The 57671-nt window shown below is 56.1% G+C and carries 47 protein-coding genes and 2 pseudogenes (1 of these 49 running past the window's edge); 38 read left to right on the plus strand and 11 right to left on the minus strand.

Annotated features, from left to right (window positions below; translation table 11 throughout):
• From AB5Z05_RS03930 to AB5Z05_RS04020, 19 genes and pseudogenes are all read left to right on the plus strand, one after another.
• Positions 1 to 948: hypothetical protein (locus tag AB5Z05_RS03930; RefSeq protein WP_368150136.1), on the plus strand; the 948-nt coding region annotated here is incomplete at its 5' end.
• A complete protein-coding gene (locus tag AB5Z05_RS03935) occupies positions 945 to 2036 on the plus strand; it encodes a glycosyltransferase (protein ID WP_368150137.1) in 1092 nt (363 codons plus the stop codon). The genes AB5Z05_RS03930 and AB5Z05_RS03935, both read left to right, overlap by 4 nt.
• Positions 2037 to 2054: 18 nt before the next feature.
• Positions 2055 to 2870 carry a glycosyltransferase family 2 protein gene (locus AB5Z05_RS03940; RefSeq protein WP_368150139.1) on the plus strand — a complete coding sequence of 272 codons (816 nt, stop codon included), beginning with the start codon at positions 2055 to 2057 and terminating at the stop codon, positions 2868 to 2870.
• A complete protein-coding gene (locus AB5Z05_RS03945; protein ID WP_368150141.1) occupies positions 2867 to 3481 on the plus strand; it encodes a DapH/DapD/GlmU-related protein in 615 nt (204 codons plus the stop codon). The genes AB5Z05_RS03940 and AB5Z05_RS03945 overlap by 4 nt, the downstream gene beginning before the upstream one ends.
• On the plus strand, positions 3471 to 4472 hold the full coding sequence (locus AB5Z05_RS03950; protein ID WP_368150143.1) for a hypothetical protein: 1002 nt from the start codon (positions 3471 to 3473) through the stop codon (positions 4470 to 4472). The genes AB5Z05_RS03945 and AB5Z05_RS03950 overlap by 11 nt, the downstream gene beginning before the upstream one ends.
• A gap of 144 nt (positions 4473 to 4616) precedes the next feature.
• The gene (locus AB5Z05_RS03955; protein ID WP_368150145.1) at positions 4617 to 5849 is read left to right on the plus strand and encodes a sugar transferase; all 1233 of its coding nucleotides are present in this window, start codon (positions 4617 to 4619) and stop codon (positions 5847 to 5849) included.
• Positions 5850 to 6734, plus strand: coding sequence for a dTDP-4-dehydrorhamnose reductase (rfbD, locus tag AB5Z05_RS03960; RefSeq protein ID WP_368150147.1), 885 nt, complete (start codon positions 5850 to 5852; stop codon positions 6732 to 6734).
• A 79-nt stretch (positions 6735 to 6813) separates the two neighbouring features.
• A pseudogene (locus AB5Z05_RS03965) lies at positions 6814 to 7228 on the plus strand (sugar phosphate nucleotidyltransferase); the annotation flags it as partial.
• Positions 7229 to 7235: 7 nt separating this feature from the next.
• Positions 7236 to 7367, plus strand: a pseudogene (locus AB5Z05_RS03970) (IS5/IS1182 family transposase); the annotation flags it as partial.
• Positions 7368 to 7464: 97 nt separating this feature from the next.
• Positions 7465 to 7575 (plus strand): hypothetical protein, encoded by a 111-nt coding sequence (locus tag AB5Z05_RS03975; protein WP_368150148.1) that lies wholly within the window; start codon positions 7465 to 7467, stop codon positions 7573 to 7575.
• Between the two features lie 53 nt (positions 7576 to 7628).
• Positions 7629 to 8717 carry an LPS O-antigen chain length determinant protein WzzB gene (locus AB5Z05_RS03980; protein ID WP_368150150.1) on the plus strand — a complete coding sequence of 363 codons (1089 nt, stop codon included), beginning with the start codon at positions 7629 to 7631 and terminating at the stop codon, positions 8715 to 8717.
• Positions 8718 to 8854: 137 nt separating this feature from the next.
• Positions 8855 to 11479 carry an SLBB domain-containing protein gene (locus tag AB5Z05_RS03985; protein ID WP_368150152.1) on the plus strand — a complete coding sequence of 875 codons (2625 nt, stop codon included), beginning with the start codon at positions 8855 to 8857 and terminating at the stop codon, positions 11477 to 11479.
• Between the two features lie 73 nt (positions 11480 to 11552).
• On the plus strand, positions 11553 to 12518 hold the full coding sequence (locus tag AB5Z05_RS03990) for a Wzz/FepE/Etk N-terminal domain-containing protein (protein WP_368150154.1): 966 nt from the start codon (positions 11553 to 11555) through the stop codon (positions 12516 to 12518).
• Positions 12519 to 12614: 96 nt separating this feature from the next.
• On the plus strand, positions 12615 to 12854 hold the full coding sequence (locus tag AB5Z05_RS03995) for a hypothetical protein (RefSeq protein WP_108613095.1): 240 nt from the start codon (positions 12615 to 12617) through the stop codon (positions 12852 to 12854).
• 90 nt (positions 12855 to 12944) lie between these two features.
• Positions 12945 to 13616, plus strand: a complete 672-nt coding sequence (locus AB5Z05_RS04000) for a YjbF family lipoprotein (RefSeq protein WP_108613094.1) — start codon at positions 12945 to 12947, stop codon at positions 13614 to 13616.
• Entirely contained in the window at positions 13613 to 14359 is a 747-nt protein-coding gene (locus tag AB5Z05_RS04005) for a capsule biosynthesis GfcC family protein (protein WP_042657814.1), read from the plus strand. The genes AB5Z05_RS04000 and AB5Z05_RS04005 overlap by 4 nt, the downstream gene beginning before the upstream one ends.
• The gene (locus AB5Z05_RS04010; RefSeq protein WP_368150157.1) at positions 14359 to 16431 is read left to right on the plus strand and encodes a YjbH domain-containing protein; all 2073 of its coding nucleotides are present in this window, start codon (positions 14359 to 14361) and stop codon (positions 16429 to 16431) included. The genes AB5Z05_RS04005 and AB5Z05_RS04010 overlap by 1 nt, the downstream gene beginning before the upstream one ends.
• Before the next feature lie 124 nt (positions 16432 to 16555).
• Positions 16556 to 18295: a Wzy polymerase domain-containing protein gene (locus tag AB5Z05_RS04015; protein WP_368150192.1), complete on the plus strand. Its 1740-nt coding sequence runs from the start codon at positions 16556 to 16558 to the stop codon at positions 18293 to 18295.
• 608 nt (positions 18296 to 18903) lie between these two features.
• The gene (locus AB5Z05_RS04020; RefSeq protein ID WP_005344269.1) at positions 18904 to 19314 is read left to right on the plus strand and encodes an H-NS family nucleoid-associated regulatory protein; all 411 of its coding nucleotides are present in this window, start codon (positions 18904 to 18906) and stop codon (positions 19312 to 19314) included.
• 536 nt (positions 19315 to 19850) lie between these two features.
• Here AB5Z05_RS04020 and AB5Z05_RS04025 read toward each other — a convergent pair.
• The 6 genes from AB5Z05_RS04025 to nadK form a co-directional block, all read right to left on the minus strand.
• Entirely contained in the window at positions 19851 to 21215 is a 1365-nt protein-coding gene (locus AB5Z05_RS04025) for an efflux transporter outer membrane subunit (RefSeq protein ID WP_368150159.1), read from the minus strand.
• Between the two features lie 2 nt (positions 21216 to 21217).
• Positions 21218 to 23191 (minus strand): MacB family efflux pump subunit, encoded by a 1974-nt coding sequence (locus AB5Z05_RS04030; RefSeq protein ID WP_368150161.1) that lies wholly within the window; start codon positions 23189 to 23191, stop codon positions 21218 to 21220.
• The gene (gene macA / locus AB5Z05_RS04035; RefSeq protein ID WP_323968206.1) at positions 23188 to 24351 is read right to left on the minus strand and encodes a macrolide transporter subunit MacA; all 1164 of its coding nucleotides are present in this window, start codon (positions 24349 to 24351) and stop codon (positions 23188 to 23190) included. The genes AB5Z05_RS04030 and macA overlap by 4 nt, the downstream gene beginning before the upstream one ends.
• Positions 24352 to 24601: 250 nt before the next feature.
• The gene (locus AB5Z05_RS04040) at positions 24602 to 25492 is read right to left on the minus strand and encodes a manganese-dependent inorganic pyrophosphatase (protein ID WP_100654150.1); all 891 of its coding nucleotides are present in this window, start codon (positions 25490 to 25492) and stop codon (positions 24602 to 24604) included.
• A 328-nt stretch (positions 25493 to 25820) separates the two neighbouring features.
• A complete protein-coding gene (gene recN / locus AB5Z05_RS04045) occupies positions 25821 to 27485 on the minus strand; it encodes a DNA repair protein RecN (RefSeq protein ID WP_150388746.1) in 1665 nt (554 codons plus the stop codon).
• A gap of 250 nt (positions 27486 to 27735) precedes the next feature.
• Positions 27736 to 28620 (minus strand): NAD(+) kinase, encoded by an 885-nt coding sequence (gene nadK / locus AB5Z05_RS04050; protein WP_005338038.1) that lies wholly within the window; start codon positions 28618 to 28620, stop codon positions 27736 to 27738.
• Between the two features lie 291 nt (positions 28621 to 28911).
• Between nadK and grpE the strand changes: the two genes are divergently transcribed.
• The 8 genes from grpE to AB5Z05_RS04090 all read left to right on the plus strand — a co-directional run bounded on the left by grpE (position 28912) and on the right by AB5Z05_RS04090 (position 39685).
• Positions 28912 to 29487, plus strand: coding sequence for a nucleotide exchange factor GrpE (gene grpE, locus AB5Z05_RS04055; protein ID WP_005338036.1), 576 nt, complete (start codon positions 28912 to 28914; stop codon positions 29485 to 29487).
• Between the two features lie 297 nt (positions 29488 to 29784).
• The gene (gene dnaK, locus AB5Z05_RS04060; RefSeq protein WP_042053028.1) at positions 29785 to 31713 is read left to right on the plus strand and encodes a molecular chaperone DnaK; all 1929 of its coding nucleotides are present in this window, start codon (positions 29785 to 29787) and stop codon (positions 31711 to 31713) included.
• Between the two features lie 101 nt (positions 31714 to 31814).
• Positions 31815 to 32957, plus strand: coding sequence for a molecular chaperone DnaJ (dnaJ, locus tag AB5Z05_RS04065; protein ID WP_005338032.1), 1143 nt, complete (start codon positions 31815 to 31817; stop codon positions 32955 to 32957).
• A gap of 264 nt (positions 32958 to 33221) precedes the next feature.
• Positions 33222 to 34712 carry a carbohydrate porin gene (locus AB5Z05_RS04070; protein WP_368150163.1) on the plus strand — a complete coding sequence of 497 codons (1491 nt, stop codon included), beginning with the start codon at positions 33222 to 33224 and terminating at the stop codon, positions 34710 to 34712.
• A 115-nt stretch (positions 34713 to 34827) separates the two neighbouring features.
• The gene (locus AB5Z05_RS04075) at positions 34828 to 35784 is read left to right on the plus strand and encodes an aminoimidazole riboside kinase (RefSeq protein ID WP_368150194.1); all 957 of its coding nucleotides are present in this window, start codon (positions 34828 to 34830) and stop codon (positions 35782 to 35784) included.
• A gap of 83 nt (positions 35785 to 35867) precedes the next feature.
• Positions 35868 to 37232 carry a sucrose-specific PTS transporter subunit IIBC gene (locus tag AB5Z05_RS04080; RefSeq protein WP_005359249.1) on the plus strand — a complete coding sequence of 455 codons (1365 nt, stop codon included), beginning with the start codon at positions 35868 to 35870 and terminating at the stop codon, positions 37230 to 37232.
• Complete coding sequence (locus AB5Z05_RS04085) at positions 37232 to 38647, plus strand: glycoside hydrolase family 32 protein (protein ID WP_368150165.1); 1416 nt, start codon at positions 37232 to 37234, stop codon at positions 38645 to 38647. Before AB5Z05_RS04080 ends, AB5Z05_RS04085 begins: the two co-directional genes overlap by 1 nt.
• 27 nt (positions 38648 to 38674) lie before the next feature.
• A complete protein-coding gene (locus AB5Z05_RS04090) occupies positions 38675 to 39685 on the plus strand; it encodes a LacI family DNA-binding transcriptional regulator (protein WP_368150167.1) in 1011 nt (336 codons plus the stop codon).
• Between the two features lie 89 nt (positions 39686 to 39774).
• Here the strand turns inward: AB5Z05_RS04090 and AB5Z05_RS04095 are convergent, their stop codons facing one another.
• The 4 genes from AB5Z05_RS04095 to AB5Z05_RS04110 all read right to left on the minus strand — a co-directional run bounded on the left by AB5Z05_RS04095 (position 39775) and on the right by AB5Z05_RS04110 (position 43019).
• The gene (locus AB5Z05_RS04095; protein ID WP_005350335.1) at positions 39775 to 40503 is read right to left on the minus strand and encodes an MgtC/SapB family protein; all 729 of its coding nucleotides are present in this window, start codon (positions 40501 to 40503) and stop codon (positions 39775 to 39777) included.
• Positions 40504 to 40721: 218 nt separating this feature from the next.
• Entirely contained in the window at positions 40722 to 41126 is a 405-nt protein-coding gene (locus AB5Z05_RS04100; RefSeq protein WP_368150169.1) for a hypothetical protein, read from the minus strand.
• A 380-nt stretch (positions 41127 to 41506) separates the two neighbouring features.
• Positions 41507 to 42778 carry an NAD(P)/FAD-dependent oxidoreductase gene (locus AB5Z05_RS04105; protein WP_368150171.1) on the minus strand — a complete coding sequence of 424 codons (1272 nt, stop codon included), beginning with the start codon at positions 42776 to 42778 and terminating at the stop codon, positions 41507 to 41509.
• A 55-nt stretch (positions 42779 to 42833) separates the two neighbouring features.
• A complete protein-coding gene (locus tag AB5Z05_RS04110; RefSeq protein WP_323891095.1) occupies positions 42834 to 43019 on the minus strand; it encodes a DUF2892 domain-containing protein in 186 nt (61 codons plus the stop codon).
• A gap of 88 nt (positions 43020 to 43107) precedes the next feature.
• Here AB5Z05_RS04110 and AB5Z05_RS04115 point away from each other — a divergent pair, with 88 nt between their 5' ends.
• From AB5Z05_RS04115 to AB5Z05_RS04155, 9 genes are read left to right on the plus strand one after another with little or no spacing between them, the layout of a single operon-like run.
• Positions 43108 to 43422: a helix-turn-helix transcriptional regulator gene (locus AB5Z05_RS04115; RefSeq protein WP_005338008.1), complete on the plus strand. Its 315-nt coding sequence runs from the start codon at positions 43108 to 43110 to the stop codon at positions 43420 to 43422.
• Positions 43422 to 43835 carry a YeeE/YedE family protein gene (locus AB5Z05_RS04120; protein WP_368150173.1) on the plus strand — a complete coding sequence of 138 codons (414 nt, stop codon included), beginning with the start codon at positions 43422 to 43424 and terminating at the stop codon, positions 43833 to 43835. Before AB5Z05_RS04115 ends, AB5Z05_RS04120 begins: the two co-directional genes overlap by 1 nt.
• A gap of 13 nt (positions 43836 to 43848) precedes the next feature.
• Positions 43849 to 44319, plus strand: a complete 471-nt coding sequence (locus AB5Z05_RS04125; RefSeq protein ID WP_179214454.1) for a YeeE/YedE family protein — start codon at positions 43849 to 43851, stop codon at positions 44317 to 44319.
• 41 nt (positions 44320 to 44360) lie between these two features.
• Positions 44361 to 45401 (plus strand): efflux RND transporter periplasmic adaptor subunit, encoded by a 1041-nt coding sequence (locus AB5Z05_RS04130; RefSeq protein WP_368150196.1) that lies wholly within the window; start codon positions 44361 to 44363, stop codon positions 45399 to 45401.
• On the plus strand, positions 45394 to 48570 hold the full coding sequence (locus AB5Z05_RS04135) for an efflux RND transporter permease subunit (protein WP_368150175.1): 3177 nt from the start codon (positions 45394 to 45396) through the stop codon (positions 48568 to 48570). Before AB5Z05_RS04130 ends, AB5Z05_RS04135 begins: the two co-directional genes overlap by 8 nt.
• 27 nt (positions 48571 to 48597) lie before the next feature.
• Complete coding sequence (locus AB5Z05_RS04140; protein WP_368150177.1) at positions 48598 to 49734, plus strand: efflux RND transporter periplasmic adaptor subunit; 1137 nt, start codon at positions 48598 to 48600, stop codon at positions 49732 to 49734.
• Entirely contained in the window at positions 49727 to 50416 is a 690-nt protein-coding gene (locus tag AB5Z05_RS04145; protein WP_040066014.1) for an ABC transporter ATP-binding protein, read from the plus strand. Before AB5Z05_RS04140 ends, AB5Z05_RS04145 begins: the two co-directional genes overlap by 8 nt.
• The gene (locus AB5Z05_RS04150) at positions 50417 to 51631 is read left to right on the plus strand and encodes an ABC transporter permease (RefSeq protein WP_368150179.1); all 1215 of its coding nucleotides are present in this window, start codon (positions 50417 to 50419) and stop codon (positions 51629 to 51631) included.
• On the plus strand, positions 51631 to 52830 hold the full coding sequence (locus AB5Z05_RS04155; RefSeq protein ID WP_368150181.1) for an ABC transporter permease: 1200 nt from the start codon (positions 51631 to 51633) through the stop codon (positions 52828 to 52830). Before AB5Z05_RS04150 ends, AB5Z05_RS04155 begins: the two co-directional genes overlap by 1 nt.
• Before the next feature lie 72 nt (positions 52831 to 52902).
• Here the strand turns inward: AB5Z05_RS04155 and AB5Z05_RS04160 are convergent, their stop codons facing one another.
• On the minus strand, positions 52903 to 55296 hold the full coding sequence (locus AB5Z05_RS04160; RefSeq protein WP_368150197.1) for a diguanylate cyclase: 2394 nt from the start codon (positions 55294 to 55296) through the stop codon (positions 52903 to 52905).
• A gap of 478 nt (positions 55297 to 55774) precedes the next feature.
• Between AB5Z05_RS04160 and AB5Z05_RS04165 the strand changes: the two genes are divergently transcribed.
• A complete protein-coding gene (locus tag AB5Z05_RS04165) occupies positions 55775 to 56791 on the plus strand; it encodes a lipoate--protein ligase A (RefSeq protein WP_368150183.1) in 1017 nt (338 codons plus the stop codon).
• A 224-nt stretch (positions 56792 to 57015) separates the two neighbouring features.
• Positions 57016 to 57671, plus strand: the 5' end (the start) of a protein-coding gene (locus AB5Z05_RS04170; protein WP_368150185.1) for an aspartate aminotransferase family protein. The gene runs 1039 nt beyond the window's last position; only the first 656 of its 1695 coding nucleotides appear in the window; its start codon is at positions 57016 to 57018; its stop codon lies beyond the right edge, outside the window.

Raw genomic sequence — 57671 nt, forward strand, 5'->3', positions numbered from 1 at the left:
AATTTCTTATCTAAAGTAAGAATTGTTGATTTTTTTCTATTCTTATTAATGCTCATTAGTGTAGTGTTAGCCTTCATATATAGAGGGTATTTAGTTATACATTGGGTATACTTGTCTATATTTTATATTATATTATCAGAGCGATATTATTCTATCTCGTATAAACTGAAGTTGACTTTTGTCGGTGTCGGCATAATATCAGTGTGCCTTCAGTTACTAATGTTTGATCTAGATGGGCGTCCCGTTCTCAGCTATCTTGACTCTAACTATTCATCGATGATGATTTTTTTGTTCTCTGTGTATGTTTATTACAACATTGGGCGAAAATATTCTATAGCTCCATTTATTCTTGGTGTTGTTACACTAAGTCGGGCATATGTATTAGTTTGTTTATGTTTTTTCATACTCAATGCTCTTATAAAATATAGTTTTTTTAAAAAAATAATGTTATTTTTGAGCCGCACTTGGGTTTCGTTCATCATCATTCTATTTCTACCATTAGCTATTAATTTTTTCTTTGTTTTGTATGTACCTCCAGAGGCTGCGCATGTTACTACAGTCGATGATAAATTTTCTGGAAGTTTGATTGACCGGTCTAATCTTGATCGATCTCTAGCTTCGGTTCTTTTTATTGAACAGTTAATTACAAAGCCAATGGACTACATATTCGGCATTGATATTGATTGGTATTTGGATAATATTTTTAAAAATTCACCTCATCACTCAGTGTTTCAGATGGTATTAAACTATGGATGGTTTTTTTCTATTCCTTATATATGCATTTTTTTATCATGTTGCAGAAGAGTTCTTGTGAACAATAGTGAAATACTGCCATTCTACTTGTCTTTCCTTATCTATATTATGACTCTGGGTGGTGGGATTTTTGGGATGACATTAGTCTTTATAGCATTTATTTTCAGATCACAAAGAGGAGGGATGGGGGGGTGAACAGCAAAGAGCCAAAAGGGAAGATAATATTTATCACTCTTGATATAACCTTACTAGGTGGTATTGAGAGAGTTATTTCTGTTTTGACTGAGCAATTTGTTCAAGATGGTTATGATGTAGACATCTATTCTATTTTCAAAGTTGGGGATAAGCCATCATATAAATTCCCCCAAAATGTAAACATAACGTATCTTAACCAGAGACGATATTTAGGTAAGCTAGAATTATACTACAATATCGTTCGCTCGGTAATAAAAATCAGACAGTTAGTTGAGGGACATTGTGTTATCAGTACACTGACAAATATAAGCTGTATTTATGGTGTTCTTAATTATTTTAAGTATGCTGAGTTTATTGCTGCTGAACACTCGCAATACAATGCACATTCATTTTTAGTAAGGCTGTTAAGATTACTTGCATACAAAAAATCAAAATATATAGTATCGCTTACAGAACATGATGTTGATATTTTCTCTAAGTTTATTAGTTTTGATAAAATAAAACTAATTCACAATCCATCTTCATTTAAAGCAATATCGATATCAAGCTCACTCGCTTCAAAACGTCTCGTTTCAATTGGCCGGTTGGTCGATGTAAAAAATTATTCTTTTATGCTGCAACAGATAGCCCCTTTTTTATTGAAGAATACTGACTGGTGTTTGGAGATTTATGGGGATGGAGAATTAAAGTCTGTTCTATCAGCGTATGCCAATGTATTAGGTATTTCTCAGAATGTTAAATTTAACGGTTTTGTTGAAAACGTGAATGAATGCATAGCCGGCTCTTCATTCTATTTATGTTCTTCAAAAACTGAAGCATTCCCAATGGCATTTTTAGAGGCCTTATCACTTGGCATTCCAATTATCTCAGTGAACTGTCCATTTGGGCCAAGAGAAATAATAAACGATGGCTTTAATGGTTATTTACTTGATTCCGACACTACATATAGTGACTTTTACTCATGCCTACAGTCAATAAAAGAAGATGAACTTATTTATAATGGCCTGCAGAAAGAGGCTTTTGCGTCAGCCAAAAAATATGAGGTTAGTTCAATAGTTTCAAAGTGGTATGAGTTAATATCCATTTAAAATATAGGTGGTTTCAGCGTGAAGTTGAGCATAATAATACCGTTATATAATTCCGAACGCACAATTTTATCTGCGCTCGATTCAGTTTATCTACAAGATGTCAATAATGATGACTTCGAGGTTATAATCATTAATGATGGGTCTACAGATAACTCGCTTGAAGTTATAGAATCATTTATCAACATTAGAACCATCAAAAATATAAAGGTTATTACTCAAGAAAATGGTGGTGTTGCGTCTGCTAGAAATGCTGGTATTCGTATATCAACTGGACAATATATTGCTTTTCTAGATTCAGATGATGTTTGGTTGCCTGGTAAGATAAGATATCAGATGGATTTGATGGATTCTGATGGTTCAATTTTTCTTTGTGGTGGAAGGTTTAACTCTACAGGGTTAGATGTTTCAAAGTTCTCCAAGGTAGTAGATGATGTATATGTGATAGACTTTAAAAGCCTAATTATTCGGAACTATTTTCAGCCATCAACAGTTATGTTTAGAAGTAGTATATTACCTAGTGTTGGACTCTTTAAAGAGGGGATGAGACATGCGGAGGAGGGATTGTTTTTTTATAATATAGCATACTCTTACCGATGTGTTTTCATTGATAAACTCCAAATAAACTTTGGTGGTGGGAAGTGTATGTTTGGAGAAAGTGGCCTAAGTGGAAATTTGCTCTCAATGGAAAGAGGAGAGCTTCATAACTACTTATCGATCTATCGAGATGGTAAAATATCATTTATTAAATACATCTTCTTGGTCACGTTCTCACTGTTAAAATTTATAAGAAGGCTCATCATATCTAGTCTTATAAAGCTGAGAAAACAAAAATGAACTATTATAACCATTATGGTTTTTGGGGGGTTGTTAACTTATTTATATGTAAGTTATACACAATGGTATTTTTTAGTCGGTCCAAAATAATAAGATTACCATTTGAGTGTCGGGGGGGGAAGCGGATAGATTTCGGCGTTGGTTTGAGTACGGGGCGATACTGCAGAATAGAGGCTTATGATAGTTCAGAAAATCACAATAAACGTACCAAGTTATCTTTCGGCAGTGACTGTCAGATTAATGACTCAGTGCATATTGTCGCTGCAGATAGAGTCGAGATTGGTAATAATGTTTTGATCGCAAGCCGGGTTTTTATTTCTGACCTTAATCATGGTTCTTATTCAGGTGATTTACATTCACACCCTGATTCTTGTGCTGCTCAGCGACCTCTGAGTACATCTCCTGTTATTATTAATGATAATGTTTGGATTGGGGAAGGAGTGGTAATTCTACCCGGGGTTAAAATTGGCCAGTCATCAATCATTGGTGCGAATTCCGTTGTGACAAAAGATATTCCTGATTACTCTATTGCTGTTGGTAACCCTGCAAAAATTATAAAAAAATATAATTTCTCCTCCTTGAAATGGGAGGTGGTTTTTAATGGCAAATAATTGTATTTTTATCTGCCCAGACTTTTTTAATTACAAGGAGATAATTGAGAAAGAGCTATCTTTTAGGTATGACAAAGTATACTCTTTTTCTGACAGGCCAGAGTGTAGCTCATTACATAAGGCACTTATAAAATATAATATCCTTAATTTTCAAAAAGTGTATGCAAGAAAGCATTCAAAGCATATTCTTGATTATATATCTAATGGGATAAATGATATATCTACAGTTTTAATTGTAAAAGGAACCTGTATAGATAGAAATTTTCTTTCTCATCTTAAAATCGTCAACCCAAAAATAAATATTGTTATTTATTCATGGGACTCCGTAAAAAATGCACCAAATTTTTTAGAATTATCAAAGTTTGCAGACTCAGTTTTTAGCTTCGACCCTGAAGACTGCCTTAAATATGAGTTTTCTTACACGCCATTATTTTTCTATAATGATATGGAGAAAAAAAGACATATAAATGTCAAAAAATATGATTTTTCTTTTGTTGGTAGTTATCATAGCGATCGAGTTGCTGTATTAAATCGTTTCTTATTAAATCACCCTAATGCTAATTCTTTCATAAAAATATTCTTCCAAAGTAGATTGCAGTATTTATTTTATTTTTTGTATGATAGAGAGTTAAGATGCATGCCAGCATCTTGGTTGACTTTTAATATACTATCCAATGCAGATATAGAAGATATTTATAGAGAATCTACATACGTTATAGACATACACCATCCATCACAGTCGGGATTGACGATGCGTACGTGGGAAGCACTATCATTAACAACAGCACTTTACACTACCAACATATTTACTTTATTACATGACATGTCAGGAAATGTTAGGTTTATTGAGCGTTGTAGTGGCTTAGAATTAAACCGAAATATTGTTTTAGATAGGGTGGGAAAGTATCAATGTTTATTGGGGGATGCTACATCTTCATTTGATATCGAAACATGGATTGATCATTTGTTAGACAATGTTCGTCAGATATAAATTCTGTAAAGTATTCGCTACGGTTTTAAATGTCCAGCAATGAACATAATTAAACTTAATTGCTAGTGCGAAATATGGTTATGATAATGGATTGTGAGGTTATAATTGAGCTATCTCAGACGTCATTCACGCTGGTATGAGCGCATGTTGTTTAGCGCCACTTCTCTTTTTTTCATTGGGGGGGGGCTTTCTGTTTGTTTACCTGCAATCGAGCGCTGGGGCTGGGAATTTTGGCGTCATCTTGATGCGGTTAGAGTTAATACTTTGTGCGGGGCCTTTCTTGCATTCTTGCTGACGGGGATTGTTCTTCATCGCGTTCTACGTTATCCAGGTGCCAGTCCGGTTGCCTATATGCTCCCCACAGTGACTACCCTCTACGGTGCGCTGGTCGGACTCCTCTTCTTTTTACGCTTACCTTACAGTCGGCAGGTACTGTTCGAGTCGTATGTGGTGGCACTGATCTGCTGCTGGCTGGCTTACTTCATCGGGCGTCGCTACCGGACTCCTAAGTATGCCTTATTGCCCTTTGGTGACTACCAGGCCTTAACTCGGCACTCTTGCGTAGAGTGGCGCCTGCTGGATGAGCCGGATTTGGGATCCATTCGCTATGACGCCGTGGTGGCAGATCTACGGGATGAAAAGTTGGCGGGTGAGTGGGAGCGTTTCTTGGCTCGGTGCGCCTTGGCCCACATTCCCGTCTATCACATCAAGCAGGTCAGCGAGAGCCTGACCGGACGCGTGAAGATCGATCATCTCCACGAGAACCAACTTGGCTCCCTTTTGCCTTCGTCCGTCTATGCCTTCATCAAACGGGGGATGGACATCCTCGCTGCGTTGATCGCGATTCCGCTCTTCTCGCCATTGATGCTGGTGACGGCCATCCTTATTAGGCTGGAGAGCCCGGGCCCCGTGATGTTCCTGCAAAACCGGGTGGGGAAGGGCAACAAGGATTTTCGTATCTACAAGTTCCGCAGCATGTGCAAGGATTCGGAGAAGGCTGGTGCTCAGTTCGCCCAAGATGGTGACATGCGCGTAACTCGGGTGGGAAAAGTGATCCGCAAGCTGCGCATTGATGAGCTACCACAGTTCTTCAACGTCCTCAAAGGAGATATGAGTCTGATAGGGCCGAGGCCAGAACAACGCACCTTCGTCGATCAGTTCGAGCGGGAGATCCCCTTCTACATGTATCGCCATATCGTGCGCCCCGGTATCAGTGGTTGGGCACAGGTTGTTCATGGTTATGCTGCCGATGCTGATGATACGCGCATCAAGATCGAACACGATTTCTACTACATCAAGCATTTCTCCCTCTGGCTGGATGTGCTCATCGTCTTTAAAACGATTAAGACCATTTTGACCGGGTTTGGTGCTCGTTAAATGAGTCAACTCTTGCTAGGTGCGGGCCAGTTGGCCCGCGCTTTGCTTTCTGCCACTCACCTAGCCGCGCAACCCGCTATTTCTCTGCCAAGAGAGTGCTACCCAGTGGACAATGACACGTTGATGCATGCATCAACGCTGCGTTATCGCCCAGCAGTCATTCTTAACGCTGCCGCATACACGGATGTGGCAGGGGCCGAGTTTTCCCCTGCGCAGGCGATGCGAGTCAATGGGGAGGGGGTCGCACGACTGGCCGCATTGGCGAGGCAGCATGATGCCTTGCTGGTGCATTTCTCGACGGACTATGTCTTCGATGGCTCCGGTCATTGCCCCTGGCGGGAAGCCGATACCCCGGCCCCTTTAAATGCCTATGGTCAGAGTAAATGGGCGGGGGAGCAAGCGATCATCGCCAGTGGTTGTCGCTATCTGATCATCCGTACCAGCTGGTTACATAGCCCATGGCGCACTAATTTCCTCAAGACCATGCTGCAGCTCGCGCGCGATCGCGATGAGCTGCAGGTGGTGAGCGATCAAGTTGGAGCCCCCACCTCGGCGATGATGTTGGCAGAGGTTACGCTGATGGCCATCGACAGGGTCTTGGCCAAGTCGGAACTGATGGGCCTCTATCATGTGGCGGCTTCCGGGGCCGTCAGTTGGTTCGATTATGCCCGCTTCATTTTCAGCAAGGCGCATGAGTTGGGTCTGATAGAGAAGGTACCGCGAATCAAGCCCATCACCAGTGTGGATTATGGTGGTGTGGTCAACCGCCCCCTTAATTCCCGGCTCGATACGCAGCTGTTTTCGCAGCGTTTTAGCGTGCACTTGCCAAATTGGCGAGTGGGGGTTAGCGCAACGTTGCAGGCATTATGTGAGGAGCTGCGATGACGCCTTTTTTGTGTAACAGAACCTCTCGCAAAAAGGGGTTATTTTGGCAGGAGGAACGGCGACACGTCTTTATCCCGCCATGCTGGCCGTGAGCAAACAGTTGTTGCCTGTCTATGACAAGCCGATGATCTATTACCCCTTGTCAGTGCTGATGTCGGCAGAGATCCGCGAGATCCTGATCATCAGTACGCCCCCGCTTTCACCAGTTGTTTGCGGATGACAGTCAATGGGGGTTAATGTTCTATTATGCCTAGCCCTTCTTAACGGGGGAGGCCGGTCTGTTTGAACCTGGGTGACAATCTGTTTTATGGCGCCGAATTGCCTACGCAGTTACGTCCGGCGATGACAGATGATCAGGGGCCAGAGTGCTTGCCTATCGGGTCGATGATTCGGCCCGCTATGGTGTATTAACGCTCAATGAGCAGGGCAAGGCCTTGGCGATCACCGAGAAGCCGGTCAATCCTGCCAGTCATTATGCGGTGACCGGCCTCTATTCCTTGGCTGGCGCACTGGAAGAAGATATCGGGGTTTCACCGTTGCTCACTGGCAGAGACGGCGATGTATCGGTTCAAGCAGTTATTGGCGGGGAAAATCAGCCTGCGTAACTACAATGGCCAGGTGGGAGAAGTCATGACTTGTTGGCTGATTTGGGCAACAATGCCGTGCTCAGCATCAGCGCAGATTTTTTTATAAATGTACCGATTATTATCTGCCGGGTGATGAAGCGGCCATGCCATGGGATAATGCGCATCTGACGATAACATGGCCGTTATCTGAGCAATTCCCCTTGCTGCTATCTGATAAAGATCGTCAGGCTCCCGATTTCATCGATATGCTTTAGTACTATCTACTGTTGTCAGCCATTTTAATATGGATATTCGAGAGAGAGAAAAAATGAGCAAGAAAACGCCAATCACTCCTAATCAATTGGTACAAACACCTACATCAGATGAGATAGATCTGCGAGAGCTGCTGCTGGTGCTGTGGTGTCAAAAAGTATTGATATTGTTGGTAACCGGTGCGTTTGCTGTTGCGGGTATTGTTTACGCCATGACTGCGCGCCAGGTGTGGACCAGTCAGGCGGTGATTTCTGAACCATCAGTGTCCCAGGTTGAGGCCTTACAGCTAGCTGTAGATAAATTACAAGCAATCATGTCCAGCAATAGCTCTCCTCTGACGACAGCTGAATTTTCCTCGCTTGAGCAACCTGCTATTTTCCAGAGCTTTATCTCAGCCTTTAACAGTATGAATAATAAGCGGGATTTTTTGGTTCGAGAAGGTATCTATGCCGCAGAAATGGAAAAATTTGAGATCTCTGATAAGCGCGATGGCCGTGCGCTAATGAGCAAGTTAGCTGAGTCAGTATCAGCCAAGATTCAGGATAAAACCAGTCAAGAGATGACGTTAAGTTTTTCTGCTGAAACGCCTGAACTTGCTCTGCAGCGACTGGGAAAATATATAGACTTTGTCCAGCAGCAGCAACTAAAAAGCAAAAATGCAGAGTTACAATCTATATGGCAAAATAGAATAAAAGCGCTGACTGCACAATATTACAGTGCCAAAGCTGATACATTGCTAAAAAGGCAGGAAGAGCTTCAGCGGGTTGGATACAGTTTGCGTATCAGTAAGGCGGCTGGAGTTGATGCTCCTCTTGAACGGATTGATAGCCAAGAGGTTTTCAATATTCAGTTAGGGACGAAAGGCCTTGCGGAAAAATTGAAAATATTGAATGAAATTAAAGATCCTGAACTTCTTAATCCTGAATTAGGAAAGATTCGTTTGCAATTAAGTAGTTTAAAAGCATTGAAACTTAAAAATGCTGATTTTCAGTCATTTAATATGATCGATTCACCGGAGGAACCGTTTACCCGTGATAAGCCCAAACGCCCACTAATTGTTGTACTGGCTACCCTGCTGGGGGGCATGTTGGGTGTTGCGATTGTGCTGGTACGGCATGCCTTTCATCGATCAGAAGGGGCGTGATGTTTTTGTTTGAGTATAGAGTTTGAATGCTATTCACTTGGATATGACTTCGTTAGAGCTTAATGCTACCATGCAGCCGTTTTTGCTCATGGTTATCATGGTGTTTATTTTTATGAGTATTGGGTGGAATAACTAAAATGAAACAAAAGGGATTGCTTCTCTCACTGGCTTTGATGGGCTTGCCAGTTATGGCTGCACCACAAATCACGCCTGAGATGATGGCAAAATTTAAACAATTATCTCCTGCCCAGCAGCAGGCACTGGCTGCTCAGTATGGTATCGACCCATCCCAATTGGGAGGGAGTAACAAGCAAAGCAGTGTTACTCCGGTCCATACTGCGCCTGTGGCTGCTCCACGTGAAGTGGATTACAGCCAAGAGTCTCAGCGGCCTTTGGTCGCTGGTGTAGCGCAAGAGGGGGTATTACAGCCTTTTGGTTATAGCGTTTTTGCCGGGGAACCTTTGACAGATGCGCCCGTGGTGGATATGCCGGTTGCAGACGATTATGTGATGGGGCCGGGTGACGAAATCCGGGTTCAACTCTATGGCAAGGAGAATGCGAGTTATACCCTGGCGATTGGCCGTGAGGGATTTATCGATTTTCCTTCCCTTGGCCCTATTGCTGCCAGTGGTCAGACTTTTCAGCAACTGCGCAGTGAACTGGAAAACCGGATCAAAGAGCAAAAAATTGGTGTAGAGGCGTTTATCAGTTTTGGCGCTCTGCGCACTATGCAGGTTTTTGTGATGGGTGATGCCTATCGCCCCGGTGCTTACAACGTCAATGGTATGGCTACTGTGACCCAGGCTTTGCAAGCCGCTGGCGGTATCGATACTGTGGGGTCGCTGCGCAAGATCCAGGTCAAGCGTGCAGGGCAGAAAGTGATCGATGTCGACCTCTACAAAATGTTGGTATGGGGCGATACCAGCCAGGATATCCGTCTGCGCTCCGGTGATACGGTATTTATCCCTGCTAAAGGCAGCGAAGTGAGTATCGATGGTTTGGTTAAACGTCCCGCTATTTATGAATTGAGTGGACCTGCAGCCCTGGTTAATGTGCTTGGGTTGGCGGGCGGCATGAAGGCCGCTGCACTCAAAGAGGTTGCGGTGACCCGTTATGGTGAAACCGGGATGCGGGTATTTAACCTGAACTTGTCAAATCAGCATGATCGTCAGTTTGTCGTGCGTGATGGTGACAAGGTCACGGTCAAGCCGAGCAGCACCGAATATAGCCAGGCGATTGTGGTAAAAGGTGCCGTAGTTCGTGAAGGTGTCTTCAGCTTTCAGCCGGGAATGCGGATCAGTCGTGTGTTGCAAAGTGCCGACCGCGATCTGACATCGGTCACTGACTTGAATTATGCCTTGGTTGTTCGTGAGGTGGATGCGCAACGTAATATCAAGGTGTTGCAATTCAATCTGGGCCGAGTGTTGCAAATGCCGGGTGGGGAAGACGACATTCGTTTGCAGCCGAGGGATCAGGTGCTTATTTTCAGCAATCATGCAACCGATCGACTGAAGCAGCTGGCGAGCACTCAGAGCTCGTCGACAAGTATTGACAATCAGGCTAACCAACGCATGGAGCAACAAGTCAACGCTGTAGACGACAGTACAGGTGCCGATGTTAGTCGTGCTCAGCTGGCTAAAGAAGATAAAATGACTTTGGCTAGTGTGTCTAATACGACCAAGACTGGGGCGTTAGTTGGTGCCTCTCGTCAAGCTTTGCTCGCTCCGGTTATTGAACGTTTGAAAGCTCAAGCAGCACAAGGTAAACCGGTACAGATTGCTGAAGTGCGTGGTGAGGTTAAATATCCGGGGGTTTATCCCTTAACGCCTTATAGTCGAACCCATGATTTGATCATGGCTGCTGGCGGGTTTAACGAACAGGCAAATGTGATTGAGTTATCTCGCGTGAGTGAGCGAGGGAATGATATTGCAATTGAAAATCAACGTCTGGATTTGGCAACTGCAAATCGGGTAACCGGTTCGCCATTGGTGCAATCAAAAGACAGTTTGAACGTATTGCCTCATCCTCAGTGGCGTGAAGAAGCAACTGTACAGGTGTTTGGCGAGGTGAAGTATCCGGGAACTTATACGGTTCGTCGTGGAGAAAGTTTGCATGATCTGATCCAGCGTGTTGGTGGTATTACCCCCTATGCCAATCCGAATGGTTCTGTCTTTGCCCGTGAAGCGCTGCGTAAACAGGAAGCAGAACGAATCGCGTTGCTGCGTGATGAGCTAAAGCAAGAGATCGCGACGATGACACTGCGTCGTCAATCCAGTATCGCTAACTACAACAGCTCGCCTGCAGAGGCGATGACGGTGGTTAATCAACTGGAAAACAGCAAGGCTGTCGGTCGCATGACCATCGATATGCCGGCGATTTTGTCTGGAGACAAGCAGGCTGACGTGATGCTGCAAGATGGCGACAAGCTGTATGTGCCTGCGTTACAAAATGTGGTCTCTATTCAGGGGATGGTGCAATTCCCCTCCTCGCACGTTTACGACGGTAACCTGAGTGTTAATGATTACTTGAGCCGTGCCGGGGGAACCAAGAAACAGGCTGATACCGACCGTATCTACGTGATCAAAGCAAATGGTAGTGTAATGCTGCCTGGTGATAGCTGGTTTGGTAGTCGCAAAGGCCTGGAGCCAGGGGATACCATCGTAGTACCAGTTGATTCTGATTATCTGGATAACCTGAGTATCATGACCTCTGCAACACAGGTCCTCTATCAACTGGGTGTCGCGTGGAGTGCAATCAAGTAATTGCATCGTTTATTTGGTCACCCATTCAGTCAGGTGGTGAAGGTCACCTGACTCTTCTGAGATCTGGTTTGTTATGGCACAAGTAAAAGAATATTCTCCTTTAACCTTGGCAATGAACGGAGGGAAGGAAGATGAAATCGATTTGCGTGAATTATTCGCGGCGCTTTGGCGTGGTAAGTGGTGGGTAGTCGCCAGTACCTTGGTTGGTGCGGTTATTGCTGTCATTTTTGCACTCTCACTGCCAAATATTTATCGTTCAGAGGCTTTGCTTGCCCCATCTACGGAGCAGCAAGGAGGTGGACTTGCTGCTATGGCTGCTCAATTTGGCGGTCTTGCTAGCTTGGCTGGTGTCAATCTCAGTGGTGGCGGTGGTCAGGACAAGACGGCTATTGCGGTCGAAATTGGGAAATCCCGTCAATTCTTAAGTCACTTTATCCGCCAACATCAGTTGGAAGTGCCGTTGATGGCTGTTACCAAAACAGACAAGGCGACCGGTGAATTGGTGATTGATGAAGATGTCTACGATGTCGCCGGCAAAAAGTGGGTGCGTGAAATGCCTCTTGGCAAGTCCGTGGAACCAACAGATTGGGAGCTAGTTAAGGCATTTCGTGAACTTGCCAGTATTAATAAGGATGCCAAATCAGGGTTGGTGACGGTGGCGGTGGAGTACTACTCCCCCGAGTCTGCGAAGCAATGGGTTGACTGGTTGGTGGCCGACCTCAATGAGGCCATGAAGCTGCGTGAGCAAGTTGATGCGACGCGTAACATTGCTTATCTCAAAGCACAGCTTGAGAAAACCCCGGTCGCAGATATGCAGAAGGTGTTTTATCAACTGATAGAGGATCAGACCAAAACCTTGATGTTGACTGAAGTGAATCAAGAGTACGTGTTTAAAACCCTTGATCCTGCCGTGGTTGCCGAGGAAAAGGCAAAACCCAAACGTGCGTTGATTGCAGTATTGGGGACGCTGCTTGGCGGAATGCTAGGCGTTATGATTGTACTGGTTCGCCATGGAATCGGTCGTTCACCTCATCATTGATGAGAGGGCTCATCTGAGCGACTCACACTGGCTAATTGCTCTGTTTCAAGATATCCTGTTAGTACTTTAAGTCATGTTTAAATAAGGAAATTTGTAATGAAAAAATCAGCGTTGACTCTGGCTGCTATGTTGGTTCTCTCTTCAAATGCATTTGCAGCTGAAGAAGTTGCAGGTACTGCGGCTGGTTCCACTGGCGTAGCAGGTACTGCCGCTGTAGGTACTACCACTCTGGTTGCTGTGGGCGTTGGTGCAGCGGCTCTGGCTGCTGTTGTTGTTGCTAATGCCAATGACGACTCCACCAGTACCAGCACTAACACAACAACTGCTACTAAATAAGTTGTTTGATATTGTAATAAGGCTGCCACATTGGCAGCCTTATTTTTGTCGCTTTGCAATTATTTTCCCATTCCACTGAGTAACCCATCTATGTTTTCTCTTCGTTTGTTTATGTCTTTGGGGTTATTACTCTTGAGTGGCTGTTCCGCCACCAGTTCAGATACCTATGCAACTCTCCGCTATGCCCTTTTGGGAATGGATGATGTGGAGGTTACGTCTGAAAAAATACGTGAATTACCTTATGCGAGCGCCTATCTGCGAGTAGGTGATAATCCACAGGCATTGGTTGTGCTTGCGTTTGCAGATCCTGATGGTTCATTGAGCTGGGTGAGCTCTGATAATAAGCTTTTTGTTACCAAATCAGGTCGGCTACACAAGACGGTGGGTTTGGAAAATGATCTCTATTTAGTGGCATCATCCTGGCCTGATCCATTGAAAAAAATGGTAAATGTACCCGATATATCTTTGAACCTGGATGCTATGTCTTGGCAGTATACTGCCGAATGGGAAAAGGATTATCTGAGTGGATATGACATGCGGGCTAAGTTTATATCTGCTGTTCCAGAAAAGTTGTTAATCCTTGATAAAACACATGATGTTATGTTGATTGATGAGTTGGTCAGTGTCGGACATGACCAGAACTCTTGGCATAACTACTATTGGTTTGAGCCTAGTACGAGCAGAGTATTAAAAAGCCAGCAGCAATTGGGGCCGGAATTACCGGTGATTGAAATGACAATATTAAAGCCGTACGCATTATGAAAAGATACCTGACGATCGGTCTCATACCATTTTTTGCTTTGGCTCAAGCTGATGTAAACGTGATTTTTGAGCGTCATGCTACAGCGAAGATTGAGTTGCATGATGGTGCCAGACTTGCAGACCTGTTATTTAATGTTCAATTACCAGATGATATCTATTGGCGTACTGCACAAATTGCGAATGAAAAGACCATAGCGGAATTTCAGATGACTAAAGAGCAATTGCTCAAGGATATTAAAGCACTTCAAGTACTTTGGATGCGAGCAGGTGACAAAGGTTCATTGATCCAGTCAACGCAACAGTTACTACAAGAGCTGGACAAAGTTCCTGTCAGTGGCCGTTTGTCAATCGCATTAGATCCTGCCAAGTCCAGAATTGACCCGCATGGTAATCCACTATTAAAAGGGCAGTACACCCTTTTCCTTGCTTCAAGGCCCGATTTTATCTACTTCGTGGGACTGATTAACGGTCGCAGTAAACAGCCACTTCAGCCTGGTGCCAGTTTGGCAAGCTATTGGCAGGATTACCGCTTGTTGGCTGGCGCTGCGCAGTATGAAGCATTTCTGATCCAGCCTGACGGTTCTATCAGCCAGGTTCCTGTTGCGAATTGGAACAAACTGCATCGTGAACCTATGGCGGGTGCTACGCTCTTTGTCGGTTTTGATCCCCAAATCCTTCCAGAGCAATATAAAGATATCAATATTCGTATTGCCAGTCTGCTTGCTAATCGAGTACCAGAATAATGCTGCCTAAATTGAAATATATTGCGATCTTTGTTTCAGGAGCTGTTTGTGCTGCAGAGTCTGTTATTGATCCTTATGGTCCTTCACAAGGTGATTTCGGTGGTGTGGGTCTGCTTCAAATGCCTACCGCACGAATGGCTAAAACAGGTGAGTTCAGTGCCAACTATGTTGATAATGACCAATATCGTCGATGGTCTATCTCTGCGCAGCCATTCGACTGGTTTGAAGCAACACTGAGATATACTGATGTAAGAACAAAAAAGTACAGTCCCTACGAAGATTTTAGTGGTGATCAAACCTACAAAGACAAAGGGATGGATTTCAAGTTTCGTCTTTGGCAAGAATCTAACTATCTGCCACAGGTTTCAGTTGGCTTTAGAGATCTAATGGGGACCGGTCTCTTTGATAGTGAATTTGTGACGGCCAGCAAGCGGTATGGACCATTTGATTTTACTATCGGTATCGGCTGGGGAAATATGGCCGAAAGTGGTAATGTTAAAAACCCATTTTGTGAGTATAAAGATAGCTGGTGTCAAAGAAATAATAGCTTCTCTGGTAATGGTGGTAAGTTTGAGTTTGATAGCCTGTTTCATGGGCCAGCAGCACTCTTTGGCGGTGTTGAGTATCAAACACCATGGCAGCCACTCAGGTTGAAGCTGGAATATGATGGCAATGATTATAGCAAGGAGTTCGCTGGCCATATTTATCAAGATTCACCTTGGAATGTCGGGGCTGTGTACCGAGTTTTCGAGAATATGGATAGCCATCTAAGCTGGCAGAGAGGAAACACCTTGATGTGGGGGGTGACTTTTCGGACTAACTTTAATGATATGAAACCCGCTCATATTGATCAGCCGAGACCCATTTATCAGCCTGACCAAGTTCCAGCCACTATGACTGATGTGAAGTGGAAGGCGCTAACTGACGATTTGAAAGAGAATGCTGGTTGGCAGGATACAGAATTTTACACAACCACCAATTCTGTGACTGTCATCGGCACGCAGAGCAAGTATCGCGATCAGAATGAAGCGATGAAGAGAACCTCTTTGTTAGCCGCAAATTATTTGCCGGGTACGGTCGATAAGCTGAATGTTGTTGAGCGTAAGGCGAATTTCCAGTTGCAAGAAACCCGCATCGATCTCCCATCTGTTCGTCATGCCAATGTGGTACAGGTGTTGGGAGAAGAACAACATGAAAAATCGATGGTTCAGGCTGCAGGAAAAATTCAGGGAGAATCTATCTACTCATCTGAGCGCAAGTCATTTTCATACTCTTTTGATCCAGACCTAACGCAATCATTTGGTGGTGCTGAGTCTTTCTATATGTATCAGTTAGGCATTAATGCAAATGCTGATTGGCATATAAATGAAAACAACAGTTTGCAAAGTACGCTGTTTGTTAATCTGGTTAATAACTACGATGAGTTCAATTATAAAGCTCCTCCTCCAGATGGCGCTGCCTTACCACGGGTTCGGACGTGGATTCGTGAGTATGTCGATTCTTCTAATGTATTACTCAACAACTTGCAGTTAACCCATATGCAACCACTTGCTCAAGATTGGTACGGGCAAGCTTATGGGGGATATCTGGAGATGATGTATGCCGGTGTTGGCAGTGAGGTACTCTATCGTCCATATGGCAAAACTTGGGCCATTGGCGTTGATGCCAACTGGGTAAAACAACGAGACTGGCACAACACCCTGAAAATGGCTGATTACGATGTAATGACAGGACATGTTACTGCGTATTGGCAGTTACCATTCATGAGTAATGTCACCGCTAAAGTCTCCGTAGGTCAGTATTTGGCTGGTGACAAAGGCGCTACCTTCGACTTCTCCAAACGGTTTGATTCGGGTGTTGTCTTGGGGGGGTATGCAACATTTACCAATGTTTCTGCAGACGAGTATGGTGAAGGTAGCTTTACCAAAGGCATTTATGTCACGATACCGTTTGATTTGATGCTGCTCAAGCCAACAACCGCGAAAGGAAGCATTGGATGGGTTCCTTTGACACGGGATGGAGGCCAGATGTTGAGCCGCAAGAATGGTCTTTACGGCTTGACAGAGCTATAGTAATCAAAAGTTGCATAGAGCCTATCTTTTTTCATCAAACAGGGCGAGCAGTTGTAAACTGCTCGCCCTTTTATTACCTACCCAAGAGATATGGCAATCTGCAGAATTATGCTAGGAATGCATGATGATTAAATACTTACGTGTTTTGTTTGGCGTACTTTGTATCGCTTATTGGTTGTTGGGCATGCATTTTTTTATGCATAACCCTGGAGGTGCAGGGCTGTATCTGCCCTTTAACGCATGGGGATGGGTGTTTGCCTCGTTGGCTATTGGATTGGGATTGTGGCAGGTGACGTTACGTCAGCGCCTGCTCTTCTCTCCATTACAAGCGGGTTTATGGATAGGGTCACTCTTGCTGTTGCTCCCGATGCTCTATCCTGGTTTTGCATTCAAGGATTATGCTATTCCCCGATTGCTGGGACTTTTTGCTGGCCTACTGTTTTTGTTTGGACTCTATCAATGGCGTTTTGATAAGGCGCAGCGTGATCGCTTGCTCTATCTCATCCTGATTGCGATCGCGATGGAGGCAGTGCTGGGGCTGGTGCAGTTCTACCTGTTAACGCCAGGTAACTGGATTGGCTATGACACCAAGGCCAATCGCCCTTACGGGATCTTTCAACAGCCAAACGTGATGGCGACGTTTATGGCAACTGGCCTTGCCCTTGCTATCTGGCTGGAATTACGCCGAGAGGGTGGTCGATTGCTGATGGCGTTGCGCTATGGCGTCATTCTATCTGCGGCACTTCTGCTCGTTGTTTTGCAATCCCGAGTGGGGCAGTTAGGCGGCCTGCTAGCCCTGTTCTTACTGATGCCTCAGCTTTATCGACAGCGGCTGCTATGGCGGATATTGGGTCTGGTTATTTTGGCTGTAGCGATTGGCCTGTTATCACAATATTGGCTGGCTGGAGCAAAACGAGGATTAGAGATCTATCAGTCCGGTGGTATGCGCTCTATTTACTGGCCTTATGCGGTAAAACTGATTGCACAGGCTCCTTGGAGTGGATGGGGATACGGCAGTTTTGAATCTGTTTTTCTCCATCACTACATGGCTGATAAAGCACTGAATCCGTCCATGGTGCAGATTGAGTACAATCTTGACCACCCCCACAACGAGTTTCTCTATTGGGCTGTTGAGGGCGGTATTGCACCCATGGTCGGCATGGTGATCATGGGAGGTGCATTATTATGGCGTCTGGCGAGTGTGCGCTGGGTGCATGCCATGGGGCTGCTTGCCTTGGTTACCCCAATATTGCTTCATACCCAGACGGAATACCCTCTCTACCATGCGATCGTGTTATGGTGGCTGTTGCTGACGCTGATTTATATCATCGATACCGAAATTGAGGAGACCAACCTGGCGAGTCAGGGTTTCTCATCATGGTGGGATATGGAGTGCCGCCTATGGCTGTTACTGCGATTTATGGCGATCGCTATCCCGCTGCTGGTCGTTCCCTTTATGCTCGCAGCAATTCACACCGCATGGGTAGTCACCAAATATGAACGGGGTGGGTATAAAGAGCCGACCTTGCTACTTGATATCGTCAATCCCATGGCTTGGTTGACCCGAGTCGAGTTTGATGTGAACTCAGTTCGTCTGATGGTGGGCTTGCAGACAAATAACAAGACCGAACTGGAAGCTTATCTGGAGTGGGGGCAGGCATTCATACGCCATACACCGCGTGCCAACATATACGCCAATATGGTGATCGCGCTTAATGCATTGGGTCGTACAGAGGAAGCCAATGCGATGCGAGCTGAAGCACTTAAGCTCTATCCAACCGAGCCCCTTTTAACTGGGTCTGCTTCACAGGCAGTGATTACCGGTGTTGACCAATCAGGCAAAAATATAACCAAAAATAAATAGTGCTATTTGGATACATAGAAAGCCAGCCCTTAAAAACGGCTGGCTTTTTTATTTTTTCCCTTCTGGACAACCAGTATCTGAACAGTCTGTTTTCGGACGCATGCGTCTGTCAAACGGGCTATGAAAGGCATATTTGAAATGTCATGTGGCGATTCCAACCAATTGATTAATATGTAATTTTGTCGATGGCGTTGAAGGGGTTGATAGTCAATTGGGAGTATTCCCTTCATCATCGGGTGAAGGGACAGGTTCTAGACGTGTTCATTGCTAAACAGATAGGCATAGTCTTGTCACGTGATGTTGAACGTATGGTAGAAATGTTCGCTCAGGCTTATAAAGCAGGTTACCGAGTTAGTTTTGTTGGATGCTGAACTGGAAATTAATGAGTCTTGAAATACCGATGTTTCTTGAACACAAGATGGTAATCACCTCTCTACCCAGAAGATCTGCATTCCAGCCAGTTTGTTATTGATAGTGGCAAGCATTCGATCTTGATGGTGAAATTTAAGAAAAAAAGAACGTTAATATAGAAAAACTGTATGTTCTCGCGAATTGTCCATGCTATTCTGAAACGGTATACCTGTAACCGACTTTTTTGTGAGGAAATAATGAACGAGTTTCTGAAAGTTCTGCTGAACATTCGCAGTCTGCGTGCGGCTATTCGTGAGCTGCCGTTTGAGCAACTGCTGGAAGCTAAAGAGAAGTTTGACCTGGTTTACCAAGAGCGCGCCGATTCTGTTGAACAGGAGCGTGCTGAACAGGAAGAGCGTCAGCGCAAGCTTAATGAATTCACCGAAATGCTGCAGCAGGCTGGTATTGACCCTCGCGAGCTGTTGGCGACTGCCGCAGCTCCGGCTGCTGCGACTGGCGCTGCCAAGAGCAAGCGTGCTCCGCGTCCGGCTAAATACAAGTACGAAGAAGATGGCCAGGAAAAAACCTGGACCGGTCAAGGCCGTATGCCGAAAGCCATTGCTGCTCAAGTAGCACTGGGTAAAGACCTGAACGATTTCCTGATCTAATTCGTCAGGTTCAGAGATTGAATAATGCCGCCTTTGAGCGGCATTATTTTTGCCGTTTTACTCGTGGTTATCCAATCTGCCCCTTCGCCCCATTGTTATCTACATCCTCGCTTGTATCCTTTTTACCGTCGTTTCACTTCACTGTTACTTTGCTCAATATCACTCGTTGTTTGCGATTAATTTTGTCGTGCAGAATTAACTGCGTGATATCGCTTTTTGTATGCGTCGTGCAGATATGCGCTTCGGATATGTCTGTCACGATTCACGGGGCGCCGCTCGGCGAGAGTCGAGCTCTCTGCTGATGGAATATCCGGTAATCGTTATCTCCGTTCAGGGAGCGTGAGGGATAGAGAGAGTCGCAAAGTATGGCCGGGATATTCTGGGTCGCCGATGCATGTAATTGGCTGCGCTGCCATGACTGCCTCTGATAATGGGCAATGGAGTTCGGTTGCCGTGTGGGCGAGGGAATTCTGTGCGGTCTATGGCGATGGTATTCCCCACTCTGTAGGCTGAGTGGGGAATAGCCAGGTGAAGCGCTATCGGGGCGTCACGCTATCGCTGCCACCCAGGGCGCGATAGATTTTGGCGGTGGTGGTGAGCTGCTCTTTTTGCTGGGCCAGCAGGCTCTGCTGGGCATCCCACAGCCGGTTCTGCTCATCAAGCCAGGCTTGCACACCGCTCGCACCCGCCTGGAAGCGAGCTTTGGCCAGCCGTTCGGCCTCCCGGGCATAACTCAGCTGCTCCTGCAGATAATCGAGTCGCTGCTGGCCATAGCGGCGGGCGGCCAGATTGTCTTCTACCTCCACCAGTGCGGTGTAGAGCTGTTTGCGAAACTCGGTTTCAGCGATTTGGTAATCCAGCTCTGAGCTTTCGATGGCGAGCTGGGTGCGGTTGTATTCAAGGAAGGGGAGGGCGAGGCTGGCTCCCAGCGTACCAACCGGATTTTGCAGCACCTGCGCCAATCTATCAGATGCGGTGCTGGCGCTGCCGGTCAGGGTCAGGCTGGGGTAGAAGCTGGTGCGGATCTCGTCCCCTTTTGCCAGCGTCTTGCGCAGCCGCAATTCGGCCGCTTTGACGTCGGGGCGGCGTGCCAGCACATCGGCCGGAATACCCACCGCAAGTTCAGGAATGGTCTGCTTTGCAAGGGAAGCGGGTGCATACTCCAGCGACCCGCTGCTGCGGCCCAGCAACAGACGCAGGGCATTGCGAGCTTGCTCCTGCTGCGCCTTGAGGGAGGCCAGCTCAGCCTGTTTTCCGGCCAACTGTTGGCGTGCCTGCGCCAGATCGAGTCGGGTAATGGCGCCTGCCTGGTATTTGGTCTGGGTCAGCTGCTCGGTACGGGTCAGGTTGGCCAGCTGCTGTTCCCCAAGGGTGATGGCAGAGCCGAGATAGCCGAGCTGCCAATACTGCTCCAGGGTATTGCCGATCAGCAGCAGTCGGGTGCTGGCGAGATCCTGCTCGCTTGCCGCTGCTTCCCAGCTTGCCTGATCTCGCACCGAGGCGAGCTTGCCCCACAAATCTACTTCGTAACTGAGGCTCAGCGAGGGACCCAGACTGTTGGTGCCTTTGCCGGTTTTCAGATCCTTGTTGCCGCTGGCGGCGATAGTGCCATTGACCGAAGGCGTGAGGTTGGTATCGGCCTGCTCGGCGCCCAGTCTGGCGTTTTTGAGCTTGAGGGCCGCCACATGCATGTCCGGGTTGGCGGCCAGTACCGCCTCGACCAGTTTGTCGAGCTGGGGATCATGAAATTCCCGCCACCAGGGGCCTGCCTGCGCAGCCAGTTGGGCGCCCTCTGCCTGTTGCCATGTGGGGGCGATCGCCAGCTCGGGCCTTTGATAGGTGCTGTGCTGACTGCAGCCGCTGAGGGCCATGCAGAGAGCCAGCCAGGAGAGTTTGTGCATTGTTATTCCCTCGCCAGTGCGACAACAGGGTCGAGCCGCGCCGCATTGCGTGCCGGCAGGTAACCAAACAGGATCCCGATGAGTGACGAGCAGCCAAAGGCCATCAGGATGGAGAAGAGCGAGAACTGCATCTTGATGGAGTCCACCAGCAGTGAAAAGAGCGCGCCAATGCCCAGCGAGAGGCCGACGCCGAATATCCCCCCCAGCAGGCTCACCATCACAGCCTCAATCAGGAATTGCTGCAGAATATCCGACTGGCGGGCGCCCACGGCCATGCGAATGCCGATCTCGCGGGTGCGCTCCACCACCGACACCAGCATGATGTTCATCACGCCCACCCCGCCGACGATCAGCGAGATCACCGCGATGGCCGAGACCATCAGGGTCATGGTGGCGGTGGTTTTCTCTACCGATTTGATGATGCTGTCGCTACTGAAGGTGAAGAAATCCTTCACCCCGTGGCGCTTGGTGATCAGCTCGATCACCGCCTGCTCGGCCAGTGCCGGTTGTACCCCGTCTTTGACCCGGATGGTGATCTGGCTGAAGTGGTGCTGCGAGATGAGGCGACTCATCACCGCGCTGTAGGGCAGCCAGATATTGACCGACTGGCTGGTGGGGCCAAAGCCGGTCTCCTGCGAAACCACACCGACAATCCGCACCGGCAAGGTGCCGACCAGTACTACCTTGCCTACAGGATCCTCCTTGCCAAGCAGGCTGGTGATGCTCTTCTTGTCCACCACGGCGACGGCGGCACGTTGCTGGATATCTTGCCACTCCAGTAAGCGACCACTGACCAGCGTCATCCCCTTTACCTTGAAATAGTCGTTACCGACCCCGGTCACGTTGCCGCTGTTGGTCTTGTTGCGGTAGCGCAACTGGCCTGAGCTGCCGATCTCGGGGCTGGCGCCCGCAAGATAGGGTTGCCCCAGCAGAGCATCGAGATCCCCCTTGTTGAGGGTCTGGATGCTGGCCATCTTCTCATCGCCCCATCCCTTGCCCGGGAAGATTTCGATGGTGTTGGTGCCCATCGCATTGATCTGGTCGATCACCTTGGCGCGCGCCCCTTGACCAAGAGCGACCACGCTCACCACGGCGGCGATGCCGATGATGATGCCGAGCATGGTGAGGAAGGTGCGCATCCGGTGGGCGAGCATGGCATGCATCGCCATCCGTCCCGCTTCCCGATAACGATCCCAGTCGTGGCCCATGGCGCCTTTAGTGGGCACTATTTTTTGAGGGGCTACAGCGGTGGCTGGAGCCAACACGGCCGTTTGGCTGGGGCCGCTATCTTGTTCAATCCGACCATCCTTGAGAGTGATGATACGGTCGGCATGGCTGGCCACGTTCATATCGTGGGTGACCAGAATGATGGTGTGGCCCTGAGCGTGCAGCTCCTTGAGGATCGCCATCACCTCCTTGCCGCTCTGGCTATCCAGTGCGCCGGTCGGTTCATCGGCGAGGATCACTTCGCCGCCATTGGCCAGCGCCCGGGCGATACTGACCCGCTGCTGCTGACCGCCGGAGAGTTGGCCAGGGGTATGGTGGGTGCGATCGGCCAGACCCAGTCTGCCCAGCAGCTGACGCGCGCGCGCCTGGCGATCCGGGCGGCTGGTGCCGGCATAGACGGCCGGGATCTCCACGTTGGCGGCGGCATCGAGATGAGGCAGCAGGTGGTAACGCTGAAAGATAAAGCCGAAGTGGTGGCAGCGCAGGCGGGCCAGCGCCAACGCATCCATGGTGGCGGTGTCCTGACCGCGAAACAGATACTGGCCGCTGCTCGGGCTATCCAGACAACCCAGCAGGTTCATCAGGGTCGACTTGCCGGAGCCGGACGCGCCGACAATGGCGATCATCTCTCCTGCCGAGATGGTGAGATCAAGAGGGTGGAGCACGGTGACTTCGCTGTCGCCGCTCTGGTAGCGTCGCTTGACCCCTTTTAGCTGGATCAACGGCAGCTGGTTCAGGGGCTCACTCATAGCATCACCGCCATCTCATCATTGTCGGCGGGGGCTCCGTGATTGAGCTGCACCTCCTCCTTCTCACTCAGCCCGCTGATCACCTCAATGCGGATCTCATCCTTCATACCGGTTTTGATATGACGGGTTTCGGTCGTCTCATCGTCCTTGATCACGGTGACTTCATACTCGTTGTCACCCAGCGACTTGCCGAGGGCGGTTTGCGGCACAGTGAGCACCTGCTTGCGCTCGCCGAGCACTATGGTCACCTGGGTGGTCATTGCGACCCGCAGGGTATGGTCGGGATTGGGCACATCGAACAGGGCGTAGTAGTAAACGGCCGCATTGTTGGTTGCGGTGCCGGTGGTGGCCTGATCGTTGATGTTGGTAGGCGCTAACTCCACGGCGCGAAGCATACCCTGATAGCGGGTATCCGGATCGCCGATCAGGGTGAAGTAGACCGGCATGCCGGCTTTGACCTTGGTGACATCGGCTTCGGAGATCTGCGCCTTGACCGTCATGGTCTCGAGGTTGGCCAGCTTGAGCACGGTCGGCACCGTCTGGCTGGCAGCCAGGGTCTGGCCCTGACGGGTCACAATGCTGATGACGGTGCCATCCATCGGCGCCAGGATCTTGGTGTAGCCCAGCTCGGTCTTGGCCCTATCAACCTTGATCAGGGCGTTGTCGATATTGGCCTGGCTGTTTTGCAGTTCGGCGCGGGTGACTGCCAGCAGTGCCTCGGCACTTTCCAGATCGGCCCGTGAGCTCGCCTCCTGCTTGAACATCTGCTGCTGGCGCCGCCAGGCGAGCTCGTTCTGTTTGAGTTGTGCCTGCTTGATCTTGAGCTGGGCGCGGTTGCTGGCAAGCTCCGCCTCGGCCGTCTTGAGGTTGTTCTGGGCAATCAGGGGATCGATCTCGGCCAGCAGGTCTCCCTGCTTGACCTGATCACCGGCCTCGACGGCCAGCTTGGTGACTTGACCGGAGACCTGGGCCCCCACATCCACCTGCTCTACGGCCTGTAGCACACCACTGGCCAGCACGGTCTGGGCAATATCCTCGCGGGTCACCTGAGCGGTCAGCATCGCCTTGGGTGGTTGACTGGGCCAGAGCAGCCAGCCGAGGAGCACCACGGCGATCAGCATGGTGATGGCCAGGGTTCTCTGCTTGGGGGTTATGTTCATCGATCACCTGAATGGAAACGGAAAAGGTTGTGCGCGGCGATTATCCTGCAGCAAAGCCCTGATAAAGAACAGCCGCAAATATGTAAGCAAAGTTATGGCGTTAACTGTCAATAAGCCATGAAAGGAGTAAGCGAGAGGCCGCAGTGGTGAGCAAGATGGTCAGCAAGAGGATAGGGAGTACGGCTGGCGCTGGCGATGAAAAAGCCCTGCGCAGAGGCAGGGCTTTGGAATAGGTAATGGCGAGGGAGGATCAGGCCTTGGCCAGCAGATCCATCACCCAGGGCAGACCCTGCTTCTTGCGGCTGACAAAGCCCGGGTGGTAGCTGGACTCGGCCGGTACTTTGGCGTGCTCGGTAAAGTAGATACGGCTGGCAGCCGCAGTCAGGTCAGTCACCATCAACACGAAGAAGTCGAGCCCTTCGCTCGTCACGCGCTGGGCCATCTCCTGCTGCAGGGCTGGCAGGTGCTCGGCCAGTTGCTGTTCGCTGCCCACTTCGATCTGGCTCATGATGAAGTTCAGACCTTCGGCCTGGAATGCTTTCTCATCCTGCTGCAGCAACTGCGCAGGAGTGAGGCCGCTCAGATCGGTTTTCGCCATCAGCAACTGTTGACCAAACTCGGCCAGCGATACCTCGGCCAGCGGTGCAAGACGCTCGCAGGCGATCTTGTCCTGCTCGGTGGTGGTGGGCGAGGTGAGACAGAGGGTGTCGCTCATGATGGCGCCCAGCATCAGGCGAGCCTGGCTGCGGGTCACGGTACCTTGCTGGCTCAGCAGATCGAAGGCGATGGTGCAGGTGCAGCCGACGGCCCGGATCCACGCATCCAGCGGAGACTGGGTGACCAGAGTGCCGAGACGGTGGTGATCCACCAGGCCCAGTACATTGGCTTGTGCCAGTGTGGCAGGGCCCTGTTCCAGATCACTGAAATCCACCAGCCAGACATCTTCACCAGTCAAATCTTTGGTCAGCAACTCGGGTTCGCTGACGCCAGCCTGCTCCAGAATAAAACGGGTTTCGGTGCGCAGGTCACCCAGACGCCATGGGGTGGCCTGACGGCCCTGGCCATTGAGCCAGTCGGTGATAACCAGCGCACTGCAGATACTGTCGCTATCAGGATTCTTGTGACCAAAAACGTGGATCATAGACAAAGCCTCACAATTGGATACCCATAAAGGGGGGCAACACTATGCGAAATCCGCCACATGAAGGCAACCGGATCCACGCCCATGTTGCTGCCAGCTTCGCCTAACTCGCCATTTTATTGATCTGGGTCGGTAATCCTGACGCGTGTTCGGTTCTCACAGTTGGCTATTGGCTATTGGCTATTGGCTATTGGCTATTGGCTATTGGCTATTGGCTATTGGCTATTGCTGACTGTGAAAGCCATGGCACTCGTCCGTACCTGCGAAGTCAGCATGTTCGGTCTGCCCTGTCAGTCGCCATCGCTGCAAATCGGCTTTATCACCTGATTCATCGACGCAGCAGCTCGCGGGCATTGGCCAGGGTGTTGTCGGTGATCTGGTCGCCACCGAGCAGGCGTGCCAGCTCATTGAGGCGGGCATTCTGGTCGAGTGCATCCATCCGGGTTTCGGTGGTTTTGCCATCGGTATGCTTGCTCACCACCATATGCTGGTGGCCGTTGCCTGCCACCTGAGGCAAGTGAGTGACCACCATCACCTGAGTGGACTCCCCGAGCTGGCGCAGCAGGCGACCCACCACGGCGGCCGTCGGGCCGCTGATCCCCACATCCACCTCATCGAAAATCAGGGTCGGGGTGGAGACCTTGCGAGCGCTGATCACCACGATGGCGAGGCTGATACGTGACAGTTCACCGCCTGAGGCCACCTTGCCAAGCGGCTGGATCGGTTGGCCCGGGTTGGTGGTGACCATAAATTCCACCCGATCTATACCCAGCGGAGAGAGGCTGCTCTGGGCATCGGGGCGCACCTCGATGGCAAAGCGGCCATCGGGCATCGCCAGTTCGTGCATGCTGCTGGTTACCTTGGCGCCCAGCTCTTGGGCGTAACGCTGACGGCTCTGACTCAGGGCTTCGGCGGCCTGGACAAAAGCCTGACGGGCCTCGGCCAGCTCATCTTCCATCCCTTCTAACCGCTCTTCATCGGAGTTGAGGCGAGCAAGATCAGAGGCCAGCTCCTGATGGTACTGAGCCAGATCTGCCGGTTTGACATGGTGCTTGCGGGCCAGATTGATCGCCTTGGAGAGGCGGGCCTCCAGCTCGTTAAAACGCTCGGGATCCAGTTCCAGCCGATCGAGGTAGCTACGCAGTTCGCTGTGGCTCTCCTGCACGCCGATCAGCGCTTCGTTCAGCATCTCCAGTACCGGGGTAAGGCGGCTGTCCATGCTGACCAGCCCCTCGGCCCGATCGACGGCTGATTGCAGCAACCCTGCGATAGTGGTCTCTTCGTTGTCATAGAGCAGATCGAGGCAAGCCCCGCACTCCTGCATCAGCTCTGTGCCGTTGGCCAGACGCTGGTGCTCCTCTTCTATCTCTTCGAACTCCCCTGGTTGCAGGGCAAATTCGTCCAGCTCTTGCACCTGGTACTCGATCAGCTGGCGGCGGGCCTCCCGTTGTTGCTGCTCGGCCTTGAGCCGGTTCAGCTCGTTTTGCAGTTGGCGCCACTGCTGATAGTGCTGGCGCACCTCGTCGAGCAGCAGATGGTGACCGGCATAACCGTCGAGCAGAGCTAGCTGGTAATCGGGTTTGAGCAGCATCTGGTGGGCATGTTGACCGTGCACGTTGACCAGTAGCTGGCCCAGATTCTTGAGCTGGGTGAGGGGGACAGGCACGCCGTTGATATAGCTGCGTGAGCGCCCCTCGGCGGAGATGACTCGCCGCACGATACATTCACCTTCGTTTTCCAGCTCGTTGGTAGCGAGCCAGGCGCGGGCGGCCGGGTTGTTGTCCAGCAGGAAGCGGGCGCTGACCTCGCTTTTGTCGCTATCGGGTCGCACCATGCCGGCTTCGGCCCGTTCTCCGAGACAGAGACCGAGAGCGTCGATGGCGATGGATTTACCGGCACCGGTCTCACCTGTGATGCAGGTCATCCCCGGTTGCAGATCGAGTTCTAGAAACTTGACGATGGCGAAGTTGTTGACGGTCAGCTGGGTCAGCATGGTCTCATCCTGTATAGGTCAACATTACTGTGTATGTATCCAGTATATACTGGTCTTATATACAGTAAAGAGGGCGCCGCCATTTTTAACACAGGAAAGTCGCACCAGTGCGCCATGGCTATGAGAATGCGGTACTGACTATTGGGACGCGGTACGGATATGAGAGTGCAGGGGACGTTGCCACGACAGAAAAGAGAAGGGCGCCAATTCAGGCGCCCGTTGTGTCAATGCCGTTGTCGGTCAGCGCCGATTAAAACAGCTTGCTGCCCCAGCCGAGCTTGTTGCGCAGCACGTGGAAGTAGCTGTAGTCGAGGGGGTGAACCAGATGAAGCTGGTGGTGGCTCTTCTTGATAAGGATCTCGTCCCCCGGGTGGACCGCCAGCGTCACCTGGCCGTCACAGCTCACCTGCATGGCATCGTCCTGATTGTCCGGCGAGACCAGCAGCCGCACTTCGCTGTCGGCATCGAGTACGATGGGGCGACTGCTCAGGGTGTGCGGGAACATGGGCACCAGCGTGATGGCATTGAGCTTGGGGGTGAGGATGGCGCCACCTGCCGACAGTGAGTAGGCGGTCGAGCCCGTCGGGGTGGCCACTATGATGCCGTCCGAACGCTGGCTATACATAAAGCTGCCATCGATATAGACCTCGAACTCGATCATGTGGGCGATCTTGCCCGGGTGCAGCACCGCCTCGTTGACCGCCAGATTGCTCGACTTGCGCTCGCCGTGGCGATAGACCGAGGCTTCCAGCAGGAAGCGGTGTTCGCTCTTGTAGTGACCGGAGAGCACCTGCTCCAGCGGCAGCAGATAATCCTGCGGCGAGAGGTCGGTCAGAAAGCCGAGGTTGCCCCGGTTGACCCCGATCACCGCCACATCGAAGCGCGACAGTACTCGCGCCGCCCCCAGCATGTTGCCGTCACCGCCGACCACGATGGCGAGATCGGCCTGCTGGCCCAGTTGCACTAGATCCATCACGTTTTCATCGAGGATGCTCAGGGTCTGGGCGACCCGGCTCTCCACCAGAACCCGAAAGCCGCGGGCGGTCAGGTATTGATGCAGGCCGGTCAGCGTCTGGTTGGCCCCCTCATGGTGGGGTTTGCCAATCAGGGCGATGGTTTTGAACGGAGAATCCATAGTCAGTCAGATCTGGGATGGGTATTGCGGGCCAGTATACAGTGCTTTGCTCCGCTTGTGACGCTCTCCCGTGTGACGGGGGTGGCTATCCCCTTGAGGCTACTGGTTAAACGGTGAGCGGTAACCCGGATAAACCGACGGTTGCGGCTATTCAGCAACCCAGATTGCCCTTTACCCCTTGAAAGCCGGGGATGCATCCCCATAATAGCGCCAACATAGTCGGTCTGTTGTCGTCCGGTCGCTCAACCAGACGTCAGGGCCCTCATAAGTAACCCCGGAATTGGAGATGTCATGAACCACGAAGAGCAAAAGGTTGAAGCGATGGAGCAAGTGGAAGCCCAGCCAGTCGAGCCGACCGATGTAGACAGTGAAGTGACAGCCGAGCAGGCCCGCATTGCCGAACTGGAAGCGCAGCTGGAAACCGCCATCCAAAAAGCGGCGGAAGAGCGCGAACGCGCCCTGCGTACCGCCGCCGAGATGGAGAACCTGCGCCGTCGTACCGAGCTGGATGTGGAGAAGGCGCACAAATTCGCTCTGGAGAAGTTCGCCAATGAACTGCTGCCGGTGCTGGACAACCTTGAGCGTGCCATCGAACTGGCCGACAAGGAGAACGAAGCCCTCAAGCCGATGATCGAAGGTGTCGAGCTGACCCTGAAATCCATGCAGAGCGGCGTGGCCAAGTTTGGTCTGGTGGCGCTTGATCCGATCAACCAGCCGTTTGACCCCAACGCCCATCAGGCGATGAGCATGGTGCCGAGTGCTGATGTGGCCCCGAACACCGTCATTGCAGTGATGCAGAAGGGCTATGATCTCAACGGTCGGGTGATCCGTCCTGCCATGGTGATGATCGCCAAAGCGGTCGACTGATTGGCTGTGGGTGCCCGAGCCCGCCCTGTGGCGGGCTTTTTGTTTCGCAGTGCAGCACCTGTTCATCTTGCCCGGTTTACGGCTCAACGTGACCGCGCAACCATGACAAAGGGTGTGGTTTTTTAGGGTTGGGGCTTGAAGCTGCGTCTGGCGACCCCATATAGGTAGCAAGGCCGCGGCGGCACAAAAAATTTGATGCCGGGAGCTTGAAAGCCAGATTGGCAGCCCCCACCTAGCCGTTAACGCATTAAGGCGAGTTCCTCGCCAGTTTATTCAAAGTATTTGGAGATTCGTCAAATGGGTAAAATCATCGGTATTGACCTGGGTACTACCAACTCCTGCGTCGCTATTCTGGATGGCGACACTGCTCGCGTGATCGAGAACGCAGAAGGCGATCGTACTACTCCGTCCATCATTGCCTATGCCGATGATGGCGAGATCCTGGTTGGTCAGCCGGCCAAGCGTCAGGCCATCACCAACCCGAAAAACACCCTGTTCGCCATCAAGCGTCTGATCGGTCGTCGTTTTGAAGATGAAGAGGTGCAGCGTGACCTGAAAATCATGCCGTACGCCATCGCCAAAGCTGACAACGGCGACGCCTGGGTTGAAGTGAAGGGCAAGAAAATGGCACCGCCGCAGATCTCTGCCGAAGTGTTGAAGAAGATGAAGAAGACCGCCGAAGACTACCTGGGCGAGCCGGTAACCGAAGCCGTTATCACTGTTCCGGCCTACTTCAACGACGCCCAGCGTCAGGCTACCAAGGATGCCGGTCGCATCGCCGGTCTGGATGTAAAACGCATCATCAACGAACCGACTGCTGCTGCATTCGCTTACGGCGTGAACAAGGTCAAGGGCGAGCGCAAGGTTGCCGTATATGACCTGGGTGGCGGTACTTTCGATATCTCCATCATCGAGATCGACGAAGTGGAAGGCGAAACCACCTTCGAAGTACTGGCGACCAACGGTAACACCCACCTGGGTGGTGAAGACTTCGACAACCGCGTCATCAACTACCTGGTAGATGAGTTCAAGCGTGAGCAGGGCATCGACCTGCGTAACGACCAGCTGGCGCTGCAGCGTCTGAAAGATGCCGCCGAGAAAGCCAAGATCGAGCTCTCTTCTGCCCAGCAGACCGACGTCAACCTGCCGTACATCACTGCAGATGCCACTGGTCCGAAGCACATGAACATCAAGGTGACCCGCGCCAAGCTGGAATCCCTGGTAGAAGACATGGTGAAAGACTCTCTGGAGCCGGTTCGTGTCGCCCTGAAAGACTCCGGTCTGGCAGTTGGCGAGATCGACGACGTGATCCTGGTTGGTGGTCAGACCCGTATGCCGCTGGTTCAGAAGACCGTTGCCGAGTTCTTTGGCAAAGAGCCGCGTAAAGACGTCAACCCGGACGAAGCCGTGGCCATGGGTGCTGCTATCCAGGGTGCCGTACTGTCCGGTGACAAGACCGACGTACTGCTGCTGGACGTTACTCCGCTCTCCCTGGGTATCGAAACCATGGGCAGCGTGATGACTGCGCTCATCGAGAAGAACACCACCATCCCGACCAAGAAGTCCCAGGTGTTCTCCACTGCCGAAGACAACCAATCTGCCGTGACCATTCACGTGCTGCAGGGTGAGCGCAAGCGCGCCAGCGACAACAAGTCTCTGGGCCAGTTCAACCTGGAAGGCATCCGTCCGGCACCGCGTGGTCTGCCGCAGATCGAAGTGACCTTCGACATCGATGCCAACGGTATCCTGCACGTCTCTGCGAAAGACAAAGAGACCAACAAAGAGCAGAAGATCACCATCCAGGCCTCCTCTGGTCTGTCTGATGACGAGATCGAGCGCATGGTACGCGAAGCCGAAGCCAACGCGGCCGAGGACAAGAAGTTTGAAGAGCTGGTACAGGCTCGCAACCAGGCTGATGGTCTGGTCCACTCCGTACGCAAGCAGATCACCGAAGCCGGTGAAGCCCTGCCTGCCGACGACAAGACCAAGATCGAAGCCGCTCTGAGCGAGCTGGAAGTTGCCATCAAGGGTGACGACAAGGCTGCTATCGAAGCCAAACAGCAGGCTCTGCTGGAAGCGTCCCAGAAGCTGATGGAAATTGCCCAGCAGCAGGCTCAGGCCCAGGGTGCAGCCGGTGCTGATGCCGGTCAGTCCTCCTCTTCTGCCAAGGCTGACGACGACGTAGTCGACGCCGAGTTCGAAGAAGTGAAAGACGACAAGAAGTAAGCCCTACCCAGATGGGCGAAGTCCGCTTCGCCCATCGGCTTGGTCAATGAATTCACGGGCGTTGGGTAACCAACGCCCGTCTGCGTAACCACAGGATGAGTATGTCGAAGCGCGATTTCTACGAAGTACTGGGTGTGGCGAAAGATGCCGACGATCGCGAGATCAAGAAGGCGTACAAGCGCCTGGCCATGAAGTATCACCCGGATCGTAACCAGGGTGATGCCGCATCCGAAGAGAAGTTCAAAGAGGTCAAGGAAGCCTACGAGGTCCTGACCGATGCCAACCTGCGTGCCCGTTACGACCAGTACGGCCATGCCGGTGTCGACCCGAGCCAGGGTGGCGGTGGCCACGGTGGCTTTGGCGGCGGTGCCGACTTCGCCGACATGTTTGGTGACGTATTCGGTGACATCTTCGGCGGTGGCCGTGGTGGTGCTCGTCGTGGCCCGGCCCGTGGCTCCGACCTGCGCTACACCATGGAGCTGACGCTGGAAGAGGCGGTACGCGGGGTCTCCAAGGAGATCAAGGTGCCGACTCTGGTTCACTGTGAAGTCTGTAACGGCTCCGGTGCCCACACCGGCAGCAGTGCCCAGACCTGCCCGACCTGCCACGGCTCCGGCCAGGTGCAGATGCGTCAGGGCTTCTTTGCGGTGCAGCAGGCGTGTCCGCACTGTCACGGTCGCGGCAAGATCATCAAGGATCCGTGCCGCAAGTGTCACGGTGAAGGTCGCTACCAGCGCACCAAGACCCTGTCGGTGAAAATTCCGGCGGGCGTCGATACCGGCGATCGCATCCGTCTCTCCGGCGAAGGGGAGGCAGGGGAGGCAGGGGCTCCGGCAGGGGATCTCTACGTACAGGTGCACGTCAAAGAGCACGAGATCTTCGTGCGTGACGGCAACAACCTCTACTGCGAAGTGCCCATCAGCTTCACCGCAGCCGCCCTGGGTGGCGAGATTGAAGTACCGACCCTGGATGGCCGCGTCAAGCTCAAGGTCACTCCGGAGACCCAGACCGGCAAGATGTTCCGCATGCGCGGCAAGGGCGTGAAGTCAGTACGCTCCGGCCAGGTAGGGGATCTGATGTGCAAGGTGGTGATCGAGACGCCGGTCAACCTCACCGAGCAGCAGAAAGAGCTGCTGCGCCAGCTGGACGAATCCTTCAGCGGTGCCGCTGCCAAGACCCACAAGCCGAAATCGGAAGGCTTCTTCGAAGGGGTGAAACGCTTCTTCGACGATCTAACCAGCTGATTTCAGCGACCCGAATAAACAGAGCCGGCCTTGTGCCGGCTCTTTTTTTGCCCGCCGTTTAGCCAGGATCCGCCCTATTGAGTGGATCCTGATGAGGGATCCTCCTCACAACTCCCGCCAATTCCTGCTGTACAAATGTTATCCCGCTCACACTGTTGCTGAAACGGTTTAGTTGTCATATTGAGTTGGCTAAATTGGTTTAGCTATGCTCTGGCTGTCGATAACAACAGCGCCCGTTCGGGCCACAGATGACAGGTGAGGAAGATGATGATGTTCAAGAGCAAGTTGGCGCTGGCGGTAGCGCTGGGATTGGGAATGATCAGCCCGCTGTGGGCGGCGGATGGCGGTATCGAGGCCCGTCTGGCGGCGCTGGAGGCGCGGGTACAGGCGGCTGAAGCGAGAGCCGAGGCGGCAGAGAGCCGTGCCAGTCAGGCGGAAGTGAAGGCGAGCGCGGCCAGCGAGCAGGCGCAGGTGGCCAACAACCGCAGCCAGAAGGTGGATGAGAAGACCGCTGGTGCCCAGGGCTTCGAGTTTCACGGCTATGCCCGCTCGGGCCTGTTGGTAAACAGCAATGGCAACGGTGGGCGCGGCGGCCCCTACATCACGCCAGCCGGTTCGGTGGGCGGGGCCGTCGGTCGCCTTGGCAACGAAGATGACACCTACATGGAGGCTAACCTGCTGAAAACCCAGACCTTCGAGGATGGCAGCTGGGCTCGCTACAAGCTGATGCTGGCAGACGGGGTTGAGACCAGCAACGACTGGACCGCCAGCGATTCGAGCCTCAATACCCGTCAGGTGTTTGCCGAGATCGGCAATCTGGCGAGCTTCGACGGCCCCTTCAAGAATGCGGTGCTGTGGGCGGGCAAGCGCTTTGATCGGGACAACTTCGACATCCACTGGCTCGATTCCGACGTGGTGTTCCTGGCCGGTACCGGCGGCGGCGTTTACGACGTGCAGCTCGCCGACAGCTGGAAGGCCAACTTCTCCCTCTATGGCCGCGATTACGGCGACATCAGCGCCAGCGGTCTCTCCGATATCGAGAGCTACATCCTCACCATGAACAACCGCGTCGGCAACTGGCAGTGGATGCTGAACGGTCTCTCGGCCAAGGACAATGACGCCCGCATCAATGACAAGGGGGCGGGCAGCGAGACGGCGGACAAGGGGGCACACACCCTGCTGGCCTACCACGGCGAGAGCTTCTTCGGCATCAACCCCGGTTTTGCCAAGGCGGCGGTGCTGTACGGTCATGGGCTGGGGGCCGAGGTCAAGGGGCTGGGCTCTGACAGCGAGCTGTTGCCGGACGCCGATGCGGTGCGGGTCGCCGTGTTTGGCGCTACCGATCTCAACTCGCGCTGGCGTTTTGCCCCGGCCCTGCTGGCCGAGCAGAGTCAGGATCGCTACGTGAAAGGGGACGAGTATCGCTGGCTTACCTTCAATACCCGGGTGGCGCAGGTGCTGAGCCAGAACGTCGAGCTGGTCTACGAGGCAGCCTGGCAATACATGGACCTCGATCCCAAGGGGTACAAGGGACGCCAGGCGGTGAACGGCAACTTCACCAAGCTCACCTTCGCCCCCACCTTCAAGGCGCAGACCGCCGGATTCTTCGAGCGGCCTGAGCTTAGGGTGTTCGCCAGCTGGATGGACTGGTCCTCCGAGCTCGACAACTACGCCAGCGACGATGCCATGGGCCAGAGCAACTTCACCGCTGGAGGCGAGTGGAACTTTGGCGTACAGATGGAAACCTGGTTCTAGTTCGTTATCCCGATCACAAAAATGGCAGCCGGTGCCGAGATCTGTTGGTTGGCTAAAACGGTTTAGCTGATAATGCCAGCCAACAGAACAGAGTTCGGGTTTGACAGTCGATCCGATGCAGCAGTGGAGTAGCAAGGTGACGAATCGTGTGTGGGTAATGGGGGATGCGGTGGTGGACTTGATCCCGGAAGGGGCGTTGCACTACCTCAAGTGTCCGGGTGGCGCGCCCGCCAATGTGGCGGTTGGCGTGGCACGGCTTGGCGGCGATGCGGCCTTTATCGGCCGGGTTGGTGCCGATCCGTTCGGCCGCTTTATGGCCGATACCCTGAGCGGGGAGGGGGTGGATATCGGTGCGCTGCGGCTCGATCCAGACCATCGCACCTCTACCGTGCTGGTGGCACTGGATGACGAGGGGGAGCGCAGCTTCACCTTTATGGTGCGCCCCAGTGCCGACCAGTTCCTCACCCCGGATGAGTTGCCCCGCTTCGATGCCGATCAGTGGTTGCTGACCTGCTCCATCGCGCTCGCCAACGAGCCGGTGCGCACCAGCTGCCTGCAGGCCATGGCAGCCATCAAGGCGGAAGGCGGGCGAGTCTGCTTCGACCCCAACCTCCGCCCCGAGGTGTGGGGCAACCCTGCCGAGATGCTGCCGCTGGTGCGTCAGGCCATTGCGCAGGCGGATGTGGTCAAGCTCTCCATCGAGGAGCTGCAACTGCTGAGTGGCGAGGATGAACTGGTCGCCGGGCTTGCAACTATCTCTGGCCCGGCGCTGGTGCTGGTGACCAGAGGGGCGGCCGGGGTGGTGGCTCGCCTTGATGGCGAGTTGCTGGAGTGGGTGGGGCATAAAGTGACGCCCATCGACACCACGGGGGCGGGGGACGCCTTCGTCGCCGGTCTGCTGGCGGCGCTGGCCGGGCGCTCGTCGCTGCCGACACTGGCCGAGCTACCCGCCATCCTGGCTCAGGCCCACGGCTGCGGGGCGCTTGCCACCACCGCCAAGGGGGCGATGACGGCGCTGCCGACCCGCTCCGAACTGGATGCCTTTTTGCGATCAGGCGCAAGCGGCTGTTGAGCTGAGGCTAGAAGCCCGGTGCAACAGCCCCTACTCTCATGTGACTAGGGCCCGCCAGCGTGGCGGGTCATAAGAGGAAGAATATGAATATCAGTGCGATAGCCAAGGATCTGGTGCCCCTGCTCGGGGGCAAGGAGAACATTGTCAGCGCTGCCCACTGCGCCACCCGGCTGCGGTTGGTGCTGGCCGATGACAGCAAGGTAAACAAGGCCGCCATCGACAAGCTGGAGGGGGTCAAGGGGTGCTTTAGCAACGCGGGCCAAATTCAGGTGATCTTCGGCACCGGTCTGGTCAACAAGGTCTATGCGGAGTTTGTGACGCTGACCGGTACCGGCACCGCCAGCAAGGCGGAGCTGACCGACATGGCGGCGGCCAAGCTCAACGTGGCCCAGCGGTTGGCGCGAACCCTCTCCAACATCTTCGTGCCGATCATTCCGGCCATCGTCGCCTCGGGCTTGCTGATGGGGCTGCTCGGCATGGTGCGCACCTACGGTTGGGTCAATGCCGACAGCGCCCTGTTTGTGATGCTCGACATGTTCAGCTCGGCGGCCTTTATCATACTGCCGATCCTCATCGGCTTTACGGCGGCGCGGGAGTTTGGCGGCAATCCGTATCTCGGGGCGACCCTCGGTGGCATCCTCACCCACCCGGCGCTGACCAACGCCTGGGGCGTGGCCGGTGGCTTCAAGACTATGGACTTCTTCGGGCTGGATGTTGCGATGATCGGCTATCAGGGCACCGTCTTCCCGGTGCTCTTGGCGGTCTGGTTTATGTCCCATCTGGAGAAACAGCTGCGCAAGCGCATTCCGGATGCGCTGGATCTGATCCTCACCCCGTTTTTGACCGTCATCATCACCGGTTTCGTGGCACTGCTCTTTATCGGCCCGGCGGGTCGGGTATTGGGGGATGGCATCTCGTTCGGTCTGAGCGCCCTCTATGAGCAGGCGGGCTGGCTGGCGGGGCTGGTATTTGGCGGCACTTACTCGCTTATCGTCATCACCGGCATCCACCACAGCTTCCACGCCATCGAGGCGGGATTGCTGGCCAATCCGCAAATTGGCGTCAACTTCCTGCTGCCCATCTGGGCTATGGCCAACGTGGCGCAGGGCGGGGCTTGCCTCGCGGTCTACTTCAAGACTCGCGACGTGAAGATCAAGGCCATTACCGTGCCGGCTGCCATGTCCTGCCTGCTGGGTATCACGGAAGCGGCCATCTTCGGGGTGAACCTGCGCTACATCAAACCCTTCCTCGCCGGTCTGTTTGGCGGGGCCTGCGGCGGCGCCTACGTGGTGGCGGCCAAGGTGGGGATGACGGCGGTGGGGCTGACCGGTATTCCCGGCATGGCCATCGTCCAGCCCATGAGCCTGATTCATTACATCATCGGGCTGGTGATCGCCTTTGGCGCCGCCTTCGCCGCATCCTACCTGCTCAAGTACAAGGTGGAGTGATGAAGGAAAGCGATCTTCTCAACCAGATTGTCCGGTCGCTGCTGGCCGGACAGCTCAAGGCGGCGGCCGATCCCCATCGGCCCCGCTGGCATCTGGCAGCCCCGGTGGGGCTGCTTAACGATCCTAACGGCTTTATCGAGCACGACGGGCGCTACCATCTTTTCTACCAGTGGAACCCGCTCGGTTGCGAGCACCGCAACAAGGGCTGGGGCCATGTCACCTCCACCGATCTGCTGCATTGGCAACACGAGCCGGTGGCGCTATTGCCCACCGAAGCCTATGAGAGCCACGGCTGCTATTCGGGCTCGGCGGTGAGCGACGAGCAGGGGCGTTTGACCCTCATCTACACCGGCAATGTCAAATACCCGGATGGCGGCCGCACCGCTTATCAGTGTCTGGCCCGCGCCGACGGTGAGGGAGGCTTCGAGAAGTTGGGGCCTGTGCTGGATCTGCCCGAAGGCTACAGCGGCCACGTGCGCGACCCCAAGGTGTGGCACGACGGCCAGCAGTGGCTGATGGTGCTGGGGGCCCGCACCCTGGATGACAAGGGCGAAGTGCTGCTCTATCGCGGTGACACCCTGCAAAGCTGGCAGCGGGTGGGCCCCATCGCCGGTAGCGGGCGAGGTGGGCTGGGTGAGTTTGGTTATATGTGGGAGTGCCCGGATCTCTTCCCGCTAGGGGAGCGCTATGTGCTGATCAGCTGCCCGCAGGGGATTGCCCCGGCAGGCGAGGATTATCGCAACCTCTACCAGTGCGGCTGGCTTTCTGGCAACTTCGACGGCGAGCGCTTCGAGCACGAGGCTTTTCACGAGTTGGACCGGGGCTTCGAGTTCTATGCCCCCCAGACCACTCTGGATAGCCAGGGTCGGCGCTTGCTGTTTGGCTGGCTGGGGCTGCCGGAGGAGAACGAGATGAGCCAGCCTACGATCGCTCACGGCTGGCTCCACCAGATGAGCTGCCCGCGGGAGCTGTTCTGGCAGGATGAGTGGCTCTGCCAGCGGCCGGTGGCGGAGCTTGCGGCATTGAAGGGAGAGTTGACCCGTTTCGAGGGGACGCTCGGAGAATTTCCGGGGCTGGCCATCGACTCGGCCTGGATCGATCTGGATCTCTGCGGTGAGGGGCGTCTCTGGTTCGGCGCCGTGGCCGAGCTGGTGTGGCAGCCGGGGCGCCTCACCTTGCGGCGCCAGAACTGGCAGAGCGGGGCGTGGGAGACCCGCAGCAGCCAATGGGCTGGCGGGCGGATCTCTGTGCTGTGCGATCGCTCCAGTCTGGAGTGTTTCATCGATGAGGGGCGACACAGCCTGTCGGCGCGCTACTTCCCCGGGGACAAGCCGCAACTTTCATCAGGTAACGGCAATGATGGCTGCAAAATTTGCCTCAATCACTGGCCGCTGTCGGCGTGCCTAGTACAATAGCCCGGTTCTAGTCAGCCGGGAGGCCAGGTGGAGAAGAAGAAACGGATCACGATTGCCCAGATCGCCGAACTGGCGGGGGTGTCCAAGGCAACCGCCAGTCTGGTGCTCAACGGGAAGAGTGCGGAGTACCGGATTGCCGACGATACCCGCAAGCGCATTCAGGCGGTGGCGGAGGAGTGTCACTACCTGCCGAGCTTTCATGCCCGCTCCCTGCGCGAGACCCGCAGCTACACCTGGGGGTTGGTGATCCCCGATCTCACCAACTTCGGTTTTGCCCGCATCGCCCGCACCCTCGAGGCCCACTGCCGGGAGGCGGGCATCCAGCTGCTGATCGCCTGCTCCGAGGATGATCCCGCTCTCGAGCAGCGGGTGGTGGACAACCTCATCAGCCGTCAGGTGGACGGGCTGATTGTCGCCTCCAGCGGCCACAGCGATGACATCTATGCCCGCATCCACGACCGCCTGCCGGTGGTGCAGCTCGACCGCCACATCGGCGAGTCGCGCCTGCCCATGGTGATCTCCGATGCCTGCAAGGCGACCGCCGAGCTGGTGCGGGACATGGCCAGCGAGTGCGGCGAGGAGATCTACTACTTCGGTGGCCTGCTGGATCTCTCCCCTAGTCGTCACCGGCTGGCGGGCTATGAGCTGGGGCTCCATCGCGCCAGTTTTGAAGCCGATGCCGCCCGGGTCCGTCATCGCGACTATCAGCCGAGCTCCGGTTATCAGCTGATGGCCGAGCTGGTGGCCGAGCTGGGAGCGCCTCCCAGGGGGCTCTTTACCGCCTCCTTTACTTTGCTGGAAGGGGTGCTGCGCTACCTCAACGAGGCGGGGTTGATGGAAACAGGCATGCGCCTGTGCACCTTCGACGATCACGACCTGCTCGACTGCATTCCCATGCGCATCGACTCGGTGGCACAGGATTGTCCGGCGCTGGCCCTCGCCGCTTTCGAGCTGATGCAGCAACTGATTGCGGGCAATCCTCCGGCTCAGACCGCCCAGGTGATCACCCCCAGAGTGCGCTGGCGCAGTCGCCGCTAGCACTCTTCGCCCATCCATATGAGAAAGCCCCGCCATTGCTGGCGGGGCTTTTTGCTGCGGGCGGATGGTTCGTTCCTCTGACCAACGGCTCAATCGGTGGTACTGGTGCGCCAGAACACCTGCTTGATATGGGGATGAATGCCGAGTTTCACCATCAGGGCATCCAGCTCGTCGCCATCGATGGAGGTGGCGAGCAGCACCGCAGAGATCTCCAGATCCCCCTCGCCAAACGGCTCGATGTCGAGCTCGCTCAGGGGGTAGTTGGCCTGCTCCAGCATCTCTTCGAGCCAGTGAAGTACCTCTTTTTGATGCTCGCGCTGGGTCAAGGCCGTCACCTTGTAGGTCACTTCGGTGTCGGTATTGTCCACCGGGCGACGGTTGATCTGATTGACCAGCGGTCGCAGCAGAGTGTTGGCGGCCAGCACGAACAGGGCACCCAGAATTGCCTCCATGGCCAGTCCTGCGCCACAGGCGGCGCCGACCGCTGCCACGCCCCACAAGGTGGCGGCGGTGTTGATGCCGCGGATATTGCCCGATTCGCGCATGATGACGCCGGCGCCGAGAAAGCCGATGCCGGAGACGATATAGGCCACCACATGGACCACGTTGTAGTTGCCGCCGTGCAGGTCATAGATACGCTGGGCCAGACTGACGAACAGGGCGGCCCCCACGGCGACCAGCACGTTGGTGCGAAGGCCCGCGGTACGTTGGCGGTACTGGCGCTCCAGCCCGACCAGACTGCCAAGCACAAAGGCGAGCAGCAGGCTGGCCAGGGTGTCGAGCAGGGAGATCATGTCAATTTGTTGCCACATCTTCATGGCGTACTCCTTCTGATAAGTGCTGGCTTGGCGCAATCCATGATGAAACGCCGGGAGGCGGGTGGATCAGGGGATGATTGCGCGGATGGCCAGCAGACAAACAAAAACGCAGCGTCCCGAGGCGCGAGCACCATCAGATGCTCTGACGCTCGGCGAGGACGCAACAAGCGGGGCCAGCGTGTCTGGCCCCTTTCACAGTGGTTAATGCCGGTGTGCGGTCAGTTGAGCTCGGGATCGCAGTCGATGCGCGGGCGCAGTTGCCAGCGCACCGGATGTGCTACTCCGACCTGATGAACAAACTGCACCAGATAGCGGCGCTGGGACGGGGTGCACTGCAGGTTGAGCACCAGCTCACGCCCGCCGCCGCGACCCGGCTTCATCGATTGCATCGGTTGCAGCCCCGCCGGTTGCAACGTGTGGTTCACCATATCCAGCACTTGCTCCATATCGGCGCGATCCTCGCAGCGGATCTGCAGCCTATAGTGGTGCTGGCGCGGTTTGCCGCCCAGCCAGCGTGGCAACATGCCACGGCCGAGCCGGCTCAACAGGGGGTGAGCCCGGGTAGCAACAGAACCTGTTGCTACCGCGCGATCCGCAGCCGGTTTGATTGAGATAAAACGCATAGCAGCCTCCTTGTGGGAAGCAGAAACTATGCAGGCATGGCGATCGTGGCGGTTGGCCACTGGTTGCCAGACGTCAAGTGTAAAAAGGGAGAAGAGGGGAGTGGATTTCCGCTTCTCGCAGAGTTGCGAGTGGCGGCAGAGAAAGACCTGCGGCTAGCTCGCGACCTTGGTACCGACGATGAGGGTCGGTCTACAACTGTCACTTGATGAGTTGCCCACTGATGGTCTCCGCTATTGATAAGAGGCTCGAATGATAGCCGAGGCGGCAGGCAGGGTAAACCCCGCGCCGCCCGCAGCAACATCTTGAAACATAATCGAAAGGCCCGTTTTGCCGCGTAGGGCCGCCAAAAGCAGACCCGGCGAGGGCCGGGTCTGCGGGGTCATTCGGTCTTGTCGATGCCGAGGTATTTGAGCATCAGTTTCTCGTAGATGGGCTCGGTATCCCCCACCTGCATCTTATGAAGGAAGTACTTCTCGAAGGCGATCTTGGCCAGATGGACCCACTTTCCTTTCTTGAACCAGGCTACGTTGCGCGGCGGGATCTGCGGCATGGCGACGAAGGCGGCACCTGTGTCCCCCATGTCCGCCAGACAGATGGCATTCCACACCGCCTTGGTCACCGGTTGCTGGCCACTGAGCTCCGCCTTGATGTTGTGGCTCAGGGTGCGCACCATCGCCTCAATCATGTAGCCGGTCTTGGGCACCCCGGTTGGTACCGGCGTCTTGTGCGGCGGGGCAATGGCGATGCAGACCCCGGCGGCGTAAATCTGCGGGAAGGCGGGGTTACGCTGGTGTTCATCGACGATGACAAAGCCGCGGGGATTGACCAGCCCCTCGATGCCCCGCAGCGGTGCAATGCCGACAAAGGCGGGCAGCATCATGGCGTGTTTGTAGGGCAGAGTGTGGGTGCGCTTGAGGTTACCCTCATCGTCCAGCTCCTCCACCGTCATCTGACCATCTTGCGCCGCCACGGTGCGGGCATTGCAGATCCACTGCACGTCGCGCATCCGCAATTCGCTCTCCAGCATCCCCTTGGAGTCCCCCACACCATTGAGACCCAGATGGCCGATGTAGGGCTCGCTGGTGACAAAAGTCATGGGCACATTTTTTCTCACCTTCTTGTCGCGCAGGTGGCGATCGAGGATGAACGCATACTCGTAGGCGGGGCCGAAGCAGGAGGCGCCCGGCATGGCACCGACAATCACAGGGCCGGGCTCATCGACCAGTGCACTGACACTGTGGCGGCACTCTTCGGCGTGGGAGAGGGTACAGACGCTGGTGGTGCCACCGGATTCGGGGCCAGCCCCCGTCACCTCGTCAAAGGCGAGGGCCGGGCCGGTGCAGATCGCCAGAAAGTCGTAACGCAGGGTCTGGCCATCAGAGAGGGTGAGCTGCTGCGCCGCCGGTTGCAGCTCGGTCAGGGCTGCATGGATAAAGCGGACCCCCTTTTTCTTCACATGGGGTTCGATGGGGATCGAGGTCTCCTTGCGCTCCCGCCACTGGACGGCAATCCAGGGGTTGGAGGGGGTGAATTCAAAGTCCGGCTTGTCATTGATGAGGATCACCTCATGCTGCTTGCCCAGTTCGGCCTTGAGTTCGTAGGCGGCAGACATGCCCCCCAGACCCGCGCCGATGACGATTACCGTTGCCATGTTCAGCCTCCTGCGTTTATTACACGCTCATATGAGCCTAGGTCATCCGACCCTGTTATTTAAATCCTATCCGTTTGAGGATCATCGCTGCCGGGCAGAAACCGGTGAATGCGCTCTGGATCAGGTTGACCCCGACAAAGGCACTCAACCAGACAAAGCCCGGATGAACCCAGGCGGTAAGGAGCAGCGAGAGCAGCAACATGCAACCCGCGACGATTCTGACTCCGTTATCTACAGTCATGGTCCTTCTCCTTATCTACTTTAGATGTTGCTAATTTAGTGTTGTTTTATACAATAGAACAAATATCAGCAATTGCTAATTTACTCTTATGAGCCAATTCGACGAGATGAACAGACATGCGACAGCCGCCGCCTCCCTGCTCAAGGCGTTGGCTCATCCCGAACGCCTGATGGTGCTCTGCCAGCTGGTGGAGGGGGAGAAGGGCGTCGGGGAGCTGCTGGCCCATAGCCAACTCGGGCAGTCGGCCTTCTCCCAGCAACTCTCGGTATTGAAGCGCTACGGCCTGATCCGTTCGCGCAAGGTCTCCCAGCAGATCTACTACTCGCTGGTGAGCGAGGCGGCAGCTGATGTGCTGGGGGCGCTGCAAACCCATTTTTGTCACTCAGAAAATAAGGAATCTTGATGATGGAAAGCCAATGGCTGCTCTCTTTGGGCGGTGGCATGCTGGCGGGGCTGTCGGCCCTGATCCTGATGTTGTTCAACGGCCGGGTGGCCGGCATCAGCGGCATTCTGGCCGGTGCGCTGCAACACCGTGCGCCGTGGCGGGTGCTGTTTCTGCTGGGGCTGGGGGCGGGCGCCTGGTTGGCGCTGACTCTGGGTTGGGCCAGCATGCCCGTATTCACCACCTTGCCCGGCTGGCCCGTTGTGCTGCTGGCCGGTCTGCTGGTCGGGGTCGGTACCCGTCTTGGCAATGGCTGCACCAGCGGCCACGGCATCTGTGGCATGGGGCGGCTCTCCCTGCGCTCCATCGTCGCCACCCTGACCTTTATGGCGGCAGGATTTATCACTGTCTTCGTTACTCATCATCTGCTGTAAGGGGCTGATCGCCATGAAATTGCTGACAAGTTTGTTTGCGGGGGTGTTGTTCGGGCTGGGGATGGCCATCTCCGGCATGGTGGATCCCGCCCGGGTCACCGGGTTTCTTGATCTGGCAGGGGCCTGGGATCCCAGCCTTGCCTTTGTGATGGGGGGCGCCCTGCTGGTCTTTATGCCGGGTTATTTTCTGCTGGTGAAACCCCGTCGCCAGAGTGTGCTGGGTGAGCCCATCGCCGCCGTACCTGCCCCTCGGCTGGAGCGCAGGCTGATCGGCGGGGCCGCGCTGTTTGGCATCGGCTGGGGATTGGTGGGTATCTGCCCGGGGCCTGCTCTGAGTCTCATTTCCAGCGGGCAGCCCATGATAATGTTGTTTATAGCGGCCATGGTGGCCGGGATCTTGCTGTTTGACAGAGGGCTGGCCAGGGTGCTTACCAAGGCGCCAGCTCGGGGAGTGGATAAGGTGCGCCAGTCCCATACCGCCTGATCCCGTGAAGTGACAGATTACGCCAGGGAAGGAGAGTAATGATGGAAAAGATCCGGTTGCTGGGGATCACCTTGTTGGTGATGACATCGCAGGCCATGACATCCCCCCGGGCCTTTGCCGCGGACGGGGAGCCAGAGCCCTTGTTGACAGTGGCGCCACAGCCGGTGACCGATTGGCTGACGCTGGATGGCACCGTCAGTGCCATCAATCAGGGGACGGTGGCGGCCCAGACCAGCGGCCGGGTCTCCCGCATGCTGGTGGATGTGAACGATCAGGTGCAAGCGGGGCAACCGCTGCTGGAGATCAGCGGCAAAGAGCAGTTTGCCGCCGTCACGGGTGCCGAGGCACGGCTGGCCCGGGCGCAGGCCCAGCAGGTGGAAGCCGAGCGCCAGCTTGCCCGCTTTCAGGCGCTGATCGCCAAGGGGGTGATCACCCGCGCCCAGCTCGATAATGCCCAGGCGACGGATCGCGCCGCCCGCGCCGAGGTGAATGCTGCCGATGCGGCTCTCACTCAGGCCCGCGAGGCCTACGGTTATACCCGCATTCTGGCTCCCTACGCCGGAGTGGTGACCAAACGGCTGGTGGAGTTGGGGGAGACAGTCGCCCCCGGTACCCCGCTGCTCTCCGGCTTCTCTCTCGACACCTTGCGGGTGGAGGTGGAGTTGCCCCAATCCGCCCTGACGCTGGCTCGTGAGCCTGCGGATGTGCAGGTGCTGCTGCCCGATGGCAAGTCTGTTACCCCAGTCAAATTGACCCGCTTCAACTATGCCGACAGCCAGAGCCACGCCTTCAGGTTGCGCCTCGACTTGCCGCTGCAAACCGCCGGGGTATTGCCCGGCATGTGGCTCAAGGTGCAGCTCAAACTGGGTGAACGTCAGGTGTTGCAGGTGCCGGATCGCGCCCTGCTGCGGCAAGGGGAGTTCAACGGCGTCTATCTGCAGCAACCCGCTGGCTGGGCCCTGACGCCGGTGCGGGTCGGTCATTGCTTTGAAGGGCAGTGCGAGATCCTGGCCGGGCTGCAAGCCGGTGACAAGCTGGCTCCCGATGCCTGGGCGCAGCAGCAGGAGGTGGCCCATGAGTAGCGAGCTGAACGGCAACAAGGAGAGGCTGGGGCCTGCCGGTCGGCTGGCTGCGCTGTTTCAGGGCTCGGCCATCACCCCGCTGCTGGCGCTGGTGGGGCTATTGCTCGGCCTGTTTGCGGTGCTGGTGACCCCCAAGGAGGAGGAGCCGCAGATCGATGTCACCTTCGCCGATGTCTACATTCCCTTCCCGGGAGCCACTCCGGCTGAAGTGGCCTCTCTCGTCACTACCCCTGCCGAGCAGGTGGTCTCCCAGATAAAGGGTATTGATACCCTCTACTCTTTTTCCCAACCCGATGGCGCCCTGCTGGTGGTGGTGTTCAAGGTGGGGGTGAGCCGCGAGCAGGCCATCGTCGATCTCAACAACCAGCTCGACTCCAACCGCGACTGGTTGCCACAGGGGATCGGGGTCGGTCAACCACTGGTAAAACCCCGGGGGATCGATGATGTCCCCATCGTCAGTTTGACCTTATGGAGCAAAGATTGGAGCAAAGAGGGGAGCAAGCAACTAGGGGCCCCCGAGCTGACCCGGGTCGCCCATGAGCTGGAGACAGAACTCAAGCGCATTCCCGGTACCCGCGATATCTACACGCTGGGCAGCCAGAGCGCCGTGTTGCGGGTGATGCCGGATCCGGCGGCCCTCAGCGCCCACGGCATCAGCTGGGGCGAGCTGAGCCAGCGACTGGCGGCCGCCAATCAGGTGGCCCCGACACAGGCCGTCGAGCAGGACAACAGTGAGATCAAGGTGCAGGTGGGGCAGTTCCTGCAAAGCGAGCAGGAGGCCCGCGAGCTGGTAGTGGGGCTGCAGGGCGGCAAGCCGGTCTATCTGGGGGCGGTGGCCAAGGTCTCTCTGGGTCAGGAGACCCCGACCAAGCGCAGCTGGATGGGGCTGGGGCAAGCCAGTTATCCGGCGGTGACCCTGGCCATTGGCAAGCAGCCGGGCCAGAACGCGGTCGAGGTGGCCAAGCGGGTGGAGGCGCGGGTCGAAAGTTTGCAGAACCGACTGATCCCTGCCGGCGTTGAGGTGACGGTGACCCGAGACTACGGCGTCACCGCCGAGACCAAATCCAACACCCTCATCGGCAAGCTGATTTTTGCCACCACGGCGGTGGTGCTGCTGGTGCTGGTGAGCATGGGTTGGCGCGAGGCGCTGGTGGTGGGCGTTGCCATCGTCATCACCCTGGCGCTGACTCTCTTCGCCAGCTGGGCCTGGGGCTTTACCCTCAACCGGGTGTCGCTGTTTGCGCTGATCTTCTCCATCGGCATTCTGGTGGATGACGCCATTGTGGTAGTGGAGAACATCCACCGCCATCGCGGTCTGGGCAAGGGGGCGCTCAAGGAGCTTATTCCGGGGGCGGTGGACGAAGTGGGGGGGCCAACTATACTGGCGACCCTGACCGTTATCGCGGCCCTGTTGCCGATGGCCTTTGTCAGCGGCCTGATGGGCCCTTACATGAGCCCCATCCCCATCAATGCCAGCATGGGGATGCTTATCTCCCTGCTGGTGGCCTTTATCTTCTCCCCCTGGCTGGCGAGCCATTTGCTCAAGGATTCGGTGCACGGTGCCCACGGCGAGGCCAAGGCTGGTCTTTTTCACCGGCTGATGACCCCTTTCCTGATTGGTGATGGCGCCAAGCGCGCCAGACGCAAACTCTGGCTGGTGGTGTTGCTGCTGGTCGGGGCGGCTACCGCCATGCCGGTGGTGCAGTGGGTGGTGCTCAAGATGCTCCCCTTTGACAACAAGTCGGAGTTCCAGCTGGTGCTCGATATGCCGGAGGGGGCGACCCTGGAGCAGACCGAGCGCACCCTGCTGGCGGTCGGGCGTGAGCTTGCCAAGGTGGAGGAGGTGAAGGATTACCAGATCTACGCCGGCACAGCCGCCCCCATCAATTTCAACGGCCTGGTTCGTCACTACTTTATCCGCAGCGGCGCCAACGTGGGGGATATTCAGGTCAATCTGGTGGACAAGCATGAACGGGATCGCAGCAGTCACCAGATTGCCCAGTCGGTTCGGGAGCCGCTGCAGGCCATCGCCAGTGCGGCAGGGGGCAACCTGAAAGTCGTTGAGGTGCCGCCCGGCCCGCCGGTCTGGTCCCCCATCGTTGCCGAGATCTATGGCCCGACTCAGGCCGCCCGCGAAGCGGCCGCTCGTGCTGTACAGGCCCGTTTTGTGGCCACGGCGGATCTGGTGGATGTGGATATCTATCTGACCGACCCGCAGCCCAAGTGGCGGCTGGTGGTGGATCGCAGCAAGGCGGCCCTGCTCGGGGTCGATCTCGGGGATCTGGTGAACACCCTAAATGGCGGGGTGGGTTATCAGGATGCCAGCTGGCTGCAGGGTCACGGCGCCAAGTATCCGGTGCCGATCCGCATCGAACTGGCACCCGGTGACAAACGGGATCTGGCGGGCGTACTGGCCCTCAAGGTGCGCAGCCAGAGCGGCCAGTTGGTGCGGGTCTCCGAGCTGGTGAGTCGCCGTGATGAGGTGGCCCCCGGGTATATCATGCACAAGAACATGCAGCCCATGGTGATGGTGGTGGCCGACATGGGTGGCCATACCGACAGCCCGCTCTACGGCATGTTTGCCGCCGGTGCCGATATCGACCTGCCCCAATATTACGTGCAGCAGCCCGACAAGCTGGGGGAGGTGGCGCTGTTGTGGGACGGGGAGTGGAAGATCACCTACGAGACCTTCCGCGACATGGGTATCGCCTACGGGGTGGGGATGATCCTCATATACCTGCTGGTGGTGGCCCAGTTCCGCTCCTATCTGGTGCCACTCATCATCATGGCTCCCATTCCGCTCACCATCATAGGGGTGATGCCGGGCCACGCCCTGCTGGGAGCCCAGTTTACCGCTACCTCGATGATCGGGATGATCGCCTTGGCCGGGATCATCGTACGCAACAGCATCCTGCTGGTGGACTTTATCGAGCAGCAGCGCCGCGCCGGGATGGTGTTCGAGCAGGCAGTGATCGAAGCGGCGCAGGTGCGGGCCAAACCCATCATGCTGACGGCGCTGGCGGCGATGATCGGGGCTCTGTTTATCCTCGATGATCCCATCTTCAACGGACTGGCCATCAGCCTGATTTTCGGGATCCTGGTCTCCACTTTGCTCACCCTGGTGGTGATACCCTTGCTCTATTATGCCCTGCTCTCCCGACGCACATGACGGGAGTCACTAGCGAAAGGATGCGCGATGAAGAGAGGTTGGTTGTGGTGGGGAAGTGGCGCTGTGGTAGCGGCGGCTGTGGCATGGTGGTGGCAACCGCAGCCGACGCCGATCAGGCTGGCTGAGGTCGGGCGGGGGGATGTGCTGGTCACTGTAGTCAACACCCGGGCCGGCACCATCAAGTCGTGTCAGCGGGCCGGGCTCAGTCTGCCCGGTGGTGGCGTGGTGGAGCAGATCGCCGTCAAGGCCGGGGAGCGGGTGGCCCGGGGTGATCTGCTGCTGACCCTCTGGAGTGACGACATTCACGCCGATCTTGCCCGTGCCCGTGCCCAGCAGGCCCTTGGCAAGACCCAGCGCGAGGAGCGTTGCAGCGAGGCGGCCTACTACGAGCGGGAGGCCAACCGGCTGGCCACCTTGCTGGCCAAAAACCTCACCTCCCGCACCCTCGCCGAGCAGGCCCAGAATCTGGCTGATACCCGCCGCTATGTCTGTCAGGCATCCCGTCAGCAGGAGCGGGTCGACGAGGCGCAGGTCGCCCAGGTGGAGGCCCGCTTGAGCGAGCGCCGCCTGCTGGCGCCGTTTGCCGGAGTGGTGGCTGAGGTCAACAGCAAGTTGGGTGAATACATGACTCCCTCACCGCCCGGAGTAGCCATGCCTCCGGTTATCGATCTCATCGACGATCGCTGTCTCTATGTTTCAGCCCCCATCGATGAGGTGGATGCTGCCCGCCTTAAGGTGGGCCAGTCTGCTCGGGTACTGCTCGATGCCATGCCCGGGCGCGATTTTGCCGCCAGCGTCACCCGTATCGCCCCCTATGTGAAGGAGCTGGAGAAGCAGGCCCGCACCGTGGAGGTGGAGGCTGCGCTCACTGCCCTGCCCACCGATGTGCCCCTGCTTATTGGCTACAGTGCCGACCTTGAGGTCGAGGTGACCCGCGCCACCGATGTGCTGCGGGTAGCGGCCAGCAGCCGGGCCGACGATGGCAGCGTGCTGCGGCTGGAAGGGGATAAGCTGGTGCGGGTGATGCCTCGTTGGGGCGTGGAGAACTGGAACTGGATTGAAGTGGCCGAGGGGCTCGCCGTCGGTGATCGGCTGGCAGCCCAGCCCGGACAGATTGTCGGGGAGGGCCCTTTCAGCGCCGCCACGGAACAAACGGATGAGTGATCTCATTCGCCTTGATGCCGTCAGCCGTCGTTTCACTCTGGGGGGGAGCGAAGTGGCCGCCCTCGATCGCGTCTCTCTGCGAGTTGCCGAGGGGGAGTATCTGGCGGTGATGGGCCCCTCGGGCTCCGGCAAATCGACCCTGCTCAATGTGTTGGGGTTGCTGGATCGGCCCGATGAGGGGCGTTACTGGCTGGGAGGGGAGGATACCGCCACCCTGTCAGAACCCGCATTGGCCCAGCTGCGCGGCCATCGCATCGGTTTCGTGTTCCAGTCGTTTCACCTTATCTCCCGCCTCACCGCCCGTGAAAACGTCGAGCTGCCGCTGATGCTGTGCGGGATCGCCCCCGCCGAGCGCCATCGCCGAAGCCAGCAGTTGCTGGGGGAGCTGGGGCTGGAGAACCGGGCCGGGCACCGTCCTGCCGAGCTCTCCGGCGGTCAGCGTCAGCGGGTAGCCATCGCCCGGGCCATGGCAATGGCGCCGCGGCTGATCCTGGCCGACGAGCCCACCGGCAATCTCGACTCCCGCTCCGGGGAGGAGGTGATTACCCTGCTGGAGGGGCTCAACCGGGAGCAGGGGATCACGCTGGTGGTGGTGACGCACGATCCGCGCCTCGGTGAGCGGGCGGGTAGGCGGATCCTGATGAACGATGGCCGCATCAACATTGATAGCGGCGGTGGCTGAATGCGGCGGCCCGATGTGATCCGCTTTGCCGCCGTGGCCCTGCTGCGCCAGCGCTCACGGGCGCTGGTCTTGATCCTGGCGGTGAGTTTGAGCGTCACCTCGGTGCTGCTGCTCACCGCGCTGGGGGAGGGGGCGAGGCGCTATGTGGCCGACCAGTTCAGCTCCCTTGGCAAGGATCTGCTGGTGATGTTCCCCGGCCGCAAGGAGACCAACGGCGGGCTGCCGCCGGTCACCGGCAACAGTCTGCGGCAGATCACTCTCGATGATATGCACTACCTTGGCCAGCATCAGCCAAACGTGCGGCTGGTGCCGCTGGTGATGGGCTTTGCCGAGGCCAAACAGGGGGCGCGGCTGCGCCAGACCATGCTGCTTGGCAGCAGCAACGGGCTGCGCGATACCCACGGGCTGGAGCTGCTCTCCGGCCGCTGGCTACCGGGGGATGCCGCAGAGGATCGCCCGGCCGTTCTGCTCGGAGCCAAGGTGGCTCGTGAGCTGTTCGGTCAGGCCGACCCGGTCGGCCAGTGGCTGCGTTTTGACAATCGCCGTTTTCGGGTGGTGGGGGTCTTCACCAGTCAGAGCAGTAATCTGGGGATGGATATGGCCGAGGCCGCGCTGATCCCGGTGGGTAGCGCCATGCGGCTGTTCAACACCGAGGGGCTGTTTCGGCTGTTGATCCAGCCGCTGGCGGGGCAAGCGGTACCGCCGCTGGTCAAGCGACTGGAACAGCTGATGCAGGCGCGCCACGGGGTGCTCGATGTGACCGTGGTGCGCCGTGACGCCATGCTGGCCACCTTCTCCACCATTCTCGCGACCCTCACCCTGGCGGTTGCCGGCATCGGTGCCATCAGCCTGCTGGTCTCCGGCATCATGATGATGAATCTGGCGCTGATCAGCACCCGCCAGCGCACTGGCGAGATCGGCCTGCTCAAGGCGCTGGGGGCCGACAGTCGCCAGATCCGCCAGCTGTTTTTGTGGGAGGCGCTGCTGTTGAGCGGCAGTGGCGCGCTGTTTGGCACTGTGTTGGGCTACGCCCTGGTTGCCCTCGCCGGAGTGATTTGGCCCGGATTTCCGGCGGCTGTCCCTCTGCTCGCTACTTTCTGCACCATACCGGCGGCCCTGCTGACCGGGCTGTTTTTTAGCTGGCTGCCCGCCTCCCGGGCGGCACGACAAGATCCGGTCAGCAGCCTGCGCAGCGGGCAATGGAGCGGTGGCTGATGCGCGCCGCCGATCTGCTGTTCTGGCTCTGGCGCGCCTTGATGGCAGGGCGCAGTCGCAGCCTGCTGTCGGCGCTGGGCATTGCCATCGGGATCGCCTCGGTGACCCTGCTCACCGGCATCGGCGAGGGGCTCAGGCTCTATCTGCTCGACAGCTTCTCCCAATTTGGCACTCGGTTGATCGCCGTGACCCCGGGCAAGACTGAGACCGCCGGCGGCCCGCCCGGCATCCTCTCCAGCAGCCGTCCCCTGCTGCTGGAGGACGCCGATGCCCTCGCCAAATTGCCGGGTATCGAGGCTGCGCTCCCTGTGGTACAGGGGCAGGGGGAGGTGCGCAGTCGCGGGCTCACCCGCAGCACCGCTATTCTGGGCACCGGCCCGGCGGCGCTCTCCGGCTGGCGACTCACCCTGGTGCAGGGGCGTTTTCTGCCCGCGGACGACAGTGCCATGCCCCGCGCCTATGCGGTGCTGGGTGCCAAGGTGGCGGCGGAGCTGTTTCCCAGTGGCGATGGGCCGGGCAGTCTGCTACGCGCTGGTGATCGCCGTTTTCGGGTGGCCGGGGTGCTGGCGCCCAAGGGGCAATTTCTCGGCTTTGATCTGGATGACATGATCTATCTGCCCGCCGCTCACGCCCAGGCGCTGTTCAACAAGGAGGGGTTGCAGGAGATCGATGTCATCTATCGCGCCGGACAGACGGAAGCCGAGATCACCGCCCAGATCAGGCGGGTGCTGATCGCCCGCCACGGCGCCGAGGATTTTACCCTAACCTCCCAGCAGGATATGCTGACCAGCCTCGACAAGATCCTCTCCATCATCAAGCTGGCGGTTGGCGGGCTCGGCATTATCTCGCTGCTGATCGGGGCGGTCGGCATCTTCAGCATCATGAGCATCGCCCAGCAGGAGCGGATCCCCGAAGTGGGCTTGCTGATGGCGCTGGGCTGCCCACGGCGGCGCATTCTATTGCTGTTCCTGCTCGAAGCCGTGGTGCTGGCGCTGCTGGGCGGGGCCATGGGACTGACCCTGCTCGGCGGGCTCAAGCTGCTGCTCACCCTGCTGGCGGCCGGCTTGCCGCTCACCCTCCATCCTCTCTATCTGCTGCTGGCGCTCGGTTGCAGCGCTCTGGTTGGCCTGCTGGCCGGGGTTGCTCCTGCGCTACGAGCAGTGCGTCTCGACCCCGTGGTTGCCCTGCGAGGTGACTAGGTCGCCCCTTTCGCAAGAGGCGCGTTACGCTCGGGTCTGAACAGGGGGGAACTAGGTGACCACCTCCGCAACCTACAGGCTGCGCTCAGATCTGAACAGGGGGAAGTAGCGGCGATCCGCCTGACTCATGTGGCCGACCACCAGCTCCTGAATGATGAAGTTGAGCAGCTCGTCGTTGCCCAGCGTCCCCGCTTTGGCGGCGTGCAGCAGCTGGCTCGCCTTGTTGAGCAGGCGCTGGTGATCCTGACGGTGGCTGACGAGCTCCCGATAGTCGATCTCCGCCAGCATCTGCTCTTCAAAGGCGAAGTGATGGCGGGCCATGTCGAACAGGCTCTCCAGACTCTCCAGAAACGGGGCCGGATCCTCGTGCTGATCTTTCATCCGCTCCAGCAGCCGGTTGGTCAATACGAAGAGCTGGCGATGCTCGGCATCGATGCGCGGGTGACCGCACTCGTGGCCGGGTTGCCACAGCAGGGCGCCCTGCTCGGGATCAAGGCCTTCGGTATAGAGGCAGACCCGGCCGCGGCCGCGATGCTTCGCCTGATACATGGCCTGATCGGCGTGGTGCATCAGGGTCTTGGCATCCTCCCCGTGCTCGGGATAGAGCGCCAGCCCGATACTGCTGGAGATAAGCAGCTCCTGCCCCTCCAGCTGAAACGGATGGCGTAGCTGCTGGTGCAGCTTGTCGGCCACCGCCAGCACTTCGTCGCCACTTTCCGGCAGCAAGATAACGAACTCATCGCCCCCCAGCCGTGCCACCAGATCCTGTTTGCGCACGCAGTGGCTCATCCGCTCGGCCACCATATTGAGCAGAATATCCCCGGTCTCATGGCCGAAGGTGTCGTTGATCGGCTTGAAGTGATCGAGATCGATAAACATCAATGCCAGCGGACGGGGCGTCTCCTGCTCCATCAGCTCCTTGAGCCGTTGCTGCAGCAAGCGGCGATTGGGCAGCCCGGTGAGGGGGTCATAGAAGGCGAGGCGGCGCATCATCTCCTCTCGCGCTGCCCGCTCGGTGATATCCCGGGTGACCCCGAGGATCGCCTCCGGCTGGGCATTGTGGTTGCCATGGAGGGTGGTGATGGTCTCGGTCGCTACCAGATGGCCATCCTTGTGGCGCAGCTGGGTGCGAATGACCCGGCGAGTCTGGTCATGCTCTCCCCGCTGCCAGGCCTCCAGGGTGGCGGAGATCTCCTCACGCAGCAGCTGCCTTGAGGCATCCGGCAGCAGCTGTTTGAGGGGCAGGGCAAACAGCTCTGGAGCCTCGTAGCCGCTTAGAGGAGTGATGGCCGGGCTGACATAGCGAAAGCGCAAGCTGGCGGCATCCATGGTCCAGATCACATCGGCGCTGTTCTCCGCCACGAAGCGATAGTGCTGCTCGCTCTGGGCCAATTCACGGGTCAGCCGCTGGCGATCCCGCGCCTCCTGGCGCAGGCGCAGATAGAGGTGCAAGAAGATGCCGAGCAGGGTCATCAGGGTAAAGGTGATGAGCATGGCCACCGCCACGCTCTTGTCGAGCAGTTGCCGTTGCTGGCGCAGCCGCTCCTGCGCCGGGTCGTAGATAAAGCGGTCGAGGTTGGGCAATACAGTGAGCATGCCCGCCTCCAGATAGGTTTTGGCGATCTGCAGCCAGCGCTCCTGCTGCATGTAGCCAGGTTCGATCAGATCCGGCTGCATCAGCTCTCTGGTTTCGCGAGCCTCGAACTCCAGCTGTTCACGGCCAGCCCCGGTCGGGTACTGCTCCATGATCAGGTTGATCATCTCTTCGGGGTGGTCCATCGCATAGCGCCACCCCTTGAGGCTGGCCTGCTGGAAGGCGTAGACCCGATCCTGTCGGGTGATCAGCTCCCGCTCGGAGGTAAACAGGTTGTCGCCGTAGAAGTCAAAGTCGATGGTGCGCGGGCTGAAGACCCGATAGGGGATGCCTCTTTGCTGCAGATAGAAGGGCTCGGTAGTGCTGTAGGCGCTGATGGCATCCACCTTGCCCGCCAGCAGTGCCTCTATCCCCTGTTTGTATGGGAGGGTGACCCAGTCGCGGCTGCGGGTCTGGTGAGAAAGGTAGGTCAGCAGCTCGTTGGAGCCAGGCTCCAGCATCAGTCGCTTGTTGGCCAGATCGGCCGGGTTGCGAATATCTGGCCGATCCAGCGTGAGCAAAACCAGCGGCGAGTGCTGCAGCAGGGCGGCGAGCACCACCACCGGGCGACCGGCAGCCCGATCCAGCAGCAGGTCACTGCCGCTGATGCCAAACTGGGCCTTTCCCGAGATCACCTCGCTGACCACATCGGTGCGGGAGTCCGCTTCGCGCAGGGTGACATGCAGACCGGCCTCCCGATAAAACCCTTTGGCGATAGCCGCGTAGTAACCGGCAAACTGGAACTGGTGTTGCCACGGCAACTGGACGATGACCTGCTCGCCGGCTCGCACGGGGGAAGAGGTCAGGGTCGCGATGACCATACCGACCAGCATTGGCATAAACCAGCTGAAGGGCTGGCGGGGGGCTGCGTTCTCCGTCATACAACGTTTCTCTCGGGAGCGGTGTCTAGGCTAGATTCAAGCAATTTTGTGTCACCTGCAAGGGGAGAAAAGGCGTTTGCAATAGGGTATAGGGGGGTTGGAAAGTCATTTTTGTGTCGTTCATCACACGGGATGGATACATGCCGTTTTTTTGCAAGTTATGTGACCAATAAGAGAGTCATATGGCCTATCGAAGTGGTCGCATTCTAGCCACTTTTTCCCGTTTTTATCGTTGTCATTGTGGCTTGACTGCATTTTTTCCGTGGTTGCACGTCAAGCTGTGTCGTTATATCAATAGATACTTTTATGGGGCAGTCAGGTGTGACGCAAATGTATCGCGGCTGCTGCGCACCGGTTAATGTGCGACAGCTCAGTGATGGTACCCCGTCAGTGTTATCATGCTGCCCCCAGTTCCGGATAAGGTCTTTTTATGTCCCGCTTGCGTCTGCTTGTCTCCGACTCTCACGATCCCCTGTTCAATCTGGCCGTTGAGGAGTGCATCTTCCGCCAGATGGACCCCGGCCAGCGGGTGCTGTTCCTCTGGCGCAATGCCAATACCGTGGTGATTGGCCGTGCCCAGAACCCGTGGAAGGAGTGCAACACCCGCCGCATGGAAGAAGACGGGGTCACCCTGGCGCGTCGCAGCAGCGGTGGTGGCGCCGTGTTCCACGACCTTGGCAACAGCTGCTTCACCTTCATGGCGGGCAAGCCGGAGTATGACAAGAGCGTCTCCACCGCCATCGTGCTGGACGGGCTCAAGCGATTGGGGATAGAAGCCTTTGCCTCCGGTCGCAACGATCTGCTGGTGGCCACCCCGGACGGGGAGCGCAAGGTATCGGGGTCGGCCTATCGGGAGACTCTGGATCGCGGTTTTCACCACGGCACCCTGCTGCTGGATGCCGATCTCGGCCGCCTTGCCAACTATCTCAACCCCGACCCCAAGAAGCTGGCGGCCAAGGGGATCACCTCGGTGCGCAGCCGGGTGGCCAATCTGTGCGAACTGCTGCCGGGGATCGACCATCAACAGGTGAGCGAGGCGCTGCAGGAGGCCTTCTTCCACAATTACGGCGCGCGAGTTGAGCCCGAGCATATCTCCCCGGAGCAGATGCCGGATCTGCCGGGCTTTGCCGAGACCTTCGCCCGTCAGCGCAGTTGGGAGTGGAACTATGGTCATGCCCCGGCGTTCAGCCATCTGCTGGAGGAGCGGTTCAGCTGGGGTGGGGTTGAGTTGCACTTTGATGTGGAGAAGGGGGTCATCACCCGGGCACAGCTCTTTAGCGATACTCTGGAGCCGGCCCCGTTTGATCTGCTGGCGGCCGAACTGGCGGGTTGCGGCTATCGACCGGACGCTGTTGCCGCGCGCCTGCAGCCCTGGCTGGCGGCCTTCCCTCAGCAGCAGAGCGAGCTGGCGGAGTTTGCCGAGTGGCTGTTGACCTCTCTGCGTTAAGGGGGGGCACTGCACTGATGGCGGTCCGTTAGTGAGGGCGCTGTCAGCCAGGATGGGAGCAAGATCACGAAATATAAAGAGGCGCCTCAAAGGCGCCTTTTTGCCAGCCCTTGTGCTGGCTGATACATGACAAAAAGTAGGGTAGGCCATTAGATATTGTCGCTGTCGGCCCCTTTGGCACAGGGGTATAACGGCCGCACATTTGCTGTACTAATGGTATAAAAATGAGTGACTTAGTTTATCTGCAAGACGAAAGCGTCAATGCCGTCCATCCCGATTTCTCCGCCCGTTTCGCCACCGTCAAAGCCAACTTTTTCTCGCGCAATCCCGATCTCTGGCCCGTTTTTCGCGAACCCGGATTTGCCACCCTCAACGAATTTCGGGCCCGTGGCCTGGCCCCCGATGCCCGCCTGAATGCCTGGCCTGATGGCCGTGCCCGCCTGGCCGATCTCTGCGAGACCATGCCGGTGCCCGCCACCATGCGCACCCCGGGCGAGCCGATGGCCGAGCTGCTGTTTGCCGCCGCCCTGTCGAAGGATTGGGAGAACCCCTCCAGCGTCGAGAACGTCATCACCATGTCGGCGGATCCCGCCATCTACGGCGCCCAGCTGGGCATTCTTGCCAACCCCAATCTGGTCTACTCCGAATACGCCGGGGTGGCCGAGGAGCTGGAGAAGAAGGTGGTGCGCCAGATTGCGCTGCTGGCGGGCTATGACCCCGAGCGGGCCACCGGCATCTTCACCCAGGGGGGGACCTTCTGTAACCTCTATGGCTACCTGCTCGGCATTCGCAAAAGCCTGCCCGAGGCCAAGCACAAGGGGCTCGGCCACTATCAGGATTACCGCATCATCAACTCCCAAGGCGGTCACTACTCCAATAT

The sequence above is a fragment of the Aeromonas sp. R2-4 genome (genome assembly GCF_040908365.1).
Classification (GTDB): Bacteria; Pseudomonadota; Gammaproteobacteria; order Enterobacterales; family Aeromonadaceae; genus Aeromonas; species Aeromonas veronii.

What these genes read in the sequence shown, in the direction of transcription:
- AB5Z05_RS03945 (WP_368150141.1), top strand. Translation starts at nt 2,867, where the DNA reads ATGAACTATTATAACCATTATGGTTTTTGGGGGGTTGTTAACTTATTT.
- AB5Z05_RS03950 (WP_368150143.1), top strand. Translation starts at nt 3,471, where the DNA reads ATGGCAAATAATTGTATTTTTATCTGCCCAGACTTTTTTAATTACAAG.
- AB5Z05_RS03955 (WP_368150145.1), top strand. Translation starts at nt 4,617, where the DNA reads ATGTTGTTTAGCGCCACTTCTCTTTTTTTCATTGGGGGGGGGCTTTCT.
- rfbD (WP_368150147.1), top strand. Translation starts at nt 5,850, where the DNA reads ATGAGTCAACTCTTGCTAGGTGCGGGCCAGTTGGCCCGCGCTTTGCTT.
- AB5Z05_RS03975 (WP_368150148.1), top strand. Translation starts at nt 7,465, where the DNA reads ATGCCATGGGATAATGCGCATCTGACGATAACATGGCCGTTATCTGAG.
- AB5Z05_RS03980 (WP_368150150.1), top strand. Translation starts at nt 7,629, where the DNA reads ATGAGCAAGAAAACGCCAATCACTCCTAATCAATTGGTACAAACACCT.
- AB5Z05_RS03985 (WP_368150152.1), top strand. Translation starts at nt 8,855, where the DNA reads ATGAAACAAAAGGGATTGCTTCTCTCACTGGCTTTGATGGGCTTGCCA.
- AB5Z05_RS03990 (WP_368150154.1), top strand. Translation starts at nt 11,553, where the DNA reads ATGGCACAAGTAAAAGAATATTCTCCTTTAACCTTGGCAATGAACGGA.
- AB5Z05_RS03995 (WP_108613095.1), top strand. Translation starts at nt 12,615, where the DNA reads ATGAAAAAATCAGCGTTGACTCTGGCTGCTATGTTGGTTCTCTCTTCA.
- AB5Z05_RS04000 (WP_108613094.1), top strand. Translation starts at nt 12,945, where the DNA reads ATGTTTTCTCTTCGTTTGTTTATGTCTTTGGGGTTATTACTCTTGAGT.
- AB5Z05_RS04005 (WP_042657814.1), top strand. Translation starts at nt 13,613, where the DNA reads ATGAAAAGATACCTGACGATCGGTCTCATACCATTTTTTGCTTTGGCT.
- AB5Z05_RS04010 (WP_368150157.1), top strand. Translation starts at nt 14,359, where the DNA reads ATGCTGCCTAAATTGAAATATATTGCGATCTTTGTTTCAGGAGCTGTT.
- AB5Z05_RS04015 (WP_368150192.1), top strand. Translation starts at nt 16,556, where the DNA reads ATGATTAAATACTTACGTGTTTTGTTTGGCGTACTTTGTATCGCTTAT.
- AB5Z05_RS04020 (WP_005344269.1), top strand. Translation starts at nt 18,904, where the DNA reads ATGAACGAGTTTCTGAAAGTTCTGCTGAACATTCGCAGTCTGCGTGCG.
- AB5Z05_RS04025 (WP_368150159.1), bottom strand. Translation starts at nt 21,215, where the DNA reads ATGCACAAACTCTCCTGGCTGGCTCTCTGCATGGCCCTCAGCGGCTGC.
- AB5Z05_RS04030 (WP_368150161.1), bottom strand. Translation starts at nt 23,191, where the DNA reads ATGAGTGAGCCCCTGAACCAGCTGCCGTTGATCCAGCTAAAAGGGGTC.
- macA (WP_323968206.1), bottom strand. Translation starts at nt 24,351, where the DNA reads ATGAACATAACCCCCAAGCAGAGAACCCTGGCCATCACCATGCTGATC.
- AB5Z05_RS04040 (WP_100654150.1), bottom strand. Translation starts at nt 25,492, where the DNA reads ATGATCCACGTTTTTGGTCACAAGAATCCTGATAGCGACAGTATCTGC.
- recN (WP_150388746.1), bottom strand. Translation starts at nt 27,485, where the DNA reads ATGCTGACCCAGCTGACCGTCAACAACTTCGCCATCGTCAAGTTTCTA.
- nadK (WP_005338038.1), bottom strand. Translation starts at nt 28,620, where the DNA reads ATGGATTCTCCGTTCAAAACCATCGCCCTGATTGGCAAACCCCACCAT.
- grpE (WP_005338036.1), top strand. Translation starts at nt 28,912, where the DNA reads ATGAACCACGAAGAGCAAAAGGTTGAAGCGATGGAGCAAGTGGAAGCC.
- dnaK (WP_042053028.1), top strand. Translation starts at nt 29,785, where the DNA reads ATGGGTAAAATCATCGGTATTGACCTGGGTACTACCAACTCCTGCGTC.
- dnaJ (WP_005338032.1), top strand. Translation starts at nt 31,815, where the DNA reads ATGTCGAAGCGCGATTTCTACGAAGTACTGGGTGTGGCGAAAGATGCC.
- AB5Z05_RS04070 (WP_368150163.1), top strand. Translation starts at nt 33,222, where the DNA reads ATGATGATGTTCAAGAGCAAGTTGGCGCTGGCGGTAGCGCTGGGATTG.
- AB5Z05_RS04075 (WP_368150194.1), top strand. Translation starts at nt 34,828, where the DNA reads ATGCAGCAGTGGAGTAGCAAGGTGACGAATCGTGTGTGGGTAATGGGG.
- AB5Z05_RS04080 (WP_005359249.1), top strand. Translation starts at nt 35,868, where the DNA reads ATGAATATCAGTGCGATAGCCAAGGATCTGGTGCCCCTGCTCGGGGGC.
- AB5Z05_RS04085 (WP_368150165.1), top strand. Translation starts at nt 37,232, where the DNA reads ATGAAGGAAAGCGATCTTCTCAACCAGATTGTCCGGTCGCTGCTGGCC.
- AB5Z05_RS04095 (WP_005350335.1), bottom strand. Translation starts at nt 40,503, where the DNA reads ATGAAGATGTGGCAACAAATTGACATGATCTCCCTGCTCGACACCCTG.
- AB5Z05_RS04100 (WP_368150169.1), bottom strand. Translation starts at nt 41,126, where the DNA reads ATGCGTTTTATCTCAATCAAACCGGCTGCGGATCGCGCGGTAGCAACA.
- AB5Z05_RS04105 (WP_368150171.1), bottom strand. Translation starts at nt 42,778, where the DNA reads ATGGCAACGGTAATCGTCATCGGCGCGGGTCTGGGGGGCATGTCTGCC.
- AB5Z05_RS04110 (WP_323891095.1), bottom strand. Translation starts at nt 43,019, where the DNA reads ATGACTGTAGATAACGGAGTCAGAATCGTCGCGGGTTGCATGTTGCTG.
- AB5Z05_RS04115 (WP_005338008.1), top strand. Translation starts at nt 43,108, where the DNA reads ATGAGCCAATTCGACGAGATGAACAGACATGCGACAGCCGCCGCCTCC.
- AB5Z05_RS04120 (WP_368150173.1), top strand. Translation starts at nt 43,422, where the DNA reads ATGATGGAAAGCCAATGGCTGCTCTCTTTGGGCGGTGGCATGCTGGCG.
- AB5Z05_RS04125 (WP_179214454.1), top strand. Translation starts at nt 43,849, where the DNA reads ATGAAATTGCTGACAAGTTTGTTTGCGGGGGTGTTGTTCGGGCTGGGG.
- AB5Z05_RS04130 (WP_368150196.1), top strand. Translation starts at nt 44,361, where the DNA reads ATGGAAAAGATCCGGTTGCTGGGGATCACCTTGTTGGTGATGACATCG.
- AB5Z05_RS04135 (WP_368150175.1), top strand. Translation starts at nt 45,394, where the DNA reads ATGAGTAGCGAGCTGAACGGCAACAAGGAGAGGCTGGGGCCTGCCGGT.
- AB5Z05_RS04140 (WP_368150177.1), top strand. Translation starts at nt 48,598, where the DNA reads ATGAAGAGAGGTTGGTTGTGGTGGGGAAGTGGCGCTGTGGTAGCGGCG.
- AB5Z05_RS04145 (WP_040066014.1), top strand. Translation starts at nt 49,727, where the DNA reads ATGAGTGATCTCATTCGCCTTGATGCCGTCAGCCGTCGTTTCACTCTG.
- AB5Z05_RS04150 (WP_368150179.1), top strand. Translation starts at nt 50,417, where the DNA reads ATGCGGCGGCCCGATGTGATCCGCTTTGCCGCCGTGGCCCTGCTGCGC.
- AB5Z05_RS04155 (WP_368150181.1), top strand. Translation starts at nt 51,631, where the DNA reads ATGCGCGCCGCCGATCTGCTGTTCTGGCTCTGGCGCGCCTTGATGGCA.
- AB5Z05_RS04160 (WP_368150197.1), bottom strand. Translation starts at nt 55,296, where the DNA reads ATGCTGGTCGGTATGGTCATCGCGACCCTGACCTCTTCCCCCGTGCGA.
- AB5Z05_RS04165 (WP_368150183.1), top strand. Translation starts at nt 55,775, where the DNA reads ATGTCCCGCTTGCGTCTGCTTGTCTCCGACTCTCACGATCCCCTGTTC.